This window comes from Bacillus cereus group sp. RP37, assembly GCF_040459695.1.
In the GTDB taxonomy this organism is placed as follows: Bacteria; Bacillota; Bacilli; order Bacillales; family Bacillaceae_G; genus Bacillus_A.
Genome location: NZ_JARVHP010000001.1, coordinates 4,757,844 through 4,815,514, shown reverse-complemented (window position 1 = coordinate 4,815,514; position 57,671 = coordinate 4,757,844). Strand labels below are relative to the sequence as shown.

Genomic DNA, 57,671 nt, shown 5'->3' with positions numbered 1-57,671 from the left:
TAAAGAAAGTTGATTTTATGAAAGATGGTGTACGTGGGAATCCGAATGAAGGATTTGTAGGAAATATTTATACGTTTTCTGAATCTGGATATGGTGTATATCATGGACCACTCTTTCAATTAGCGAAAAAGTATTTACCTAACAAATCTGTGGACTTAACAGGAAAGAGTATAGAAGAACTTTATAAGAGTGTAAAATCAGGACAGCCGGTAGTCATGATTACAAATGCAACATTTGAGCCATTAGATGAAGATGAATTTACTACATGGGAAACAAATAGTGGAGATGTTTCTATTACGTATAATGAACATTGTGTAGTGCTTATTGGATATGATAAGGAATTTGTATATATTCGAGATCCTCTCGAGGATAGCCTAGATGTAAAAGTGCCAAGAGAAAACTTTGAAGAGGCATGGGTACAAATGGGGAGTCAGGCAATTAGTTATGTGAAAAGCTCTAAATGAATTAGTAAAGAAATAGATGTAAAGAATTGTAAGGGAAGTTTTTGTTAAGAAATAAGAGAACTTCAGCTTATTATATAAGCTGAAGTTCTCTTATTTTTTATGATTAAATCTTTAGAAGTAGTGAATATGAAAAAACGCATAATTGACAAAAAAAATACATGTTATCATTATATATTGTTTTATATATGTTAATTGTATAAAATTACACAAGTATTCACATTACATAAAGGAGGCTTATTATGCAAAAAATATTTAACTGGGTTAAATGTATGAGTATCAAGAAAAAATTAATCATTTCATTTTTTCTTATTTTAACTATACCAGGACTTATTATCGGTGGTGTTTCATATCAAACTGCCAAAACAAATTTTGAACAACAAATTACAGGTAAAGCAAAGGAAAACATTTCGATTTTAAATACTGTTATTTCTCAAAATATAGAAGAGAAATTTGTTGATGCAGCATACTTTGCAGACGTCTTAACAGAGGATACATATCCAAACGGACAAGAAGAAATAGTAAGAACGAAGTTAGCTCAATATATAAAACTCCATCCAGAAGTAGAAGGTATTTATATTGGAACACAGACGGGAAAGTTTATAAGAGAACCATTTATCCAAATGGCTGATGGGTATAATCCAACAGATAGATCTTGGTATAAAGAAGCACATGAAAATAAAGGGAAAGTAATTGTTACTGCACCATATCAATCAGCATCTACTAAAAATATGGTAGTGACAATTGCTAAAGAAGTAAAAGATGGTAAAGGTGTTATAGGAATTAACTTAAATTTAGATAACATCTTAAAAATTTCCAAAATGATTAACATTGGTGAAAAAGGTTATGCAGTTATTCTAGATCAAAATAAGCAAATTGTTAGTCATCCATCTAGAAAACCAGGTGCAAAAGTTACTGATCCGTGGATTAAACCAATTTATGAAGAAAAACAAGGAAATGTGTCTTATACAGAACAAGGTGATAAAAAGAATTTAATCTTTGCAACAAATGAGAAAACAGGATGGAAAGTAGTTGGAGTTATGTTCGACGAAGAAATTACTCAAGCTGCGAATCCAGTGTTTTATAAGACTTTGATTGTCATTGCTATCGCTATTGTATGTGGTAGTGTATTAATTTATTTCATTACAAAGTCTATTACAAGACCATTAAGAAAAATAGCTGACTCGGCACATAAAATTAGTAAGGGAGATTTGACAGAGAAAATTACAATCCATTCCAAGGATGACATAGGGAAATTAGGGAATTCATTTAATGAAATGTCTGCTTCTTTACAAGATGTGATTACTCAAATTAGTTTTTCAGCAGAACATGTCGCTGCATCGGCTGAAGAGTTAACAGCGAGCGTACAGCAAGCAAATGATGCGACAGATCAAATTACAATTGCAATGGAACAAGTATCAGGTGGGGCTGAATCACAAAGTCAAGGTGTTGAAGAAGGTGCGGCTACATTACAACAAGTAAATACAGCAATTCAAGATGTAACTGGAAGCGCGGAATCCATTTCTATCTCCTCATTACATGCGAGAGAAAGAGCTGAAGAAGGGGAAGAATTGGTTGAACAAACAGCAAAACAAATGCAGTCTATTTCTAGATCGGTATCCGAGTCAGATGCTATTATTAAACTTCTTGATGAGAAATCAAAGCAGGTAGGAGCTATTTCTGAAGCGATTCAAAACATCGCTACTCAAACGAACTTATTAGCTTTAAATGCGGCTATTGAAGCGGCAAGAGCAGGTGAACAGGGCCGAGGGTTTGCTATTGTAGCTGATGAGGTTAGAAAATTAGCGGAGCAATCAGGAGAATCATCTGGAGAGATTGCAAATTTAATTGCAGAAATTAAGGCGGATATTGAACATACTGTTAAGGCGATGGATAATGTGAATGGAGAAGTTCAACAAGGCCTTGATGTTGTAACAAAAACGAAAGCAAGTTTTACGGAAATTTTAAGTTCTACTACACATATTGTTTCTCAAGTTAATCAAATGGTAGAAACAACGAAGAGAATTGCTGGAGATGCAAATGAAGTGACAAATGCTATTGATGAAATTGCAGCGGCTGCAGAAGAAAATACAGCTAGTATGCAAAGTGTTGCTGCTTCAACAGAAGAACAAGTGAATTCAATGGAAGAAATTAGTTCAGCTTCGCAAAACTTAGCTGGGATGGCCGAAGAACTACAAGCCATGACTAGTAAATTTAAAGTATAATAACAGCAGATAAGTAAGGTGATATTATTTTCACCTTACTTATTTTTCTATTCAGCAATTAGGGGAGTCATTAACGGGATGAAAAAAAGAAAAAGACTATGGAATTTATGGAAAACGATTACATTGTTAGTTTGTACAGTTGTAATTTTTTCTTTACTTGTGACAGATATATTAATTAGTCATAATGTAGAACGGACGACGGAGGATAGCCAAGCAGAGAAAGCAAAAACAATTGCACACATTGTGGCGAATGATTCAATTGTAATCGATGGTTTGATTGGGAAAGCAGATACTTCTGCAATCCAAACGTATACAAATAGAATATTAAAAAACACAGGTGTTCAATTTATTGTAGTTATGGACATGAATGGAATAAGAAAATCACATCCAAATCCTCAAAAAATAGGCCATCATTTTATTGGGGGAGATGAAGGGCCTGCATTGAAAGGAAAGGAACATGTATCGCTGGCAGAAGGAACTTTAGGTATTTCAATGCGAGTGTTTGTACCTGTATTTTCTGAAACAGGTGAACAACTTGGAGCGGTGGCCGTTGGTATTTCAGCAGATAATGTAAAAGAGAGAGTTAAGGAAAGTAGATATATCATTTACATTGGTGTCGGAGTTGGAGTACTAGTCGGAATTATAGGAGCAATATTATTAGCTAGACATATAAAGAAAAGTTTATTTGGTCTTGAACCTCACAGGATAGCGAAAATTCTTGAAGAAAGAAATACGATGCTACAATCTGTAAAGGAAGGTATTATTGCTGTAGATAAAGAAGCTAATGTAACTTTAATAAATAATGAGGCAAAACGATTGTTTAAGAAAAGTGGACTTGAAGAAGATTTTATCGGTAAAGATGTTGAGTTGTATATGCCTAATTCACGTATAAAAGAAGTATTACAAACGGGAGAGGTACAATTAAACGAAGAACAAAATATTTATGGAATTACGATTGTGACGAATCGTGTTCCTTTATATGTAAAAGGAGAAATAGTTGGTGCAATTGCAACATTTCGTGATAAAACAGAGGTTAGAAAATTAGCAGAAGAATTAACTGGTATTAGACTATATGCGGAAGCATTACGGGCACAATCGCATGAATTTATGAATAAAATGCATGTCGTATTAGGACTTACACACATGAAGCAGTATGAAGAATTACAGAAATATATAAGCGGTATGGTATCAGAGCATCAATATGAAATTGGTGGGGTTATGGAGAGAATAAAAAGTCCAGTATTTGCTGGTTTTTTACTTGGGAAACTTAGCTATGCTAGAGAGAAAAATATAAAATTAATCATAAGTGAAGATTCTTACATGCCGGAAATAGATGATGAAAGTATTATTCATGAACTAATTACGATTGTCGGAAATTTAATTGATAATGCATTAGAGGCAGTGACGAATTGTGAAAAGAAGCAAGTTGAACTTGAGATACAATATGGGGATACATTAATCATTACAGTACAAGATACGGGGAAAGGTATACCAGAAGAAGAAATAGGGGCATTATTTACGAAAGGTTATTCCACAAAGGGAGATAACCGTGGTTATGGTTTGTATCTTGTAAAAGAAAGTATACAGCGAATAAATGGGGAAATTCATATGCATTCATTAGTAGGAAAGGGAACAACGATAACAATTGAAATACCTAAAGGTAGGGATGAGAGGCAAATATGATTAAAGTTTTAATTGTAGAAGATGACCCGATGGTAGCAATGTTAAATACGCATTATTTAGAGCAAGTAGGAGGGTTTGAACTTGTTCAAGCAGTTAACTCCGTTAAAGAAGCGATAGAAGTATTAGAGGAATCACGAGTAGATTTAGTATTACTTGATATTTTTATGCCTGAAGAGACTGGATTTGAGCTTTTAATGTATATTCGGAACCAAGAAAAAGAAATCGATATTATGATGATTTCAGCTGTACATGATATGGGGAGCATTAAAAAAGCATTACAATATGGTGTAGTAGATTATTTAATTAAACCATTTACATTTGAACGATTTAAAAAGGCGTTAACTATATATCGAGAAAAGCTTACTTTCATGAAAGAACAACAAAAAATTAGTCAATCGGAATTAGATTCGTTAATTTTGCAAAAAGAAAAAAGAGAGCCTACTGTCACTAAAGAGCTTCCGAAAGGATTAACGAAGCAAACGATGCAATTAATTTGGCAGAAGATTGAGTCGCTGAATGGACGAGCATTTACAACAGAGGAAATGGCGCAATTAGTTGGTGTTTCAAGGGTTTCTATTCGAAAGTATGTAATGTTTTTGACTGAAATTGGAGTATTAGAAAACGAAATGGTGTATCAACATGTAGGAAGACCAGTGAGTAAATTAAGATGTATTGACCAAAATAAAATAGAGTTTTACGTATAAGCGACTTATTATAAGTCGCTTATACTTTTTTTAATTACAAAATCAATTACAAAACTTACAAAAACTATTTTTACTATTGAAAGCGTTTTAATATTGTTATTAAGAAAACAAGGAGGTGCCATATGGGAATTCAAAAGAATGTGGAAGCGGTATCATTTTCTGGAGAAAATGAAGTACAAAGAGAATCTTTCGCTTCTAAAATTATGAATGTAAAAATCGGTGTTATACCTTTACCGTTATATGTAGTATTGGCTGCTATTATTTATGGGGCATCTGTATATAATAAATTGCCAGCAGATATGATTGGTGGATTTGCAGTTATTATGATCATGGGTATTTTCTTAGGCGACATTGGAATGAGAATTCCAATTTTAAAAAATATCGGCGGTCCGGCAATACTTTCATTATTTGTTCCATCATTACTTGTATTTTTTAACTGGATGAATCCAGCTTCAATGGAAGCTGCGACTATGTTAATGAAAAAATCGAACTTTTTATATTTATATATTTCTTGTTTAGTAGTCGGAAGTATTTTAGGAATGAATCGTAAAGTATTAGTACAAGGTTTCGTTCGTATGTTTATACCTTTAGTAGTAGGGACGTTAGCTTCTGTAGCAGTAGGATTATTGGTCGGTTCACTATTTGGATTTGAAATGAAGCAAACATTCTTCTTCATCATCGTACCAATTGTGAGTGGTGGTATTGGGGAAGGGATTTTACCATTATCGCTAGCTTATAGTGATATTTTAAATGAATCATCAGCAACGTTTGTATCACAACTTATTCCAGCGGCTATTATTGGAAATATGTTCGCAATCGTGAGTGCAGGATATATGAAGCGTTTAGGTGAGAAGAAACCGGAGCTTAGTGGTAACGGTGTATTAGTGAAAACAGACAATCAAGCAGAGTTATTAAAAGAACAAAATACAGAGAAGCCAATTGACTTCTCATTAATGGGAGCAGGTTTATTAATTGCGTGTACGTTCTTCATCTTCGGAGGATTTGCTTCTAAGTTCATCGGTATTCCTGGGGCAATCATTATGATTTTCTCAGCAGCACTTGTGAAATACTTTAAATTAATGCCAGCAAAAATGGAGCAAGGAGCATTCCATTTATATAAATTTATTTCAAAGAATTTAACTTGGCCGTTAATGGTTGGACTAGGATTGCTATATATTCCGCTAAAAGACGTAGCAGCAGTTCTTTCAGTAGGATATGTTGTTGTGTGCGCATCAGTTGTTCTTACAATGGTAGCATCAGGTTTTCTTGTAGGGAAAGTGATGAAAATGTATCCAGTTGAATCAGCAATTGTAACGGGATGCCATAGTGGTTTAGGTGGAACTGGAGATGTTGCTATTTTATCAGCTTCAAATCGTATGGAATTAATGCCGTTTGCGCAAATTTCAACACGTTTAGGCGGGGCAGCAATGGTTGTAACGGCGACAATTTTATTAAAAATGTTTTCATGATCAAACAAGCTAGCTATATTCATATAGCTAGCTTGTCAAATTAAGGGGAGATTATAAGTATGTTAGAAAATCAAATTAATGAAAGATCATTGTTATTACATAAAGAGTTAGTAGGGAAAATTGAGATTACAAGTAAGGTAGAAGTAAATTCAGCGGATGATTTAAGCCTGACATATACACCAGGTGTAGCGGAGTCCTGTAAAGCAATTGCGGCGGATGAAGAAACAGTGTATGACTATACAGCACGTGGTAATATGGTTGCAGTTGTCTCAGATGGAACAGCGGTACTCGGTTTAGGAAACATTGGACCGAAAGCGGCTATGCCTGTTATGGAAGGGAAAAGTATATTATTTAAAAAATTTGCGAATGTAGATGCTTTCCCGTTATGTTTAGGAACAACGGATGTGGATGAAATCGTTACCCTTGTGAAAAATTTAGAGCCTACGTTTGCAGGAATCAATTTAGAAGATATTGCAGCACCGCGTTGTTTTGAAATTGAAAAAAGATTAAAAGAAGAAACGAATATTCCTGTATTCCATGATGATCAACATGGAACAGCTATTGTCGTCTTAGCAGCTGTTATTAATGCATTAAAAGTTGTTAGCAAACAAATGGATAATGTGAAAATTGTTATTAACGGTGCGGGTTCGGCAGGAATTGCAATTGGAAAATTATTATTAAAGGCTGGTGCAAAGCACATTACGTTAGTTAGCTTAGAAGGTATTGTTTGTGAAGGTGAAGCATGGATGAACGAAGCACAAATTGAAGTTTCAAAAAAGACAAATCGAGAACATGTGCGTGGAACGTTAAAAGAAGCGATTCATCAGGCTGATATCTTTATCGGTGTATCTGCACCTAACGTATTAACGAAAGAACTTGTACAGACGATGAATGAGAAAGCAATTGTGTTTGCAATGGCGAATCCAGTTCCAGAAATCTTCCCTGAGGATGCATTAGAGGCTGGGGCAGCTGTAGTAGGAACCGGGCGCTCGGATTATGCGAATCAAGTAAATAATGTATTGGCGTTCCCAGGAATATTCCGCGGTGCGTTAGATGTGCGCGCGACTGATATTACAGAAGAGATGAAATTAGCGGCAGCATATGGGATCGCTAACATCATTGCGGACGAAGAACGTAATGCGAATTATGTAATCCCGAATCCATTAGATAAAAGAGTTGTTCCGAGTGTTGCAGAAGCAGTAGCAAAAGCAGCCATTGATTCAGGAGTGGCACAGATTACGAAAATGCCAAGTTATTAATAGTTAAAAGCAGTGCCTAAAAAGGCACTGCTTTTTTGAGGTAAGAAATTAAAATAATGAAGAAGTGTAGAATTATTGATGTTCCTCCACTATTCATCTCGTTATTTGCTGGCAGTAAGACTCCCGCTCAAAATTCAGTGGGTGCAAGGAAGTATATTAGTTTTATTAACTTACTCAGCAGTAATTACAAACTGATCATAATATTTTTCATTCACATATATATTTAATACCCATAATCCAGATGAAGGTAGTGACATAGTGAGAGGGAGTTCGTTTGTAGTAGAATCGATTGTATTTGAAGCAGTCCAAGTTTGTTTGGAAGTTTCTTGTTGAAAGAGTACTTGTGTTGGAGTTACAGATCCTTGTTTTAGCGCAATAATAGATAATTTTCCTGTTGGCATTTCAGGATCTAGAAAGTACCACATTATTTCATTTTGTTCATTTGCGATAATAGGGCTATCAGCCATTGCGATTTTTTCTTCGATACCTTTTAACGGTATTTTTCCTTCTACGAAGGATGGGGCTTCTTCCCAATTTACATCTTTTAAAACACTAAGATGAAAAAAGGAAGGTGCGTTAATTTGAGAGGATGACGTTTCTAGTATTTCTTTTTTAGGTACATTTGAATCGGGTTGCACTTGCGCACAGCCAGTAATGAGAAAGGAGAAAAGTAGCATAGTTCCGATTTTTTTCATGGTGCCACACTCCTAATTTTTATTGTTAGTGTAATTGTATTTGCTAGAAGGCGGGACAATTCCTTTAAAACGTTAAAAGAGGCCGTAAGTTTTGTACGACCTCTTTTGACATTTTTTATATTTGCTCAGTTGAAAAGGTGGGTTCTCTCTCTTTTTGAGGCATTGTTAAGAAAATAACCGAAAGAACGATACATACGCCGCCTAATAATTGATAGGATCCAAAGGGTTGATTTAGCCAAGTGATTGAAACGATGGCAGCTACTAGCGGTTCAATGCTAGATAAAATGCTTGTTTCTGTAGCTGCTAAATATTTCAGACTACCGATATAAAGGAGGAAAGAAAGAGTGCCACTTATGATGATAAGAATAAGCATAGAAAAGGTTTTTGGTGTAAAAGTTTGTGAAAGCTGATTCCATCCAAACGAGCGATTACAAATAAGCAGGGCGATGCCACCGATTAACATCCCCCAGCCAATTACTACAGTTGTACCGCATTCTTTAATAAGAGAAGCTGGATGAAGGGTATAAAATGCAAATCCAATTGCTGTTAATAGGCCAAAAATAATGGCTTCTTTCGATAAAACGATATTTTCAATTGAACCGTTTGTAATAATAAAGTACGTCCCCGTTAGCGCAGTTATAATTGCGAGTAGTTGCATAGAAGCAGGGAATTTTCTTTGCTCAAATGCAACATAAATAGTAATAAGAACAGGACCAAGAAATTGAAATAATGTCGCTGTGACCGCGTTACTAATATGAACCGTTTCGATAAAGGCGTATTGCGCACCGAGCATGCCCAGAATAGAGAAAATAATAAGTTGTATAGCATATCTAGGGTGTTTCCAAATTTGAAAAATATTTTGTTTCTTTATAAGTAAGAAAAATAAAATAAATATTCCAGCAAGCAACAAGCGAATTGTTAAAAAATCGATTGATGATACGTTAGTATGTTGAAATAGCCACTGAATCATCGGGCCAGATAATCCCCATAAGGTAGCTCCTGTAATAATCATAATGAGTCCAATCCGTCTACTTTTGTTCATGATCATGCATCTCCTCTCGAGTATTTGATTTTTTATGTGTGACATGATAAAAGGAATTATATATAACTTCTGGCACTGTAAAAAGTATCAGATTTTAGTTTTATTAAGGGGTCAGATATTATGTTAGAATTAACGCCTAATTTAAATACGAAAAGTAAAATAGCATTGTATGTGCAATTGTATGAGTATATAAAAAAAGAGATTAAAGATGGAACGATTGTCCCTTTTACGAAATTACCGGCTAAGCGAAAGTTAGCGATACATTTACAAGTAAGTAAAAATACAGTAGAGGCAGCGTACGAACAATTACTTGCAGAAGGTTATATTGAGTCGATATCGAGAAAAGGTTATTTTGTATGCAAGATTGAGCAAATGGTTCATGTAGAGGATAGCGGAGAGAGAATAGAAGAAGTACCGTTTCAGGAGAAGAGTTATAAATTTGACTTTACACAAACAGGAATTGATACAAATGCTTTTCCATTCAATATGTATCGGAAAATTGTAAATGAAGTATGGCAGCCGCATAATAACGAACTTCTCTTTCTAGGACACCCTCAAGGGGAAGCGAGCTTAAGAGAAGAGATTACGAATTATTTGTATGAATCTAGAGGTGTGCGTTGTTCAGCTAGTCAAATTGTATTAGGAGCGGGAACACAAATATTAGTGAAACTATTGTTTCAATTGTTAAAGGGAAGCAATTATGCAGTTGAAAACCCAGGGTATCATAGGAAGATGGTTGTTTTTGAACAGGGAGAAGCAAGAGTCCAAATGTTATCTTTAGATAGAGATGGAATTTGTATTGCAGATTTAGAAAATAGCAATGCGAATGTTGTATTTGTTACACCTTCCCATCAGTTTCCGTATGGAATGATTATGCCCATTACGAGAAGGATGCAGCTTTTACAATGGGCAAAGAAAGAAGAGAGTAGGTATATTATTGAAGATGATTATGATAGTGAATTTCGCTATTCTGGAAAGCCTATACCGGCGCTGCAAGGGTTAGATACAGAGGGGAAAGTTATTTATATGGGGACGCTATCTAAAGCATTATTGCCATCGCTACGGATGAGTTATATGGTGTTGCCGAAGAAATTAATTAAAAAGTATCAACAGCAATATTTATTTTATACACAAAGTGTTTCAAGGATGGACCAAGAAGTGATAAGAAGGTTTTTAAATGAAGGCTATTGGGAAAAACATATTCATAAAATGCGTGTCGTCTACCGGAAAAAGAGGGATCGACTTGTTTTTGAAATAGAGAAGTATTTCTCTAATCGTGTTGAAGTGATAGGGGAAGATTCGGGATTACACATTTTATTAAAAGTGCATAATGGAATGCGAGAAGAAGAACTAATTAAAGAAGCTGCAAAATATAGTATTAAAATATATCCTGTTTCTACGTACTATAAAGATGGTACTGCACCTGAAAATGTAGTTTTACTTGGGTTTGCGATTTTATCAGAAGAAGAAATTGCGAAAGCGATTCAACTATTAAATACAGCGTGGTTTAGAAGAAAGTAAAAAACATCCTCATATAAGAGAGGATGTTTTTTGTTATTTATTTTCATCTAAGAATAAGACCATATGCTCTTCGTCCCAATATTGTCCGTTATATTTTAATGAACGTTCTTGTACACCGAATGTTTTAAATCCTAATGATTCATAAAGTTTTTTTGCTCCATCGTTGCCAACAACAACATCAAGCATAACTTGTTCTACTTCTAAAGATTTAGCAAGTTCAAGACATTCTTTAATAAGTGCTTTTCCTGCTCCAAGTCCGCGTGCTTTTGGAGACACATATACAGAACCGATTTTAGCTTTATGTTCTTGTTTTACATATGGTTTCGTTTCCAGTGTTGCAACCCCGATTAATTGTCCATCTTTAAATGCACCTAGCGTATAGTTTTCATCTTGTGCTAATTTTTGTGCTTTATATTCAATCGCACACTCTTTATTAATAATATCTTCATAAGAAGAGCTGAAAGCTTCAGGATTTTGCTTTAATCCTTCTACACGAAGTTCTAAGTAAATTTCAGCTTCGTCTTTTGTTAATACATGGATATCCAATTGTATCACCCTCCAAATCTTTGACAAATGTACCTTTATTTTATATTGAAATAAGAATAATTTCAAAAGCTTAGCTTATATGAGCTGATTTTATGACAAAATAACACCAGTAGTGTTTACTACTACTGGTGTTTTCACACGCATCTTATTCAAAAGGTAGCTCAATTATAAAGTTTGTTCCTGCTCCTAATTGGCTTGTTACTAGAATGGAACCGTTATGCAATTCTACAATTTCTTTTGCAACAGCTAACCCGATACCTTTTCCGCCAGTAGCTCTTGTTCTGGATTTATCAACACGATAAAAACGATCAAAAATATGGGGGATATCTTCTTCGGGAATACCTTCTCCTTCATCATCTACACTTATTGTAAAAGAATCTGTTTTCGCGAGTACACGTATCGTAATAGATGTGTTTTCTGGCGAATGTTGATAAGCATTGTGTAATAAATTTAACATAACTTGTTCCATACGTCTTTCGTCTATGCAAACTTCTAAATCATCTTTGCAATATACATGGAGTTGCATTTGTTTGTTAGTTAATGTTGTTTTTGTTTTTTCAACCATTCGTTCTAAAAATGGTTGAAGAATAACTTTTTGTTTTTTTATAACAAACTGATGTTGTTCTAATTGCACTAGCATAAATAAATCTTGGACGAGATCAGTTACACTATCTGTTTCATCCTCAATGATTTGTAAGTATTCTTCACGCTCTTCTTTCGTTAAAGAGTCTCTCTTTGCTACCTTCGCATAACCTTTCATATAGGTCAATGGAGTTAATAGCTCATGGGCAACACTAGCGAGAAATTCATTGCGTTCTTTTTTCATATAAGTCAGTTCACTAGATAAATCTTCAATCGTTTTTGCTAAACTTCCAAGTTCATCATTCCGTTTAATACCTAATTGAATTGGTGTATTTAATTTTGACATTTTTTCTGTTGCCCTCTTCATTTTTATAAGCGGTTCTGTAATAACACGAGAAAAAACAAAGACAGAAATAGTCGTTAAAATAATTGTCAAAACACTAATGATAAGAAATTGATTCATGAGTTTAAGTAACATATTTTCTAAGAAAGATGTCTTTAATAACATATACAACTTACCTTGAAATCCTTGAAGTTCCAGCGGGCTTACTGTTGAGATGAATTTTGATTTTTTCCAGTTTTTTTCATTGATTAATCCACCTTCTGGGATAGTCTCTGTTTTACAAGTAAGTTGTTTTTGCATTTCTTTTGTTACAGGTTCTGAGGTAGAAATAATTTTGCCGTTATTGTCCGTTATAATGATAGCTATATCAGAGTTAGCAATTAATTCTGATTCAACTAAGTGTTCAGCCGCAGTGTTGATATCAAACTCGGGGTACATAGCACGTTTAGGCCGTTTACTGTGTTCAGCGCTTTCCATGAGTTTCTTTTCTTTAGAATATACATCCCACTTCGCGCGTTTTTTAATAATTTTACTATAGCGATTTCCTTTCTCTAAAAGAGCAAGTGTTTCTTCCTCAATGCGCATTGTTGAAATGCTTTTGTAAAAAGATACAAAAGCAATTGTTTCAATACATAAAGCTAATATTAAAAAGTATGTCCCAACTTTAAGTGAAAGTTTACTCATTTTCTCACCATACCTTATTTCATATAAAGGGTCAGTGGTATACTATTGTCCACTGACCGAAGTAATTATTCACTTTTCCATTTATATCCGACTTTATAGACAGTTTCTAAGTAATCTTCAACAGGAAATCCTTTTTTGCGTAATTTATCGCGGATATTACGAATATGTGAATCGATTGTTCTATATTCAATGTCTGTTTCATAACCCCAAATTTTTTCGATTAAATCATCTCGGCTATAAGCACGGTTTGTATTTTGTAAAAATAGTCCAAGTAACGAAAACTCGATAGGTGTCAGGGAGATTTTTTCATCATGAACTGTGACAGTATGTTTTGTTTTATCCCACTCAATACCATTGAAGCTGACAAATCCATCTTTCTTTGTACGACGTAATATAGCTTCGATTCTTGCGACTAATACATGCTCATCAAATGGTTTTGTAATATAGTCATCTGCGCCCATAGTGAGACCTTTCACCATATCGTAACTTTGATTGCGGGCTGTTAGCATAATAATTGGAACGTTGGAAATTTGACGAATTTGATAGCAAGCATCCCATCCATCCATATTCGGCATCATAACATCTAACAAAATAATATCGAAGTCTTTTTGTTCTATTAACTTTAGTGCTTCAAGGCCAGAGGTAGCTTTCATACAAAAATAGCCACGAGGACTTAAGAACAGATCTAATAATCGTAACATGCGTTCTTCATCGTCTACTAATAAAATTTTTACCATAATCTTGTGCACCCCAAACTGTTCATTCTACTTGTATAGTTTACATGAAAAGAATAAAAAACTCTTTTTATGTGATTGAGTGGAAGAGTTATTTTTTCGCTCAGAGTAATTGACATAAAAAATGCACTAGTTTTGCACAACTATTTTTTATAATAGAAAACGTAGCGACACAAAATACCCTATGTTGCGACATAACGTCATGTCATTTTATTTATAAAATGACAATTCCATTCTATTGTGTATGTGAGATAGAGAGGGTTTTCGTATTCACCTCGCATCGGATAAGAAAAATTTCCTATCTCACACTTTTTTTAAAAGGAGACCATACACATGAATCCAAAAGAAGAAATTTCAAAAAAAGAAAAGCAAGATCGTAATACGGTTGTCATGTGCATTGCCGTATCTATGGTTATTATTATAAGTTGTGTAAATAAAATTTTGGGGATTTTATAATATAAAAAAAGCTTATTGCTTCTTAAGGAGCAATAAGCTTTTTTCATTATTAGGGGAATCGTTCTATATAATAAACCAAGGTAAAATTGCTAACCCAGAAGTTACAATTGCTGTAGTAAATATTAAAAGCATAGCTCGTTTGTTTTGTTTCATGTCACATTCTCCTCTACATATCAATTGAATGCTATACGTTCATTTCATGATCAGTTAAGGATGGATTTCCTCACTGAGTAAAGTTTTACTTTATATTTTTAGTATAATGAATGGAAAGGTTTGGTACGATCGATAAAGGTGACATGAAGATTACATTGTTGTAATGAAAAAAGCACCTTTTTTAATAAAAAGATGCTTTTGGGAAAATCCCCCACTGAGTAAAGTTTCACTTTATATTGAAGTATTAATCATTTAAGAACAGAACCATATGTTCCTCGTCCCAGTATTGACCGTTATGTTTTAATGAACGTTCTTGTACGCCGTAAGTTTGGAAACCTAATGATTCATATAATTTTTTGGCACCAGCGTTACCAACTACAACATCAAGCATAAGTTGTTCTACATGTAATGTATCGGCATTTTCAATAATTGATTTAATTAGAGCTCGTCCTGCTCCAAGGCCACGCGCTTTTGGGGAAACAAAAACGGAACCGATTTTTGCTTTATGTTCTTGTTTAATAAAAGGTTTTGTTTCTAAAGTAGCGATACCAATTAACTCGTTATCTTTGAAGGCACCTAGAGTATACTTATCCGGATTGCTTAATCGTTTTGCCATAGCAGCTACAGGATCTTCATGTTTAAGAACATCTTCATAAGAAGAGCTAAAAGCTTCCGGGTTCTTCGTTAAACCTTCCATACAAACTTTTAAATATATTTCTGCGTCCTCTGTTGTTAATAAGCGAATTTCCATCGTTGTAACCTCCCTGGTGGATTTCAAATAAATCCATTACTTTTATAAGATTGTGTATGCGTTTTGTTAGCAGTCTCTTTTAATTTGTAAAAGAATGAAAAGATATATGCTACAATGTTTGGTTTTTTAATATGTAATGAAATTATATATTAACTTTATTAACTATTCAAGCGTTTAATATATTACATTTTTATAACTAAAATAACTCCTCGATCGAGGAGTTATTTTAGTTATCCGATTGATAACCATCAATTCGATGTGGATGTGTGTAAATATTGCAGGATTCATTTCTAATAAACCCTACGACTGTAATGCCTAAATCGTGAGCGAGTTGCAATGCTAGTTTTGTTGGAGCGGATTTAGATAGAACAATTTCACATCCGATTTTTGAGACTTTGAGTAAAATTTCGGATGAAATACGCCCGCTAAATGCGATGATTTTTCCTTTAACAGATATATCGTTGCGCAAACAATGACCGTATATTTTATCTAATGCATTATGTCTTCCAATATCCATTCTTGATAGGAGGATATTGTTTCGATCACATAGGGCGGTATTGTGAACACCGCCGGTTTGGCGAAAGGTAGTGGAAGATTGTTGTAAAGTATTCATTAAGTAAAAGCATTCTTCAGGAGTAATTTTTACATGTATATCATGTAAATCTTTTGCTTTTGCTGCGTCGTTTACGAAAATAAAACCTTGTCTACCTTTTCCACAGCAAGAAGTGATGTATCGTTTATTATATAAAGTTTGATAGAGTGGATTTACTTTTGATGATGTTACATGGACAATTCCGTTATCTTTTTGAACCCATAGTTCTTCGACATCTTTATAGGAAGAAATAATTCCTTCAGAAATTAAAAAACCAATTACCATATCCTCAATATAATTTGGTGTGCATACGACTGTTACATATTCTTCACCATTTAATTTAATAGTAATAGGAGTTTCTGTAACAATCTCATCAAGTTGTTTTGAAAATGTACCAGATTGATAGCGTACAATTGTAGAAGTTTCTTGCGTTGGCCCCATATTAAATTCCCCTTTTATATGTATTTCTCTCCCATATTTATCATAAAACAATGGGAAAATAAAAAACACCTATTAGCAAGAAGATCTCAGATTATTTTGGTTATTATTGTATATGTACGATATAATAGAACTGTAGAATAGTGATATTTTCAAGCTTTCGTAGTTATACCTTATAACATCTAGAATCGACTTCATAAGAAAAGTATTTGGGCAGAGCGTTTCAAAAATATGTACAGTAATGCGATTTTGAAAACGGATTCATAATTGTATTGTACAGTTGGTTGTAAGGAGAGGGGAAACTATGGCAGAACAGACAGTCCGTGTAACCGTAGATGGTGAAGAATTTTCAGCATCAGGTGAAAAGACAATACTACAATTATTTAATGAGAGTAATTTGGAACATCCTCAAATTTGTCATGTACCAGAAGTAGATCCAATTCAAACTTGTGATACGTGTATTGTAGAAGTAGATGGGAAGTTAATGCGTGCTTGTTCAACGAAGCTCGAGAACGGTATGCATATCGAAAGACAGTCACAGCGTGCAAAAGAGGCGCAGACTGAGGCGATGGACCGAATATTAGAAAACCACTTATTGTATTGTACCGTATGTGATAACAATAACGGTAACTGTAAAGTCCATAATACAGTACATATGATGGGAATTGAAGAGCAGAAATATCCGTATGAGCCGAAAGTAAGTGCTTGTGAAGTGGATATGTCACATCCGTTTTATCGATATGATCCAAATCAATGTATTGCTTGTGGACAGTGTGTAGAAGTATGTCAAAACTTACAGGTTAATGAAACTATATCGATAGACTGGAGCTTAGATCGTCCGCGTGTTATATGGGACAATGGTGTAAGTATAAATGACTCATCTTGTGTGAGTTGTGGGCAGTGTGTAACAGTATGTCCGTGTAATGCGTTAATGGAAAAAACAATGCTAGGTGAAGCTGGATTCATGACAGGATTAAAACCAGATGTGTTAGATCCAATGATTGATTTTGTAAAGGATGTAGAGCCTGGATATAGTAGTATTTTAGCGGTTTCAGAAGTAGAGGCTGCAATGCGTAAGACGAAAGTTAATAAAACAAAAACTGTTTGTACATTTTGTGGTGTCGGTTGTTCATTCGAAGTATGGACGAAAGATCGCCATATATTAAAAGTGCAACCTGTTTCAGATGCACCAGTTAATGGCATTTCCACATGTGTAAAAGGTAAATTTGGATGGGACTTTGTAAATAGTGAAGATCGTATTACAAAGCCATTAATTCGTCAAGGAGATATGTTTGTTGAAGCCACTTGGGAAGAGGCTCTTGAAGTTGTTGCATCTAATATGCAGCATATTAAATCTGAATACGGCAGCGATGCATTTGGATTTATTTCTTCTTCGAAAGTAACGAATGAAGAAAACTATCTTATGCAAAAACTAGCTCGACAAATATATGGCACGAATAATGTGGACAATTGTTCTCGTTACTGTCAATCTCCAGCGACAGACGGTTTATTTAAAACTGTCGGTATGGGTGGGGATGCTGGAACAGTGAAAGATATAGCTGAAGCAGGTCTTGTTATTATCGTTGGTGCGAATCCAACAGAAGGACATCCTGTACTTGCTACGAGAGTAAAACGTGCTCATAAATTACACGAGCAAAAACTGATTGTAGCAGACCTTCGTAAACATGAAATGGCAGAGCGTGCGGATTTATTTATTCATCCGAGCCAAGGAACGGATTACGTATGGCTTGCTGGTATTACAAAATATATTATTGATCAAGATTGGCATGATAAAAAGTTCATAGCTGAAAACGTAAAGAATTTTGATGAATATAGCAAAATGGTAGAAAAATATACGCTGGACTATACAGAGAAAATTACAGGGATTTCGAAAGAAAATCTGAAAGAAATGGCTCGTATGGTATATGAAGCAGATGGTACTTGTATACTTTGGGGAATGGGTGTAACTCAAAATACAGGAGGGAGTACGACATCAGCAGCAATTTCAAATTTACTACTTGTTACGGGTAACTATCGTCGTCCTGGTGCAGGTGCATACCCATTACGAGGACATAATAACGTACAAGGTGCTTGTGATATGGCAACATTACCAAACTGGCTTCCAGGTTATCAAGCAGTATCAGATGATACGCTTCGTGCTAAGTTTGAAAAAGCATATGGTACAACTATTCCGAAAGCACCAGGATTAAATAATATCGCAATGTTACTTGCGGCAGAAGAAGGAAAACTACGTGGTATGTATGTCATGGGTGAAGAAATGGCTTTAGTCGATTCAAATGCGAACCATGTGCAACATATTTTAGCGAATTTAGACTTCCTCGTTGTTCAAGATATGTTCTTATCAAAAACAGCTCGTTTTGCTGATGTTATTTTACCAGCGGCACCAAGCTTAGAAAAAGAAGGAACGTTTACGAATACAGAACGCCGTATTCAAAGATTATATGAAGTGTTGAAACCGCTTGGTGATTCCAAGCCAGACTGGTGGATTTTACAAAAAGTTGCTCGTGCGCTGGGCGGGGATTGGAATTATGAAAGTCCAAGTGAGATCATGGACGAAATCGCATCACTTGCACCGTTATACTCTCAAGCAACGTACGACCGTCTAGAAGGATGGAATAGTTTATGTTGGGGTAGTCATGATGGTAGCGATACACCGCTATTATATGTAGACGGATTTAACTTCCCAGATAAACTTGCTCGTTTATCATTAGATGAATGGGTACCGCCAGTTGTAGCACCAGATGAGTATGATTTACTTTTAAATAATGGACGCATGTTAGAACATTTCCATGAAGGGAATATGACGAATAAGTCGGCTGGTATTTTATCTAAAGTATCTGAAGTATTCGTTGAAATTTCACCAGAACTTGCTATAGAGCGCAATGTGAAAGATGGTGGTCTTGTGGAATTAGCATCACCATTTGGAAAAATTAAAGTACAAGCGCTTATTACTGATCGTGTAACGGGGAAAGAGTTATATTTACCAATGCATGCAACAGTAAATGAAGAGGCAATCAACATTTTAACTGGGACGGCAACAGACCTTTATACGTGTACACCAGCATATAAACAAACGATGGTGAAAATGCGTGTATTACGTGAAAAAGGAAATCGTCCGTTACCATCTTCAAACCCGCGAGATAAAAAGCGTAATCCGCAAAATGGTGTTGAAATCGAGCAAAAGTGGCAAAGAAAACAATACGTATCACTTGTGGACTAGGGGGCGGAGATAGTGGCGAAAGAAATTACGTTAATTAAAAAGAAAGTTGTAACAGAGGAAGAACAGAAACAGCAAGTAGCAGATGAACTTCTAAATGAGCTATCTAATAATCGTGAAGCAGTAGAAGAAACGATGCAGCTTCTAGCACAGTTGCAGAAGGCTGGTATTTTAGATGCGGCGATTAGTTTACTTGCTGCGAAGGAAGATGTTTCAAAAATCGCTGTGGAGCAATTAAATCGTGAACCAGTTAAAAATGCACTCAACAATATGATGGGTGCGGGGGAAGCATTATCCTCAGTTAATCCAGAAGTAACAAAGCAAATTACATCAAGTTTAGTTACTGGATTACAATTTGCAACAGATGAATTAAATAGTGGTAAAAAAACGAAGGTAATGGATTTCTTTAAAGTATTAAAAGATCCAGACATTAACAGAGCTATTACGTTTGGTTTTAGTTTCTTGAAAGCATTTGGGCAAGGACTAGAGAAAAAATAGAGCAGATGAAAGAAGTGATGGGAAGTAGCCATCACTTTTTTCATTGTATGTATAAGAGTGTTCATGTTAAGCGGAATATATTATTATTATTATTAAAAAGATGGATTAGAACTGGAAATGTGGAATCCATCTCAAATACCGTTTTAGAATGTGGAGGAATATATGCAACACCGTAAAAGACTATCTATACCAGGAGTAATGAGACATTCCTTTCAAACAGTTAAATTTGCTTTTTGGAATGTATTAACCTTTCAACTTGCTTATAAATTATTAGCAGCGATTGTATTTGTCCCGCTATTTGGGATCATTTTTAATAAGTTATTGTATTTTGGTGGTTATGCAAATGCGACGAATGATGAATTATTAGCGTTTTTAAAAACGCCATACGGCATTTTAGCAATTGTAATTTTGTCCTTGTTAGCACTGTTTCTTATCTTTACGGAATTTGCGGTGCTTATTATTATTTCATATTTCGCTCATAAAAGACAAAAGGTGAAATTACGTCCGATTTTATATAAAACCGTAACGTATTTACCTACTCTGTTCACATATTGCTTACCAGGATTTATTTTATATGCTGTCGTATTGTTACCTCTTTTAAATATGGGATATGAAACAGCATTAATACCGCAAATTCAAATTCCTAATTTTATTACAGGAGAACTGTTTAAGACAACGATGGGACAAGTTGGTTATTATACGTTCTTTGCTGTAATTGCGTATTTGAATCTTCGCTGGATCTTTGTTTTACCTATTGTCGTTTTAGAGCAAAAGCCGTTTCGCACAGCAGCGCGTAAAAGTGCAAAGTTAGTGAAAGAAAGCTTTTTTAAAGTACTGTTCTTTTTAGTAGGATTTTTTATTTCAATAGGAATTGTGTATGTTGTATTTTTAGGTATTTATTTATTGTGTTTATGGGGTGTTTATGAATTTACAAATCCGAAAGGAACATTTGCATTATTAGCTGAATCAACAATGTCTGTATTTTTAACGAGTACATTGTATTTATTTAGTTTTATCGTGACACCGTTTTATATTATGGCGATCACACGATTGTATTTACAAAAGGTTCCGATTGAAGATGTTTTATTAGAAGAAGGATTAGACTATTCAAAAACGAAAGCAGATAAATGTTTCTTCCAAAAACACCGTTGGAAATTTATTGGCGTATACATTGTAGGGATTATTACTGCAGGAATGGTCGTCGCCTTCATTGTAACGTTTATTTCAAATTCATATAAAGAACCAATTATTATGGCACACCGTGGGTATATTTCAAAAGGGGTAGAAAATACGAAAGAAGCTGTGCAAGGTGCTATTGATGCAAAAGCAGATTACGCTGAAATAGATGTATTACAAACAAAAGACGGTGAATTAGCGGTTATACATGATTTGAAGTTAAAACGCCTTGCAAATGCTAATGTGCATGTGTCAGATTTAACGATGGATGAGTTAAGGCAGCTTACTCTTAGTCAAGATGGACTTTCAGGACAAATAAGTACGCTTGATGAAATCATTAAGCTCTCAAAGGACAAAATTAAACTCAATATTGAAGTCAAACTTCATGGGGGCGAAAAAGATTTTGTAAACAAAGTATTAAAAACGATTAAAGATAATGAATTTGAGAAGCAATGTGTCATTCAAACGTTACACTACCCGCTTATAAAAGAGTTTAAGCGTGCAAATCCAAATATAAAAGTAGGATATATATTGTATGCAAGTAGAGCTCACTTAAAGAATGTGAAGGCTGATTTTTATGTAGCGGAAGAATACATGCTAAATAAGAAATTAGTAAAAGAAGCAAGGAAGTTAAACAAACCAATTTACGTATGGACGGTAAATGATATGGAAAGTTTAAAGGGATATTATAAGTTAAACGTAGATGGTATCATTACCGATTATCCGGAAGATGCACGCGAAACAATTAAGATGTTAAAAGAGCAAGAAGAGGAAGAAAGCGATCTGTTTGATAAAATTACTGAAACAACAGATGATTTATTTTCCAAATTATTTATAAGTTACCCAGCTGCTGGCTAAATGTCAGCAGCTGTTTTTTTATAAAAAGAATATATCTCTAAAGTATTGTGCGAAGTAATCACTGTATATGTATACGGCATCATTAGGGTTTCTTACATCGTTACATTATTGTCAAATAATAAATGATTACTACTTATTTTGAAGGAGTATAATAAAAATAGAGTGATAGATAATGAAATGGAACGAAGATGCTAATAGAATCAATGTTTTATATATTTACACTATTCTAAATATATAAACTTTAAAAAAATAGTATGTTAGCGTTTTCATAACTTTTAAGTTATGCTAGAATAAGGACATAAGTTATTAATTATTACAAAAAGAAAAAAGACTTTCTTTTTTCTGTTAATTATAAGGGGGCATTTCATTATGCGTATTGGGGTACCAGCAGAAATTAAAAACAACGAAAACCGTGTGGCAATGACACCAGCAGGTGTTGTACATTTAATTCGTAACAATCACGAAGTATTCATTCAAAAGGGTGCAGGTTTAGGATCTGGTTTCACAGATGCGCAGTATGTTGAAGCGGGAGCAAAAATTGTTGACACAGCTGAAGAAGCTTGGAACATGGAAATGGTTATGAAAGTTAAGGAACCGGTTGAAAGCGAATACAAACACTTCAGCGAAGGTTTAATCTTATTCACATACTTACACTTAGCTCCAGAACCAGAATTAACAAAAGCGTTAATTGAGAAGAAAGTTGTTGCGATTGCATACGAAACAGTACAATTAGAAAACCGTTCTCTACCATTACTTGCACCTATGAGTGAAGTAGCTGGTCGTATGGCTGCACAAATTGGTGCACAATTCCTTGAGAAAAACAAAGGCGGTAAAGGTATCTTACTTGCAGGTGTTCCAGGGGTTAAACGTGGTAAAGTAACAATCATCGGTGGTGGACAAGCTGGTACAAATGCTGCTAAAATTGCAGTTGGACTAGGTGCGGATGTAACAATCATCGACTTAAGTGCAGAACGTCTTCGTCAATTAGATGACATTTTCGGAAACCAAGTAAAAACTTTAATGTCTAATCCTTACAATATTGCAGAAGCTGTAAAAGAGTCTGATCTTGTAATCGGTGCAGTATTAATCCCAGGTGCAAAAGCGCCAAAACTTGTAACAGAAGAAATGATTCAATCAATGGAACCAGGTTCTGTTGTTGTAGATATCGCGATTGACCAAGGTGGTATTTTCGAAACAACTGACCGTATTACAACTCATGATAACCCAACTTACGAAAAACACGGCGTTGTTCATTATGCAGTTGCAAACATGCCAGGTGCGGTTCCACGTACATCAACTCTTGCATTAACAAACGTAACAGTACCATATGCAGTACAAATTGCTAACAAAGGCTACAAAGAAGCTTGCCTAGGCAACTCTGCATTACTAAAAGGTATTAACACATTAGATGGCTATGTAACATTCGAAGCAGTTGCAGAAGCTCACGGTGTAGAGTACAAAGGTGCTAAAGAATTATTAGAAGCAGAAACAGTATCTTGCTAATAGAAGCATTATACAAAACAAAATCGAACAATATATAAACCAACATGATAAGAGCTAAGAGTGAAGATCTCTTAGCTCTTCTTGGCAAAAGGGGGCATACATCGTGGCCAACCTATTTAAAAAGAAATCCGTTACGCAATTGTTAGGGGAAAGTAAAAGTAAAACTTTAACGAAAACGCTAGGGGCATTCGACCTAACAATGCTAGGGATTGGTGCGATAATCGGTACAGGAGTTCTAGTATTAACAGGATTAGTAGCAGCAAGAGATGCTGGTCCAGCAGTTATTTTTTCATTCATGATAGCAGCGATTGTTTGTGGATTTGCAGCATTATGTTACGCAGAGGTCGCTTCTACACTTCCTGTTTCAGGTAGTGTGTACACATACTCATATGCAACAATTGGTGAGTTTGTAGCTCATTTAATGGGATGGACATTACTATCCGTATATGTTGTAACAACTGCCGCAGTAGCTGGTGGATGGACTGGTTATTTCCATAACTTAGTGAGTGGATTGGGACTTGAAATTCCAAAAGCGTTGTTAACGATTCCAGCGCAAGGTGGTATGGTAAACTTACCGGCAGTTATCGTTACGTTAGTAATAACTTGGTTATTATCACGAGGTACGAAAGAAAGTAAGCGTGTGAATAACATAATGGTATTAATTAAAATTGGTATTGTTGTTTTATTCATTGCTGTTGGTGTATTCTACGTGAAACCAGAAAACTGGATACCATTTGCACCATATGGCTTAAGTGGAGTCTTTGCCGGAGGAGCAGCAGTATTCTTCGCTTTCTTAGGATTTGATGCATTAGCAACTTCTGCTGAAGAAGTAAAAAATCCGCAACGTGATCTACCGATTGGTATTATTGCTTCGTTAGTTATTTGTACAATCATTTATGTTGTAGTTTGTCTTGTTATGACAGGTATGGTTTCTTACAAGGAATTAGATGTACCTGAAGCTATGGCTTATGTACTTGAAGTTGTAGGACAAGATAAAGTGGCTGGTGTAATTGCTATTGGAGCTGTAATTGGTATTATGGCTGTAATTTTCGCGTACATCTATGCTACGACACGCGTATTCTTCGCTATGAGTCGTGACGGTTTATTACCAAAATCTTTCGCGAAAATTAACAAGAAGACTGAAGCGCCAACATTTTCAGTTTGGTTAACAGGAATTGGTAGTGCTTTAATTGCTGGATTTATCGATTTAAAAGAATTATCAAATTTAGCGAATATTGGAGCTTTATTAACATTCGCCATGGTTGGTGTAACTGTTATCATTCTTCGTAAAACGCATCCGAAATTACAACGTGGATTTATGGTACCACTTGTACCAATTTTGCCGATTATTTCAGTTGCATGTTGTCTATTCTTAATGGTAAACCTACCATTAAAAACATGGATATACTTCGGTGTTTGGTTAGCAATCGGAGTAGTTGTATACTTTGTTTATTCGAAAAAACATAGTCATTTAAAAGACGATGGAAGTTCGCAGGATAATTTAGAACAAGCTAATTAAAAGGGATATAAGTATAGTAAGCCTTGTGCGTCTAGGGAACGCGCAAGGCTTTTTTCTTTTGTGCAAAATGTATATCCTTTTTTCGTATGAGAATGTAATGGATGCGGAAAATATGTGTACGTCTTATTAAAATGTGAACAAAATGTTCGAAAAAATGTATGAGATTTCATTGACACATATGAATAGACGCTCATATAATAAGAGTATAAGATATATGAATGATTGTTCATATGTTCAAATGAAGAGGTGAGCTATAATGGCTGTAAATAAAGTAGAAACACCACAAGAGACATGTTCTCAAACGATAATTCATGAAGAAGTTGTTGATCAAGTAAAACAAACAATTCCAACTGATGAAAGTTTAAGTAAAGTAGCGGAATTATTTAAAGTATTAGGTGATCGTACACGTACGAGAATATTACATGCATTATTTGAAGCTGAAATGTGTGTTTGTGATTTAGCGTATTTATTAGGAATGACACAATCATCTATTTCACATCAGCTTCGTGTGTTAAAGCAAGCGAAACTTGTAAAGAATCGTAAAGAAGGAAAGGTCGTTTATTATTCGTTAGCTGACCAGCACGTAATTCATATCTTCGAGCAAGCGTTTGAACACGTAAACGAGGAAGAATAAAAAGAACGCGAGGAGGGAGAACGATGGCTGAAGCATTAGTGAAAAAGAAATTGATGTTAGAAGGTCTAGATTGTGCGAACTGCGCAATGAAAATTGAAAAAGGTGTTGGAAATATAGAAGGAGTAAATTCTTGCTCTGTAAATTTTGCGACAAAAACAATGGTTTTAGAAACAGAACAAAATAAAGCAAGCGAAGTTGTTACAGAAGCAAAACAACTCGTTACAAAATTAGAACCGCACATTAAAGTGCAAGAAGAAAAAAACACAAAAGTAGTAAAAGAAGTGTTTATATTAGAAGGTTTAGATTGCGCAAATTGTGCAATGAAGATTGAAAATAAAGTTAAGGGAATGCCGACTGTTTCAGCGGCAACTGTTGATTTCGTATCAAAGAAATTACGAGTAGAAGTTGCGAATAAAAGAGAATTAGAAGCGACTGTAGCAGATATAACAAATGTTGTTCAAAAGTTAGAGCCAGATGTGAAAGTTGTTCGTGAAGAAAAGGGTGGCCATGACCATGGACATAGTCACGACCATGGGGAAGCAAATGTGAAAAAGATGATAGGACGATTAGTGGTCGGCGGAATTTTGACAGCAATCGCTGCATTAGCTGGCTTACCACAAATGATAACAATTCCGTTATTCGTCCTTGCGTATGTATTAATAGGCGGAGATATCGTTTGGAGAGCGGTAAGAAACATAACTCGCGGCCAAGTGTTCGATGAGAACTTCTTAATGGCAATTGCAACTGTAGGGGCTTTCGCAATTCAACAATATTCAGAAGCTGTTGCGGTAATGTTATTTTATCAAGTAGGGGAACTATTCCAAAGTATTGCGGTAAATCGCTCCCGAAAATCAATTACTTCATTAATGGATATTCGTCCTGATTACGCGAATGTAAAGGTTGGAAATGAAACGAAACAAGTAGCACCAGAAGATGTACAAATCGGCGATTATATTATCGTGAAGCCTGGTGAGAAAGTACCGTTAGATGGAAAAGTAGTTGAAGGAACATCAATGGTAGATACTTCAGCATTGACTGGTGAATCTGTACCACGTGAAGTTGAAGTTGGAAATGATGTATTAAGTGGTTTTGTAAATCAAAATGGTGTATTAACAATTGAAGTTACAAAAGAGTTTGGTGAATCTACTGTATCAAAAATTTTAGATTTAGTTCAAAATGCAAGTAGCAAAAAAGCGCCAACAGAAAACTTTATTACGAAATTTGCGCGTTACTATACTCCTGTTGTAGTTATTACAGCGGCGATTATGGCGTTTGTTCCACCACTTATTTTAGAAGGAGCTACATTCTCAGAATGGATTTATAGAGCTTTAGTATTCTTAGTAATCTCTTGTCCATGTGCGCTAGTTGTATCCATTCCTCTCGGATTCTTTGGTGGTATCGGTGGTGCATCTAAAAGTGGTGTATTAGTAAAAGGAAGTAACTATTTAGAAGCTTTAAATGATGTGAAATATATCGTTTTTGATAAAACAGGAACACTAACAAAAGGTGTCTTCAAAGTTACAAAAATGGAATCAAGCGAAGGTATTACGAATGAAGAGCTGTTAGAGTATGCAGCATTTGCTGAAGTGTATTCTAACCATCCAATTGCACAATCTATTCGAAATGCATATGGAAAATCGATTGATGAAAAAGTAATCGATGACTATAACGAAATTTCTGGTCACGGTACAGTCGTAAAAGTACAAGGAAAAGAAATTTTTGCAGGTAATGCTAAATTAATGAGAAAAGAAAACATTACATTTAAGCAACCAGAAACAGTAGGTACATTAGTTCACGTTGCTGTAGATGGGAAATATGCAGGTTATATTGTTATCTCTGATGAGGTAAAAGAAGATTCAAAACAAGCAATTCAAAAATTAAAAGAACTAGGTATTAAGAAGACAGTGATGTTAACTGGTGATGCAAAATCAGTTGGTGAAGCTGTTGGTAAACAGTTAGGTTTAGATGAAGTTCACGCAGAACTATTACCGCAACAAAAAGTAGAAGAGATTGAAAAAATTGATGCGGCGAAGAACGGAAAAGAAAAAGTTGCCTTCGTTGGTGACGGTATTAACGATACACCAGTATTAGCGCGTGCAGACGTTGGTATTGCGATGGGTGGCTTAGGATCAGATGCAGCAATTGAAGCGGCTGATATCGTTATTATGACTGATGAGCCTTCAAAAATTGCAACAGCCTTAAACATTGCAAAACGCACACGACGCATTGTATGGCAAAATATCATCTTTGCATTAGGGGTAAAAGGATTAGTTTTATTACTTGGTGCCTTTGGTATTGCAACAATGTGGGAAGCTGTCTTCTCAGATGTTGGTGTGACACTACTTGCAGTGTTAAATGCAATGCGTGTACTACGAGTGAAAGATTTATAAAAAAGAGGACGCAATTGCGTCCTCTTTTTTAGGTTATTTTGTTGAAATTGACTCAATAAAATAATAACAAATATTATTTTGTGAATAAATAACTTAATAGTAAAATTTACAAATAAAAAACATTTGCCTTACTATTTTAATATATTTTTCACAAAGATACATATAGTATTGAAAAAACAGAGAAGGAGAAGCTTCTCTGTTTTATCTCGCTTTAATGGGCAGTAAGACCCCCTCTCCAAATTCAGCGAAAGCAAAGAAGTTAGGTGGGGGATCAACTGCCCATAAAAGTCCGATTGGTTCAACTAATAATCAGTGGGGATGAAGAAAACCCCCACTGATTAAAGTTTCACTTTATTTTTGTATATTTTTTTCAACTTGTTCTCGAACAGTTTGAATGTAATTCATTTTATGATCCCAACATTCTTGACTTAAATCGACAGGGTACTCTTCGGGATTTAAAGTTCTCATATATTCTTCCCAAAATAGTGCGAGACTTTGTTCATTATATTTTTGGATATCTAATATGCTTGGTAGCTCGTATGTTCTTTCACCGTTAACAAAAATATCTTTATGCAGTTCACGAGCTTCAAAGTTTGTTACGAATTTACTTATATAAGTGTGAACGGGATGGAACATTTTTAATCGTTCTTCTTTTCCTGGTTCTTCAGAATCTAATGCAATATAATCGCCTTCTGCATGATCGTTAACGCGATTGATAATACGATAAATTCGTTTAAGTCCTGGAGTGGTAATTTTCTCAGGGTTAGATGAAATTTTAATCGTATCATTTAACTTCCCATCAGTATCTTCAATCGCTACTAGTTTATAGACAGCACCTAAAGCTGGCTGCTCAAATGATGTAATCAATTTTGTTCCAACGCCCCATACATCAATTTTTGCGCCTTGAGATTTCAAGTGCATAATTGTGTATTCATCTAAATCGCTAGAAGCAATAATTTTTGTATTTGTAAACCCAGCTTCATCTAATAGTTTTCTGGCCTTTTTAGATAAATAAGCCATATCACCACTATCGAGGCGAATGCCATAAAAATCGATACGATCTCCAAATTCTTTTGCAACACGAATTGCATTTGGAACACCAGATTTTAATGTGTCATATGTATCAACGAGAAAGACACATTTTTTATGAGTTTCAGCGTATTTCTTAAACGCGACATATTCATCACGATATGCTTGAACGAAAGAGTGAGCATGAGTGCCAGCTACAGGAATGCCAAAGCGCTTGCCAGCACGAACGTTACTCGTAGACGAAAACCCACCAATAAAGGCAGCGCGTGTGCCCCAAAGAGCTGCATCGAACTCATGGGCACGTCTTGTACCAAACTCTAAAAGTTCATCATTATTTGCAGCGTGCTTCATACGAGCTGCTTTTGTTGCGATTAATGTTTGGTAATTCACAATGTTTAACAGGGCAGTTTCAATAATTTGTGCTTCGCCGAGCGGTGCATCAACACGTAATAAAGGTTCGTTATTAAATACAACTTCACCTTCTTGCATACTACGAATCGTCCCAGTGAATTTCATATTTTGTAAATAATGAAGGAATTCTTCTTCAAATTGTAACTCTGCTAAATAAGCGATATCGCTTTCGGTAAAGCTGAAGTTTTCTATGTACTCTACAATTTTTTCAAGACCAGCAAACACAGCGTAACCGTTCTCAAATGGAAGTTTTCGAAAGTATAAATCAAACACCGAGCGGCGATTATGAATACCATCTTTCCAATATGTATAAGCCATATTAATTTGATATAAATCTGTATGTAAGGCATAGCTATCGTCTTTATAATAAGTCATCGCGAAAACACCTCCATAATTTGGTTATAGTATACCAATTTTTCACCGCCCGTAGCAAAGAATGGATATGAAAGTGGAGTCAAGAGAGAAAAAAATGAAATATTGCATATTTTTTAGAAAATTTACATTTATCAATTTATATTTCTCTAGATTTTATGTATTATTAGAGTAATGGGGGTAATGAGAATGGAGGAGGACAATGCAACAAACATTAGAAAAAATAGGCAAACAAGTCTTTTACAAACGGCTACAGCAAAAAATGACACAAGAAGAATTATGTCAGGGCATTTGTTCTGTCTCATACTTAAGTAAAATCGAAAATGGAAAGATCGAAGCATCAGAAGAAATTCTACAATTGCTCTGCACAAGGTTAGAAATTGCCGTGACGGATTTGAGGGATGTAGAAGAAGATGTGAAGGGGAAGTTGGATGAATGGTTGAATGCACTCGTTCATTTGGACAAGCAACAAGTAGAACGCATATATGAAGAATTACAAGGTGAAATGAAGCATGTTTTGGATTTTGAAATTATAAATTATTATAAGTTACTTTATACGCGGTATTTAATTATGAAAAGGGATTTTTCTGCTGTCGAAGAAGAGTTAGAGAGTTTAAAGAAGATGTACAAAAAGTATTCACCATTTCAGAAATTATTATATACGTATAGCAAAGGGTTATATTATTTTTTACAACATAGATATAAGAGAGCATTGGAGTATTTGGCTCGAACAGAAGTAATGGCAAAGGAACAAGGGTATCATGAGAATGGAATATATTTCAATTTAGCTCTTGTTTATAATGAATTGGAAGTTGAACATATGACTTTACATTTTGCTAATGTAGCAATGGAAGGATTTAAGAATGAATATAAGTTCCGTTATGTGATAAATTGCCAGTTACTTATTGCGTTGAGTTATATACAAAAAAAACAATATAATGAAGCGCTATCTATTTATAATAATATTTTGAGGGAAGCAAATTCTTTTGCCGATAAAGAAAGCATAACAGCTATTGCTTTAAATAATCTAGGCTTCTTGTACTATAACTTAAAAGATTACGCAAAAGCTAAAGATTATTATTTGCAATGCTTAAAGTACAAGAAGGAAGAGGATTTAAATTATATTGATGCAGTGTATGAGATCGCTTTACAGTGTATTGAATTAAAAGAATTTGAAGAAGCGAAAGATTGGATTGGTAAAGGGATAGATATCGCGAAGAGGGATGAAAAGTATAAAAGTATGCTATATATACTTTTAATGCTTAAGCATAAATATTTTGAAACTAAAGATGTTTATAAAAAGTTTTTAGAAGTTGAGGCAATCCCATTTTTTAGAGGCGAAGAGAATAAAAAGGAATTAAAAATGGTGTATTTAGAACTAGCAGGATATCACGAAGAATTATTAGAGTTTAGGGAAAGTAATAATTATTATAAATTGGCAATTAATTTATTAGAAGAAAAGGGAGGAAAATAGTATGAAGAAGAAAATAATTATTGGTGCTTTGGCTTTGGTAGCTGTATTAGTGGTATTGGAACCGCAATATGCTTGGACATCGGATATCTATGGTCAAGGAGAAAAAGTAGTTGAAGTGGTAAATTCGTAATAAAAACCCCTTTCCAATCGGAAAGGGGTTTTTCAATATTTGTTCTTCAAAATTCTACAAAACTTGAGAAAATAATTATTTGAATTTTTAGTATATTAATAGTGAAAACATAATGCTAATATGAAACTACTCTTTTTCAAAAAAATAATTTATTAGGGGGAAGGTTCATGAAAAAGAAAAGTTTAGCGTTAGTGTTAGCAACAGGAATGGCAGTTACAACGTTTGGAGGGACAGGCTCTGCGTTTGCGGATTCTAAAAATGTGCTCTCTACGAAGAAGTACAATGAGACGGTGCAGTCACCTGAGTTTATTTCTGGTGATTTAACTGGAGCGACTGGTAAGAAAGCAGAATCTGTTGTGTTTGATTACTTAAACGCAGCAAAAGGTGATTATAAGTTAGGGGAAAAGAGTGCGCAAGATTCTTTCAAAGTGAAACAAGTGAAGAAAGATGCTGTAACTGATGCAACAGTAGTACGTATGCAACAAGTATACGAAGGGGTACCTGTATGGGGTTCTACTCAGGTAGCTCACGTAAGTAAAGATGGTTCTTTAAAAGTGTTGTCTGGAACAGTTGCACCTGATTTAGACAAAAAAGAAAAGTTGAAAAATAAAAATAAGATTGAAGGCGCAAAAGCAATTGAAATCGCGCAGCAAGATTTAGGTGTTACACCTAAATATGAGGTAGAACCAAAAGCGGACTTATATGTATATCAAAACGGTGAAGAAACAACATATGCATACGTTGTAAATCTGAACTTCTTAGAGCCAAGTCCAGGAAACTACTACTATTTCATTGAAGCAGACAGCGGTAAAGTATTAAATAAATATAATAAACTTGATCATGTAGCAAATGAGGATAAGTCGCCAGTTAAGCAAGATGCTCCTAAACAGGAAGCAAAGGCGGTTGTAAAACCTGTAACAGGAACAAATAAAGTAGGAACTGGTAAAGGTGTATTAGGAGATACAAAGTCGCTTAATACAACGTTATCTGGCTCATCTTACTACTTGCAAGATAATACGCGCGGAGCAACGATTTTCACATATGATGCGAAAAACCGCTCAACATTACCAGGAACATTATGGGCAGATGCAGATAATGTTTTCAATGCAGCGTATGATGCAGCGGCAGTAGATGCTCATTACTATGCAGGTAGAACATATGATTATTATAAAGCTACATTTAATAGAAACTCTATTAATGATGCAGGAGCTCCGTTAAAATCGACAGTTCATTACGGAAGTAAGTATAATAATGCGTTCTGGAATGGCTCACAAATGGTATACGGAGATGGTGATGGTGTAACATTTACATCATTATCTGGTGGAATCGATGTAATTGGTCACGAATTAACGCATGCTGTTACGGAAAATAGCTCGGATCTAATTTATCAAAATGAATCAGGAGCGCTAAATGAAGCAATTTCTGATATCTTTGGTACTTTAGTAGAATTCTATGATAACCGTAACCCAGATTGGGAGATTGGTGAAGATATTTACACACCTGGTAAAGCAGGAGATGCGCTTCGTTCTATGAGTGATCCAGCGAAGTATGGTGACCCAGACCATTATTCTAAGCGTTACACTGGTTCAAGTGATAATGGTGGAGTTCATACAAACAGTGGTATTATTAACAAACAAGCTTATTTATTAGCAAATGGCGGTACGCATTCTGGTGTAACTGTAACTGGTATCGGTAAAGATAAGCTAGGTGCAATTTATTACCGTGCAAACACACAATATTTCACGCAATCTACTACATTTAGCCAAGCTCGTGCTGGTGCAGTACAAGCTGCAGCTGATTTATATGGTGCGAATTCTGCTGAAGTAGCAGCAGTTAAGCAATCATTTAGTGCTGTTGGTATAAATTAAGGATTTAAGAGATAGCTATTAATAAAATACCTCAAAAATAAAGAAGGAGCATAGGCTCCTTCTTTATTTTTTTCTCCATTTTTTCCACAAATAATACAATCCGATACAACCTGCGATTGTTACAATCCACTTTGCTTCATTTGTACCGTTTATAACATGGTATGCAGAATATACTTCAATCAATAAGGACGGTATTTTACCTATTGTACTGGCAATACTGAAGGATAGTAATGACATTTTGCCTAGAGCCGCAAATAAAGTCACAATACTGGACGGAATGAATGGAATAAAGCGAAAAGATAGGACGAGTAGAAAGGCCTCTCTACCTTCTACGTAAAGAAGACGTTCTACCTTAGGATGCTTATTTACTTGATCGTGAGTGAACTTTTGAAGGCCTATACGATAAATATAAAACGAGATAATAGCCCCTAAGGCCTCACCTACAATCGAAATGATTGTGCCGTTTACTACGCCAAAGAGCTGTATGTTAATGGCGGTCAAAAAAATACTAGGGATAAAACCTAAAAGACTGATGATGATGTTGATTAAGATACTAAGTGGAATTGCGATTGAATAATAGTCTGTTAAGAAGTTTTGAATTGTTTCAGCCATTGTTTAAAATCCTTTATCTTTTTTTGCATTACACCATATTTCCATTGTGTAGGCAAGTGCAAATTTACATAATGTAGGAAAACGTTGACGGGACACCATCTACATACCTTATAAGGGTATTAGGTATGTAAAAGTAGGGGTATATTTTACATGTTTTAAAAACACTAAATAAACCTTGTATTTAAAGGTTTTGTTTGTTGTTTTTACGGGGTATTCAACTCGGGAAATAATCACAAAAACATAGGGGTATATTTATGGGGAGGTCGAAAATAGTGGTTTGATGAAACTAGGGTGGTAATATGGCAAAATAGATGAGGAATTTAAAAAATGTGTATGTTTTTTCTGTGTGAAATTGACTTTTAGTGAAGTTACGATAATAATCATGAAAGAGGTGATATGATGAAACGAATAAGCAGTCTTTTCTTGGCTAGTTTATTGGCATTAATGCTGATCTTAAGTGGATGTGCAGGAAAAGAACAAAAAACAGAGAAACAAACAGGGAATCAATCGACATCGGTAGAAAAAATTAGTGATAATATTTTAGATGAAATGGAAGGACCACCTAAAAATGGTCACACGATTGAAAGACATGTGGGCAAATCAGAAGAGGATTTAAAGAATCGTTTGAAGACAGATAAAGTATCAGCGGCAAGTACATACTATGATAAGGAAACAGCGACGAAAGCTGTAAAAGATAGTTTGAAGCAGCATGATAAGGAAATTCAAGATTGGTTAAAAAATTCTAAAGAAGCTCGTCTCGTATTAAATACAACTCATTCATTCCCGGTTGGAAAAACGGTAATAAAGAAAAATATGAATGTAAAAGACAAGCTAGTAAAAACTGTTACTGTTTTAGCGAGAGATAAGTCAGGAGATTTAGGATATAAGATCATTACTTCTTATCCATCTGATAAATAAGAAGGGGGAGTAAATATGTATACGACATTACAATATTTTCTCAAATCGTATTGTACGTTAAGTATCCATGAAGATGAAATAGTAGGCGTGATGGAAGAATTTATAGAGCAAGAAGACGAAGAGATTGTTTTAAAATTACGCGATGAATTATTATATATGAAGAAAAAGGATGCTTGGGAAGAGGCGTGCGTATTAGCTGCGAAGCAAGGAAATCGTATGTGGTCTTTAGAAGAAACGAAAGACCATCTTGCAACCTTTTTATTATTAGTGCAAAAGAAAAAGGCGTGAGTAGATCACGCCTTTTTTTGTTGGTTTGATAGTACCTCATTGCGTTGGAGCGCTTTTATATACGCTTTTTGAAATTTGTCCATTAGATACTACTTCACCGTTTTGTGTTACTTTTTTATACGTAACTGCTGTTATTTTATCATTAGTCCTACTAATTACTTGAGAAGAAACTTCAACGTTTTTACCAGTATTTGTACCGAAAATGCGTGTAGTAATACTACCTCCATTTGAAAATGCTTGAATATAAATATGATTGCCTGTATTGTTTTTAAATTTTAAATCTGGACCATAATCTGCTACTGCTGCATCTTGACCAAGTGGTAAATAATTTACAGGCATAGAATGATTACTTCGAGAAACAATTCCTAGATCTGCCCTTAAAGCGGCGCTATATAAAGTACTACTAACTTGGCAAACGCCTCCGCCAGCACTTTGTATAACTTTACCTTGTGAATATACGGCTGCGGATTTATAGCCATGTGCAGCATCCGTTACGCCAACGCGGCCATTAAAACTAAATGTTTCATCAGGTGCGACAATAACTCCACTTAAAGTATTAGCTGACTTATTTACGTTAAAGGATTGATTCCCGTTACGACCAGCCATTGGGGTCGAGTATTCAGCGATTACTTCTTTAATCCCCATTTTTTGTATATCTTCTGTAGATCGTTCAGGTTTTAATAGTGTAACTGGTAATGTAACGTCTGATGTGCCAGAAGTAATGGCCTGCTTCGTTAAATCAGTTAACTTTCCTTTATCAATTTTTTCTCCATTTTGACTTTGGCTAATATTTACTGTAGAGCCTTCAACACTTAATTCTGCATTAACGGGATTTTTTAATGTTTCATTATATTTATCTTTCATAAAGCTTTCATAAGCAGTTGTATTTAATTGAGGTGTTAATTTATAGTCACGTTTTAATTCACCGTTTTCAGCTTGCTTCCGCATTTTGTAACGATTTATTGCGTTTCCTTCTTGTTCTTTAAAGATTTTGTCGACAATATCTTTCTCTTTATAATTCATTCCTAAATCTTTCCATGTGTAAGTTTGTTTATCATTTTGGAATATGTAGGTAAGAGATTTTTGATCTAATTCAGTTATTTTTTGATTAATTATGGCTTGAATATCTGTTTTATTTTTTCCATCGAGAGAAATACCTTCAAATGTAGTATGTGGTAATGCAGTAGTATCTAATTGATTATTTAATGTGGATACATATTGATATCCACCAACACCGCCTACACAAAGTAATATGCCTCCAGCAATTGCAGAACCGATCAGTATTTTACTTAGCTTCATTTATTTCCCCCCAGGAATTTTTGTATAAATATATGTATTACATTTTTTGTATAAAAATGATGAAAATAACATTATGTACGTACTAGTATACTATTATTTTCACTATGTGTGTAATGTTTTCATAAAAAACGTTACACTGCTGTAATAATTGTCTCTTTTTGTCACAATATGTACGAGAAATATGTTGAAAATTATAATAAAAAGGCTGTCTAGAAAGATCTAGCAGCCTTTTTATTATAATTTTTTATGTTCATTTTTATTCGTAACACCGAGATGTTCTTGTAGTGTTGTCGAAATATTATTGACGCTTTTTTCGTTTGGAACGTAATAATAAATACCACCTATATATTTATCAGTACCTTCTACTTGCATTTTCTCCATTTTTAAATCTGAATCCATTGAATTTTTAGCAATGGTCATCATATCATCAAAAGTTAAGTTTGTTTTTAAGTCTTTATCGACAGCGTCTAATAGGCCACCGATTTTATTAATGGAATTAAGAGATAGTGCTTTTTCAGCAATAGCTTCTAAAACAAGCTGTTGTCGTTGACCGCGCATATAATCACTATCGATATGACGAGTTCTAGCTAGTGCTAATGCCTCTTCTCCATTTAAATGTTGACGTCCTTTTTTCAGATGAATTGCACCTGCTTCGTCTTTACTATTTTGTTCTGTGAACTCAACCGGAACGTCGACAGTAATACCACCAAGGGAATCAACTATTTTGATAAATGATTTAAAGTTGAATTTTACATAGTAATCAACTGGAACATCTAAAAAGTTCTCTACGGTATCAATCGTGCTGTCCACACCACCGAATACGTGCGCGTGTGTAATTTTATCGTATTTATCACGTGATTTAATATAGACACGTGAGTCACGTGGAATACTGACAAGCTTAACAGATTTATCGTTTTTATTAATTGTTGCAAGTAATAGCGCATCCGTACGAGTTGCTTTTCCGTAATTCTTGTCCCTAATATCACTTTCATCAACACCCATAATAAGTACGGAAATGTTGTCAGTCATAGGTTTAACGGCTTTTTCACGTTTGCTGGATTTATCTCCGCGTCCTAGTTCAGAATAGGCGTTACTTAAAACAGATTTTGCTTTACTGTATATATGGAAGGAGTAGCCTCCTGCTCCAAGTGCTATAATCAGTAATGGAATAAGAAGGAACCAAAGTAGGCGTTTTTTCTTTGGGCGCCCTTTTTTGGCTCGGGTATCTTTGTTCATATCGGATTTCATCATTTTTTCTCCTTTAAAACTATCAAAGTGTATACATCTAGAAGCGTATTCAAACACATAGAAAACATTGTACGCTAAATAAAAGCGATTGTACATGTATAAAAAATAGATGTCTTGATTATTTATCCCGTATTAACGGGCAGTAAAACTCCCACCTCAAGGTCCAGCGAATGCAAGGAAGTTAGGTGGGAGATAACTGCCCGTAAAGACCCGATTGGTTCAACTAATAATCAGAGGGGGAAATCCCCCCTCTGATTAAAGTTTCACTTTATAAGACATCTATTCGTTATTGTATACAAAAGATAGGGATAAGAAAATGATAAAATTTTACCTAATTACAACATAATGCTTACGATAATTGCAGATAAAATGCTAACGAGAGTAGCTCCATATAGTAATTTAAGACCAAACCTTGCAACAACGTTTCCTTGTTCTTCGTTTAACCCTTTTACCGCACCTGAAATAATGCCGATAGAAGAAAAATTGGCAAAAGAAACGAGGAAAACAGAAATAATACCAACTGTACGGGGAGAAAGGCTATTAGAAATTTTACTAAGGTCCATCATTGCTACAAATTCATTCGTTACAAGCTTCGTTGCCATAATGCTACCAGCTGTGACAATTTCAGAACTTGGTACACCGATAAGGAATGCAACAGGCGCGAATACGTAGCCGATTAATTGCTGGAAAGTAATGCCGAATATAATAAGGAATAGGTCATTAATGCAGCTCATTAATGCGACGAATCCGATGAGCATAGCGCCAACAACAATGGCTACACGAAAACCATCAAGAATGTATTCGCCGAGCATTTCAAAAAAGCTTTGCTTTTCGCCTTTAATTTCTAAAATATCTTCTTCATCTTTCACGTCGTAAGGGTTAATGATGAGTACGATAATAAAACCACTAAATAAATTGAGAACGAGTGCGGTTACTACATATTTAGGTTCAATCATTGTCATATAGGCACCTACGATAGACATAGATACGGTTGACATGGCAGATGCACAAAGTGTATAAAGACGGTGCTTTGGAATTTGAGCTAATTGTTTTTTTACCGTAATAAAAACTTCTGATTGGCCGACGATGGCAGATGCGATAGCGTTGTAAGATTCTAATTTCCCAAGACCATTTATTTTGCTAAGGAAGTAACCGATCCAATGAATAAAAAATGGAAGTATTTTGAAATGTTGTAGTATACCAATTAAGACGGAAATGAAGACAATTGGTAATAAGACAGTAAGGAAAAATGACATTTCACCTTTATTGGCAAGACCGCCAAATACGAAGTTTATACCATCAGCAGCATACTCGAGTAGCTTTGTAAACAGACTGGAAATGAACCGAATAAGTATGAGGCCGATTTCTGTATTTAATAATAAATAGGTTAAAATCAACTGTATAATAAGCATGATGAAAATTGGTTTAAATTTAATATGTTTCTTATTGTTGCTAGCAATATAAGCAAGGAAGAAAACAACGATAAGTCCGACGAAAAAAGTAATAAATTTCATAGTAAGCCCCCTAAAAAAGATATTCTGCTATATATGTTTTTCATTTCAAGGGAGAATATGCATCTTTGGTAAAGAAAGGAATAGAGAGAACATGAATATATGTAGAGTGCACCACGTTGCAATTATTTGTTCGAATTATGAAACATCAAAGGATTTTTATACTAGGATATTAGGTTTTAAAGTGATAAATGAAGTATACAGAGCAGAGCGAGATTCTTATAAATTAGATTTATGTGTAGGAGAAGAGTATCAAATTGAATTATTTTCATTTCCAAGTCCGCCTAAGCGTCCAAGTTTCCCAGAAGCTGCTGGACTTAGACATTTAGCATTTGCTGTTACAAATATAGAAGAAGCTGTGAAACATTTAAATCAATGTGGTGTTGAGACTGAATCGATACGTATGGATGAAATAACCGGAAAAAAATTCGTCTTTTTCCAAGACCCTGACGGCCTACCTTTAGAATTGTATGAGGTTTGAAATTGGTGAATTTTATATAGGGTTGCTTTTGCGTAAATGAAGAAACTAAAGTGAAACTTCTTTTTTAAAGGAGGTGTAACTTTAGCTAAGAAAGCTAAAGGGCATATGTGGATATTTTAAAATTACTGATGGTAGCCATCCTTATTGCATTAACAGGTTTTTTTGTAGCTGTTGAATTTGCAATTATTAAGGTGCGTAGCAGTCGTATTGATCAACTCGTTAGTGAAAAACGACGAGGAGCATTGGCAGCTAAAAAAGTAACTTCGAATTTAGATGAGTATTTATCAGCATGTCAGTTAGGTATTACAATTACTGCTTTAGGGCTTGGGTGGCTAGGAGAGCCGACCATTAAGCATTTACTTGAACCGTTGTTTTTAAAATTACATTTATCTCCTGCAATTTCCAGTACAGTTTCGTTTATTATTGCCTTTGCAGTGATTACATTTTTACATGTTGTCATTGGTGAACTTGCTCCGAAGACGTTTGCTATACAAAGAGCAGAGCAAGTTAGTTTATTGTTATCGAAGCCACTTATTTACTTTTACCGAGTAATGTATCCGTTTATTTGGGCTTTAAATGGTTCTGCAAGGCTTGTAACAGGGTTATTCGGATTACATCCCGCTTCTGAACATGAAGTAGCTCATTCGGAGGAAGAATTACGATTAATCTTATCTGAGAGTTATGAGAGCGGGGAGATTAATCAAAGGGAATTTAAATATGTAAATAATATTTTTGAATTTGATAATAGAGTCGCAAAGGAAATTATGGTACCTCGTACGGAAGTTGTAGGTTTATATGAGGACGAACCATTTGAAACACATATTAAAATAATCGCACAAGAAAAATATACGAGGTATCCTGTATTTGGTGAGGATAAAGATGAAATCATTGGGATGGTTAATGTAAAGGATTTATTTATTCGTTATATGGATGGTAATCGAGATGAGGAGTGCTCGATTACGCCATATACAAGGCCAGTTATTGAAGTGTTAGAAAATATCCCCATTCATGATTTGTTATTACAAATGCAAAGAAAACGAATCCCATTAGCAGTATTATATGATGAATATGGTGGTACAGCGGGGATTGTTACACTAGAAGATATTTTAGAAGAAATTGTTGGAGAAATCCGAGATGAATACGATGAAGATGAACACCCGCCTATAGAGCATATAAGTGAGGGGTGTAAAATCGTAGAGGGAAAAGTGCTTATTAGTGAAGTGAATGATTTATTTGGCATACACTTAATCGCTGATGATGTAGATACAATTGGTGGCTGGATTATGGTACAAAAGCAAATCGTTGCTGAAGGAGATATTATTGAAAAACACGGCTTTTCTTTTAAAGTTCTTGAAAAGGATATGCATCAAATTAAACGAGTGGAAATAAAGAAGGTAGAAGGATGATTTTCTATAAATATTTATAAAAGGTATATATAGAAAAATAAATGTTTGCGCTTTCAAAAAAGGTGCTATATAGTGAAGGTGGATACTGAAAAATTCTTCTGAATGATACTCGTATTTTTAGAGGGCGAATTTTTTAGATAAGGATTTAGAATGAAAAGTATAGGTGATGAAAATGATAGCAACGAAGGATATACGTATAGAAAAAGATTTTTTAGGTGAGAAGGAAGTACCGAGTGTAGCGTATTATGGTGTACAAACATTACGTGCTGTAGAAAACTTCCCGATTACAGGATATCGCATTCATCCGTCACTCATTACGGCAATGGCAATTGTGAAAAAAGCGGCGGCACTTGCAAATATGGATACTGGTTACTTAGCTAAAGATATTGGACATGAAATTGCAGAGGCAGCGCAGGAAATTGTTGATGGAAAATTCCATGATCAATTTATCGTGGATCCAATCCAAGGCGGTGCTGGAACTTCTATTAATATGAATACAAATGAAGTAATCGCTAATCGAGCGTTAGAACGTATGGGATATGAAAAAGGTGAGTATGCGAAAATTAGCCCAAACACGCATGTGAACATGGCTCAATCAACGAATGATGCGTTTCCAACGGGAATTCATATCGCAACTCTTATGATGTTGGAAGAACTTCTTATTACAATGGAAGAACTTCATTCTGCTTTCCGTGAAAAAGCCAAAGAGTTCGACCACGTTATTAAAATGGGGCGTACACATTTACAAGATGCTGTTCCGATTCGTCTTGGACAAGAATTTGAAGCGTATAGCCGTGTGCTTGCGCGTGATATAAAAAGAATTAAACAGTCTCGCCAACATTTATATGAAGTGAACATGGGGGCGACGGCTGTTGGTACGGGATTAAATGCAAACCCTACGTACATTGAACAAGTGGTTAAACACTTGCGAACATTTAGCGGATTTCCACTTGTTGGTGCAGAACATTTAGTTGATGCAACGCAAAACACAGATGCATACACAGAAGTATCTGCAGCATTAAAAGTATGTATGATGAATATGTCTAAAATTGCGAATGACCTTCGTATTATGGCATCTGGTCCACGTGTTGGATTGGCGGAAATTCAATTACCAGCTCGTCAACCAGGTTCATCTATTATGCCAGGTAAAGTAAATCCTGTTATGGCAGAAGTAATCAATCAAGTTGCTTTCCAAGTAATTGGTAATGATCATACAATTTGCTTAGCATCAGAAGCAGGACAATTAGAGTTAAACGTAATGGAGCCTGTACTCGTATTTAATTTAATTCAATCTATTAGTATTATGAATAACGGATTCCGTGTATTCCGTGAATATTGTATTAAAGGAATTACGGCAAATGAAGAATTGCTGAAGCAATATGTTGAGAAAAGTGTTGGAATTATTACAGCAGTTAACCCTCATATTGGTTATGAAGCAGCATCTCGTATTGCACGTGAAGCAATTGAAACAGGAAAATCTGTTAGGGAGTTATGCTTAGAACATGGTGTACTGACAGAAGAAGAATTGGATATTATTTTAGATCCATTTGAAATGACGCATCCGGAAATTGCTGGTGCTTCTTTATTAAAGAATAAGAAGATGTAATTTGAAAAAACACCGATCCATTTGGATCGGTGTTTTATTTTTAAAAGATATTAAATACAGCATTTAATTGAAGTAAGCTAATAATAGCTAAGAAGATTAAACTGTATTTCATCGCTGTTTTAAATAGGGCAGATTCTTTACCAACTAGTCCAACTGCTGCACAAGCAACTGCTACAGATTGTGGTGAAACCATTTTTGCCATTGTACCACCTACTACGTTTAATGCAACAAGAGTAGAAGGAACGATGTTTAATTGATCTGCAGTTACTGCTTGAAGCGGTGCAAATAATGAACCACTTGATACTACTGATCCTGTAATGAATACGCCAATCCATCCTAAGATTGGAGAAAGAACTGGGAATGCATTACCAGTAGAAGAGAATGCAAGTCCAAGTGTAGATGACATACCAGAGTAGTTCTCTACGTAAGCTAAAGCGATAACGCTACAGATTGTATATACTGGAGCTTTTAGTTCTTTCATTGTTTCAACTATTAATTCTTTAACCATTTTACCTTTTACGCGGTATACGATAAGTGAAACGATAATTGCTAATACGATTGCAGTAGTTGTAGATGAAAATACATCGAATTTGAAAACAGCTGCGAAAGGTGTATCTGCTTTTGTAATTGGTGTAGTTTTCATAACAGCATTATGAAGACCAGGGAACTGAATGTTAAATACTAAGTTTGCTAGTGCACCATCCGGAGCAAATAAAGCTTTAATTGGTTTTAAATTAAAGATTGTTACGAATGCAGTTAAGAATACAAATGGAGACCATGCATATAAAATTTGATTGAATGTATGAGATTCTTGTTTTTCTTGTTTTTCTTCTTTAGAAGAAGATTTTGGCTGCCAAACACGTAAGAATAATGCAAGAGAAACCATACTTACAACGGCTGCGAAAATATTAGTAAGTTCTGCACCTAAGAAGTAAGTTACAAGGAACTGAGTAATTGCGAAAGAAACACCACTTACAAGAATACCTTGCCAAGTTTCTTTAATACCTTTAATTCCATCGACCATTGAAACAAGTAAGAAAGGTAAAACAATACTAATGAATGGTAAAATAAGAACAGTTTGACGACCGATAGTTAATGCGTCTAGCTCAGTTAATTGTGCTGGTACTGTAACTGGGATACCCATAGCACCCATAGCACCACCAGCGATGTTAGCTACTAAACAAATACCTGCTGCTTTTAATGGGTTAAAGCCCATACCTACAAGTAATGCAGCTGTAATAGCAACTGGAACCCCTAGCCCAGCTGCGCCTTCTAAGAAAGCACCGAAAGAATAAGCGATTAATAATACTTGTAAACGTTGATCATTTGTAATGCTTGAAATACTATCACGAATGATGTTGAATTGCTCTGTTTTAACAGTTAATTTGTAAAGGAAAATCGCTGCGATAACGATAGTACAAATTGGATAAAACCCAGATAAAACACCGAATCCGGCAGATGCTACAGCTACTGTTGCTGGCATTTTATAAACAAATATAGCAAGAATAATAGCGACAATCACACTGTAAAGACCAGCGATATAACTTTTCATTTTCAGTCCCATTAAACAAATGATGAAGCAGAAAATTGGTAGTGCTGCGATGAGTGCAGATAACCAAATATTGTTTAATGGGTCATAAATTTGTGTCCAAGTACTCATAATAATGACAACTCCTATCTATTTTATGTGAAGAAATTCACATTATTTGTGAAATAATTCACAATCAACTTACATGCTTAGTATATTCTCCTTCAACACTATTGTCAACGTAAAAAAGTATAATTATTCCATAATAGTGTTAAAAGAAATACTTTGTTCATAAAGTAGACAAAAAGCGCACTCAAGTGTATTTGAGTGCATTGTATAAATTATTTACATATTCTTTTTATTAGCTGATGCCTTGGTATCGAGTATATAGGGTGTTGGAATACTTAAGATTTGATAGGTGTGACATGCTTATCCCATTTGATCTAGTTGGAAAGGGGAATCATGTATATTTAATAAGAGGTCTCGAATAACAGTCCAAGTGATTACAATACTAATTAAAAAAACAATAAGTCAATTTTTAATATTACATTGAATCTTTTTACTGAAAATTCCTTTTAGTGTAACAAAGAGGTTAAATATGCTCCAACTACTTTACGAAAGGTTATCAATTATAGATGGTATTTTACGATATCATTACCGCACGTTTCAATGAGGTGAAAATATAACAAAAAGCTTGATAAAACAACGTTTGCAAGCAAAGTATTTGCAGTCCGTTGTTTTGCTTTTTCGTTATATCATATAGTATAATATTCAAAATCAGCAGGGATTTTTTCCTGAGTTCTTTGCTGGTTAAGATGGAAAAAAATTTCGGCTTTATAAGTTGATAAAGTTATGTCGTAACAGGAAATATAAGAACAGATATATAAATAAATAAAAAGAAAATAAAAACGAAAATGAGGGGAACTTTATGAGCCAAAATCAATTCGAATGTCGTATTTCAGAAGAAGATGTACAAATGTTAAGAGCGTTAGCGCACCCGTTGCGTCTACGTCTAGTAATGGAACTAATGAAACGTGGAACTTGTAACGTAACACAATTACAGGAAGTATTAGAAATTCCACAATCAACGGTTTCGCAACATTTAACGAAATTAAAACAAAATAAAGTAGTGCGCTTTGAAAGACGAGGATTAGAAGTGTATTATCAAATTCATAATGATAAAGTAAGCGAAGTTGTAAAAACATTATTTTCTTAAAATTTGAATATTATGGAAAAGGACGTGTGGAATATACGTCTTTTTTTATTTGTCAGAAAGATAACAAGAGAGTAAAGATTAGCACGTAAGGAAGAAAAGGCTATCAATAAACATGCTGCTGTATGGAATATATTCTAAAGGGAAAAGAAAAGATAGAAAGGAGTGTAGTAAGTAAAAGGAGGAATAGTAGTATGGATGTAAAACGTGTGAAACAAATCTTATCTTCTTCAAGTAGAATTGACGTTACATATGAGGGCGTACCTGTATGGATTGAGAGCTGTGACGAGCAGAGTGGGGTTGCTCAAGTGTATGATGTATCTAATCCTGGAGAAAGCGTTCACGTGAGCGTGAATGCTTTAGAGGAGAAGTAATAGAAAAGACGCTTCTACTTGTAGAAGCGTCTTTTTTGTTATTCCATCATATGTGCAATTTTCTTAGAGAACATAAGAAGTACTAATCCTAGTACAATTACGATAACACCGATGCTTGCGAATACTTCTAAATATCCTAAAGATTGAGTGAAAGCAGCTAATTGTCCTGCTAAGAAGTTTGCACATCCAGTACCAGCTAACCATACACCCATTAATAAAGAAGCTAATTTAACAGGAGCGATTGCACTAACCATAGATAATCCGATTGGTGATAAGAATAATTCACCGATTGTGTGGAACATGTAAGTGAATACAATGAATAGTAAGTTTGCCTTCATTGTAATGTTACCTTCATCACTACCAGTTTTTAAAACAGCTAAAGTTAGAACTAAGTATCCAATACCTAGTAAAATCATACCTAGTGCCATTTTTGTTGGGATTTTTAAATCACCATTTTTTGTTTTTGAAAGCTTAATCCATAAAGCTGAAACAGGTAATGCTAGCAAGATAATGAATAGTGGGTTTACAGATTGGAACCAAGGTGTTGGAATTGTAAATCCACCAATTGTACGATCTACGAACTTATCTGTGTAAAGTGTTAAAGAACTACCAGCTTGTTCAAAGCCTGCCCAGAAGAATACAACGAAACAAGTTAAAATTAAAATTGCAGCTGTACGTTTTTTCTCTTGTGTTGTTAAAGGTTTTTTTTCAATTACTTTTGCAGTTTTTTCTTTAGACTTTTTACCTACAACAGTTGTACCAATTGTTCCTAAGTAACGAGGTGCTAAGAAATTAAAAGCAACCTGTCCAATGATCATACCGATACAAGCTGTTAAGAATCCATATTTGTAATCTGTGAAGTAACCGCAAATGAATGGAGCGATAAGAGCTCCTAAGTTAATTCCCATGTAGAAGATAGTGAAAGCACTATCACGACGAGAATCGTTGTCGCTATATAATTGACCTAGTAAAGTCGAAATATTTGGTTTGAAGAATCCGTTACCGATAACTAATAATCCTAATCCTAAAAATAGTCCAGTTTTCGTATTCATTGAAAATAGTACAAAGTTACCAATTGCCATGATGATACCACCAATAGTAATGGCGTGTCGCTTCGTAATGAAATGGTCAGTTAACCAGCCACCAATAATAGGTGTGAAATATACAAGCATTGTGAAAATACCGTAAATTTGTACTGCAACTGCTTTATCAAATCCTAAACCGCCGCTTACTAAGCTCGTTGTTAAATAAAGAACTAATAAGCCACGCATTCCGTAATAACTAAATCTTTCCCATGCCTCTGTAAAGAACAACAAGTATAACCCTGGTGGATGTTTTTTTGGTGATTGTTGCTCTCCAGCTTTGTCTAATTTTAAAGCTGCATCCATTTTTGTTTCCCCCTAATCCTGTATAACGGATATTTATGTAATCATTTTAATTTACAAAATATTTAGAAGTCAATAGAATTATATGGAAATAGAAAGAAAATTTCTAAAAAAGTTCTATTTTACTTCGACCGTTACTGTATTTTGCCCTGAAAACGAGATGATAAGCGTTTTCAAATGTAATAATTGAATTCTAAAAGAAAATAAAATAGTGATTAATCAGAAAATTTAGATTAAAATATTTATTCTGATATAGAGAAAATATATTCTATTTACTTTTATAATATAACATATTGGGAATAAAAATACAAAATGAAATAATGTGACATTTAAGTGAATTGAAAAATAACCAGCTCCATAGAAGGGGAGCTGGTTAGGGAAATATTATTTAACAAAGCGTTTTTCGATATCATCTAATAGTAGGTTAGCAGCCATTACACCACCAGCTGTATTCCAAATAACGTCGTCAACTTTGTATGCTTTACCATTTTTCACTGCATTTAAGTTTTTAAATAGCGGATCATTGATATATTCTTTTTCTAATTCAGAGCCTTTTTTCTCGTTTCCTTTATCGAATGTGAAGTAGAATAATACGTCACCATCCATGGCAGAAATACGTTCTTTAGATACGTTACGCTCTGCAAAGTCATCTTTATTTTGATCACCAGGACGTTTAAATCCAAGTTCTTTTAAAATAACACCAGAGAATGTATCACCGTGATAAATACGAACATCACCAGGCATAAAGCGCACCATAGAAATTTCTTGGTTTACTTTATCTCCAAGTTTGCCTTTTAAATCTTTCATACGTGATTCGTAATCAGCTAAAACCTTTTGACCTTCTTTTTCTTTATTCAATGCTTTTGCATAAAATTTGAAGTTATCTTTCCATTCACCACGTAGCGTTTCAGAGAACACAGTAGGTGCAATTGCTTTTAGTTGCTCGTACACTTTTTCGTGACGCATTTTGTTACCGATAATTAAGTCTGGTTTTAAAGAAGCGATTGTTTCCACGTTCACTTGTCCTTCATCACCAACAACTTTTACATCTTTCATTTTATCTTTAATATGTGGATACCATGGATCACCAGTCCAAGATTTTACAGCCCCAACTGGTTTCACACCTAGTTCAAGTAAAGCTTCAGTTCCTTCGTTTGTTAAAATAACTACACGTTTTGGATTAGCAGGAACTTCTGTTTTACCCATTGCATGTTCAACCGTAATCATTTCTTTTTTTGTATCTTCTTTTGATTCTTCTTTCGTATTTGATTTTCCACAAGCACTTAAAAGTAGTGAAAAGGCTAGTAAAAATACAAATACTGTAAACGATTTCTTTTGCATAAATTTCATTATGTACCCCCTACATACTGAGAAGTTTTTTCAATAGCAAGCATGATATTAATACTTCATAGTCCAATTGTCAATGAAAATAATTCTCATTTCCGTTGACAATGAGAATTAAGTTGAAATACACTTACAACGTATCATTATACATTGAAGGGGAAACGCTGCATGTTATTAAAAACAAATCGAGCAAAATGGATTGGATTAATTGTTGGGATCATTGCAGTCATTACTTGTATTTGGGGAAGTATTATTTTTGGATATACAAATACGAGTTGGAAATTAGCTTTGGATGCTTTTTTTCATTTTAATGGTTCCAATGAACATATTATTATTCAAAATGTGCGTCTACCAAGGGCATTAATTGCAGCAAGTGTTGGTGCTAGTTTAGCCATTGCAGGTTGTCTTATGCAAACTTTAACGAAGAATCCACTTGCTTCTCCAGATTTTATTGGATTAAATTCAGGTGCTGCTTTCTTCATAGTTGTAGCAATTGTGGTTTTTTCTGTTACATCATTGTCAGCTTTTACCTGGATTGCTTTCTTAGGGGCAGCAGTTGCTGCAATCCTTGTATTCGCTTCTAGTTCTTTAGGAAAAGAAGGGACAACGCCTCTTAAGTTAACATTAGCAGGTGTAGCAATTAGTGCTTTGTTTTCATCATTAACACAAGGGTTACTTGTTTTAAATGAAAAGGCGCTTGAAGAAGTATTATTTTGGCTTGCCGGATCTGTGCAAGGGAGAAAGTTAGAAATTTTACAATCTGTATTCCCGTATTTATTAATAGGCTGGATTGCATCTCTTATGATGGCGGGGAAAGTAAATACGTTAATGATGGGGGAAGATGTTGCGAAAGGACTTGGACAACGAACAATTTTAATGAAATCATTCGTGTTACTTATTATTGTACTGCTGTCTGGTGGTTCAGTTGCGGTTGCTGGTCCCATTGGGTTTATAGGAATTGTTACTCCGCACTTTGCTAGATTTCTTGTTGGAGTCGACCACAGATGGAGAGTGCCGTATAGCGGATTATTAGGGGCAATATTATTAATCTTGGCTGATATAGCAGCAAGATATGTCATTATGCCACAAGAAGTACCAGTAGGGGTTATGACAGCATTTATCGGGGCTCCATTCTTTATTTATATTGCACGTAAGAGAGGGCTTAGCAAATGAAGAAGTATATTCCGTTTCGTATAGGAAAAGGCGTGCTCTCGTTTTTAATGTATAAACGAGCTTGTCTCGTCTTATTCAGTTTATTAGTTGTTTTAATAGGATTATTTTTTGCGAGTGCAGGTATGGGAGACATGAAAATTGCTCCTTATGATGTATGGCAAGCGATCACTGGAAATGGCGATGCGATGTCAAATATGGTTGTAAATAAGTTTCGTATGCCGCGTATTTTAATTGCCATCCTTGTAGGAATTGCACTTGCTGTAGCAGGATGTATTTTACAAGGTCTCGTTCGAAATCCACTTGCTTCTCCTGATATTATCGGGATTACAGGTGGTGCAAGTGTTGCAGTTGTCTTATTTTTAGCTATATTTAGCGATAAAAATAATGCGCTAACCGTAAGCATTCATTATATGCCGCTCGCAGCCTTTGTTGGGGCAACGATTGTAGCGCTTTTTGTATATTTATTTGCATGGAGAAATGATGGATTATCACCAATTAGTCTTGTTTTAATTGGCGTTGGGTTTTGGGCGTTAACGAAAGCGGCAACGACTTTGTTTATGTTGTTAGCACCAATTTATCAAGCAAGTCAAGCGAATGTATGGATTACAGGTACTGTGTACGGTTCTTCATGGCAAAATGTTATGGTACTTGCGCCGTGGGTTATCATTTTAACGGTAATATCATTTATAGCTGCTAGACATTTAAATGCGCAAGAGCTAGGGGATGATATTGCGGTAGGACTTGGTGTTCCTTTAACGAAGTCACGCGTATTCATGTTATTACTTAGTACAGCTTTAATTGGTGGAGCAGTTGCCTTTGCCGGAGGAATTGGATTTGTCGGTTTAATGGCACCTCATATTTCACGAAGACTAATTGGTTCTTTATACGGTGCATTACTCCCAGTGGCGGCAATCGTTGGTGCAATTTTAGTACTTGCTGCAGATTTAATTGGGCGTACAGTTTTCACCCCACTTGAAATTCCAGCAGGAGTATTTACATCAGCAATTGGTGCACCTTATTTTATTTATTTACTTTATAAAAGTCGGAATTCATAAAGGGAGATGAATATGCAAAAAGCATTGGAGACGAAACGTTTGACGTTGTCTTATGGTGAAACAATTATTATTGATGAGTTGAATTTAGAAATTCCAAAAGGCGAAATTACAATCTTTATCGGTTCTAACGGTTGTGGGAAATCAACTTTATTACGTTCACTAGCTAGATTATTAAAACCAACAACTGGTGACATTTTGTTAGATAATCAAGCCATTCAAAGTATGCAAACGAAGCAAATCGCTCGTCAAATGGCAATTTTACCGCAAGGACCACAAGCACCAGAAGGGCTTACAGTATTGCAACTTGTAAAACAAGGACGCTATCCATATCAAACATGGCTGAAGCAATGGTCAGAAAAAGATGAGGAAATGGTACAAAAAGCCCTTGCGGCAACAGGTATGACAGAATTTGCTGAGCGTGATGTGCATGCTCTTTCAGGTGGACAACGTCAACGTGCTTGGATTGCAATGACGCTTGCACAAGATACAGATATTATTTTACTGGATGAGCCTACTACATATTTAGATATGACTCACCAAATTGAAGTGCTAGATTTATTATTCGAATTGAATGAAACAGAACAAAGAACAATTGTTATGGTATTACACGATTTAAATTTAGCATGCCGTTATGCAGACAATATTGTAGCCATTCAAGATAAACAAATATATGCACAAGGTAAGCCAGAAGAAGTAGTGGATGAGAAGCTAGTACGTGATGTATTCCGAATGGAATGTCAAATTAGTACGGATCCGTTATTTGGGACGCCACTTTGTATTCCGCACGGAAAAGGAAGACGTGTACGTAAAGAGGTTGCTCAGGCAATGAGATAATAAAAAAGACGATGAATCATCATCGTCTTTTTTATTTTTCGCAAGAGAATAGTAGGAAGAGGGGAATACGTAAACGTCGTTCATATTCTTCTTCGCTCTGAAAATAAGTTTGATTTGGTGTAGCTTCTTTTATATTTGTAATCGTAAATCCAGCTTGTTGTAATAATGTAAAATATTCTTCCGTTGTACGATGATATTTAATAACTTCTTGATCAATCCAAGGTTCAACGCGTTTTCCCATTTTAAAATAATCATCGATGAGCCAACTCGTTCTTTTTCCGCTCGTTTGCAAGCTTTCAAATGAAGAGGTAATAACAGGGTGTTGAACGCTAAAAGTAAAGGTTCCATTTGTTTTTAAAGTTTCGTACACATTTTGAAAAATGATAGGAAGATGTTCAATATAATGTAAGGCGAGTCTAGATGTTACTAAATCAAAAGTAGCAGGAGGGTATGTGTAGTCTTTGAGGTTTAAAAAATGGACGATCCCATTTTTATTTTCTAGTTGTTTTTTAGCTTTTTCATACATAAGTTCGGAGCCTTCAATACCGGTGTAAGAGCGGCAGTCTTTTTCTAATAATTCCTTGCCAAATTTTGCGTCACCGCAGCCTAAATCAAGGATTTCCTTTCCTTTCACATCACCAATGAGTTGAAAGAAGGCTGGTTTTTCAAGTGATTCATTTGGGCTATTTTCTCGGTATCTTCGTTTCATATATTGTTTAAAAAATGCTTCGTTATTATATGCATCAGATTCAGTAAATGCCATGATTGAAGCCCCCTTAAATATTTTTTTTATTCTACCAAATATGAAAAGTAAATGATAGATTTCTTGTAATGAATCATATATAATCTAGAATTGTAAGCGGTTACTTTAAACTATTTTTCTATAATAAATTCTGAAAACGTGTTAAGCTAGTAGAGGGATTATTAGAACTATTAAGACAATAATTCGCTTACATGAACGATGGGAGGCTTCACAATGTCTAGTAAAACACTTGCAAAATTTTTAGAAGAAAATTTAGAGGATTTAAAATCAAAGGGGCTTTATAACGTAATTGATCCGCTTGAGAGTTCAAATGGACCGATCATTACAATTGGCGGAAAAGAATATATTAACTTATCTTCAAACAACTATCTTGGATTAGCAACAGATAGCCGTTTGCAAGAAGCAGCAATTGGTGCAATTCATAAGTACGGCGTTGGAGCAGGAGCTGTTCGTACAATTAACGGTACTTTAGATTTGCATATTAAATTAGAAGAGACAATTGCAAAGTTTAAACATACAGAAGCAGCAATTGCTTACCAATCAGGATTTAACTGTAATATGGCAGCGATTTCAGCTGTTATGGATAAAAATGATGCGATTCTTTCAGACGAATTAAACCATGCTTCTATTATTGATGGTAGTCGTCTATCAAAAGCAAAAATTATTGTTTATAAACATTCGGATATGGAAGATTTACGCCAAAAAGCAATCGCGGCGAAAGAGTCAGGTCTTTACAATAAATTAATGGTAATTACAGACGGTGTCTTCTCAATGGATGGAGATGTTGCGAAATTACCAGAAATTGTTGAGATTGCAGAAGAATTAGATTTAATGACATATGTAGACGATGCACACGGTTCAGGTGTACTTGGAAAAGGTGCAGGAACTGTAAAGCATTTCGGTCTATCTGATAAAGTTGATTTCCAAATTGGTACATTATCAAAAGCAATTGGGGTAATTGGTGGATATGTAGCAGGGAAACAAAACTTAATTGACTGGTTAAAAGTTCGTTCACGTCCATTCTTATTCTCTACAGCATTAACACCAGCTGATGCAGCTGCATGTATGCGATCAATTGAAATCTTAATGGAAAGCACAGAGTTGCATGATCGTTTATGGGAAAATGGTCGCTATTTAAAACAAGGGTTAAAAGAACTTGGCTTTAACATCGGAGAAAGTGAAACGCCAATTACACCTTGTATTATTGGTGACGAAGTATTAACACAAGAATTTAGTAAACGTCTAAATGAAGAAGGCGTATACGCAAAATCTATCGTGTTCCCAACTGTAGCAAAAGGAACAGGACGCGTTCGTAATATGCCTACAGCAGCTCATACGAAAGAAATGTTAGATGAAGCAATTCGTAAGTATGAAAAAGTAGGGAAAGAAATGGGCATCATTTAAGTAAGGGCATCTTTTGAATAGCTTGCAAATGAGGAGTGGGGAAAATGAAAAAAATTCTAGTAACCGGTTCTTTAGGGCAAATTGGTTCTGAACTAGTAATGAAACTTCGTGATGTATACGGTGCATCAAATATTATTGCAACAGATATTCGTGAAACAGATAGTGAAGTAGTAACGTCTGGTCCATTTGAAACGTTAGATGTAACAGATGGACAAAAACTACATGATATCGCAAAGCGTAATGAAGTAGATACAATTATTCATTTAGCAGCTTTACTTTCAGCGACAGCAGAAAAAAATCCGTTATTTGCTTGGAATTTAAATATGGGTGGACTTGTAAATGCATTAGAAGCAGCCCGTGAATTAAACTGTAAGTTTTTCACGCCAAGTTCTATCGGTGCATTCGGTCCATCAACACCGAAAGATAATACGCCACAAGATACAATTCAGCGTCCTACTACGATGTATGGGGTAAACAAAGTAGCAGGAGAATTACTATGTGATTATTATCATCAAAAGTTTGGCGTTGATACGCGCGGTGTACGTTTCCCAGGTTTAATTTCTTACGTAGCTCCTCCAGGAGGCGGAACAACTGACTATGCAGTTGAAATTTATTATGAGGCGATTAAAAAAGGCGCATACACCTCATACATTGCAGAAGGAACATACATGGATATGATGTATATGCCAGATGCTTTACAAGCGATCATTTCATTAATGGAAGCTGATCCAAGTAAACTTGTGCATAGAAACGCGTTCAATATTACAGCAATGAGCTTTGAGCCAGAGCAAATCGCAGCATCAATTCGTAAACACATTCCGACGTTTACAATGGATTACGCTGTAGATCCTGCTCGTCAAACAATCGCTGATAGCTGGCCAAACTCTATTGATGCAACAGCAGCAATGAAAGAGTGGGGCTTTAAAGCAGAATACGATTTAGACAAAATGACAACGGACATGTTGGCTAAGTTAAAAAAAAAGTTCACAGCTGAGTTAGTGATGAATTAATAGGAAGGGTCGATTCTTATGAATCGACCTTTTTTATTCGTATTTTAGGAATATGCAAAAAAATACAAATATGATAGAATGAGTTAATTTGTGTGTAAAGGGGAGACAGAGAATAGAGAAATGGGAGTTAGCAAAGGGAATTTACAATACGTCGCGTTTAACGGGAACATGTAAGCTTCGATCAGGACAAGTATCAAATCAATACTTTGATAAGTACTTATTTGAATCTAATCCAGTACTGTTATTAGCAATTGCTAAACAATTGAAAGAGCTCATTCCTCCTGAGACAGAAGTACTCGCAGGTTTAGAGATGGGCGGAATTCCAGTAGCAACAGCATTATCTTTACAAACAGGTCTACCAGCTGTATTTGTAAGGAAAGAAGCGAAGAAGTATGGCACATGTAAGTTGGCAGAGGGTGTTGATATTACTGGGAAGAATGTTTGTATTATTGAAGATGTTATCACGACAGGTGGTCAAATATTATTAAGTACGAAAGATTTAAGAGAACTAGGTGCGAAAGTACATCATGTTTTAGGTGTGATTGAACGAACGAAAGAGGGAAGAGAAAACCTATTAGAAGATGGCTTACAGCTACATTCCTTATTTATAATGGATGAGTTAATTGAAGGAGAAAAGCAACATGCAAAGAGTTGACGTCGTATATGCACTAATACATGATGAAGAAACAGATAAAATATTAATGGTACATAATATAGAACAAAACGTTTGGTCATTGCCAGGAGGGGCTGTTGAAAAGGGTGAAACGTTAGAGGAAGCTCTAGTAAGAGAAGTAAAAGAAGAGACAGGTTTAACTGCTGTGGCAGGTGGACTTGTTGCGATCAATGAAAAATTCTTTGAAGAATCAGGGAATCATGCGCTACTTTTTACATTCCGAGCAAATGTAGTAACAGGTGAACTTATTGCAGAAGATGAGGATGAAATTTCCGCAATAGAGTGGGTGGATCGAACAATCGCAAATGAACGATTCCCATTCTACGATGGAGGATTTGAGTCATTACTAGAAGTTGCCATTCCATACAAGTTTCAACCAGAAACAAAGTGAATGAAAGAAAAAACAGGAGCGATAAGGCTCCTGTTTTTCTATTCAATCGTCTTTAGTAATAACTTTTTCAATAGTGGTTTAATCTTCAGACGTAAATCTTCAGCGTGATTTGCAACTAAGAAGTGATGGTTATAAATGTTTTTCATTAATTGATAAGTTGCTTCTTTCGCTTCGCCTTCTTCGATGAAGATTCCGATTACTTCCATACCACTTTTACGAGCAAGTTTGACAGCTTCATGCGTATCTAAAATACCGTCTTGTTGATAGTCCAGCGCAGAAGGCTCACCGTCTGTAAAGACAAGTAAGAATTTATGCTTTTCTGGTCTTTTTGCAAGCTTTTCAGAAACGATACGAATAATATATCCGTCGCGATTATCTTCTTCTTCGCGAAGCTGCATAATTTCGGGACCAACGTTTGGTAACGTTGAGTTTTTATATGTCACAACTTCATGGATAACGTTCGGCTTATCTTCAGGTTTAGCACTAGATGCATCTTCCCAAAATCCGCTAATAGCGTGCGGGATTTTTAAAGATTTCAATGCTTCATGGAATAGGACCACACTCTTTTTCGTTTCTTCCATTTTGTTATACATAGAACCAGAGCAGTCCACTAACAATTGGAATGCAACGTCGAGCTCTTGTGATTCTTGCCCTTTTTTATAAAACATGCGTGGCTGCTTTTCCGTATAAATACGAAGGAATTTCTTACGAAGTCTTCCGTAATATTTATCACTATTTGCATTCGTTTTATTTTCAATCGTTTTTTCGATAATTTTCTTTAATTCTTTTACATCTTTATTAACGACTGATTTGATAGCTTGGTAATCCTTTTTCTCATCGGTATTTGCTTTGCGAGCTTCTTTAAATGTATGAGAAGCACCTACATTATACTTACCGTATGCACCGTCGTTTTGACTAGAAGCGTGTGAAGCTCTTGCTTCCTCTGTATCAGCGCCATCAAAGTTGGATTGTGTACTCTTTTGAGAAGTACCTTGTACAGAACCAAGTGCTTGGTCGCCATCTTCTGATTCACGAGCAGTATCGCCCATCATGTTTGTTTTTGTTCCGCTTTCTAATTCAAAGCGTAAAAAGTTCTCGTTTTCGTTATTTTTATTTTCACGATGCCATGTGGAGAAACTTTCATCCATTTTGTTTTTATTTTCATCGTCATCTATGAGTTGCGTATCATCATTTGCTAAATCTTCGACGCGACAATTCTTTTCGTCTGCAATGACAGATAAATAAAGCGGAGCATGTCCGAAATAATTATTAAGCATATCACTTTCAAGAAGTCCTTCTAAACGATAGCGAATTTTTTCAACGATATACATAATATCTTCCGTATTACGAGCTTGGAATGTTTCATGCAAAATTGCTTCAATTTGCTCGAAATATTCATTATTAAACATTTCATATTTATCGCTCGTTAATGAAAGATAGCAGAGACAAAATAGACGGTCACCGTGATAGTTACGAACGCGATTGATTTCATTTTGTGAGCCGAAGTAATTGCGATACATTTCTTTTCTTCTTTTAAAAACATGCTTTGTGCCAGGGCGTAAGTTTTTTACGATTTCCTCAACACGTAAATCTTCTAATAGAACAAATAATTGTGTTAAAAACTTTTTTAAGGGTGATTCTTGTAATTCAATCGCATAAGAACGAATTAAAGTCATGTCCGAGTAATGTTTATTACCAAGTGCTTTTAAAAACACTT

General features: G+C 35.1%; 49 protein-coding genes and 1 pseudogene (2 of these 50 cut by a window edge). 33 read left to right on the top strand and 17 right to left on the bottom strand.

All coding sequences use genetic code 11. The annotated features are described in order from the left end of the window. The 7 genes and pseudogenes from QCI44_RS25380 to QCI44_RS25355 form a co-directional block, all read left to right on the top strand. Positions 1-464, top strand: partial view of a C39 family peptidase gene (locus QCI44_RS25380; protein ID WP_016089375.1) — the 3' portion only. 286 nt of this gene lie to the left of the window's left edge; the window shows 464 of its 750 coding nt (coding positions 287-750); its start codon lies off the left edge, out of view; the stop codon is at positions 462-464. Between the two features lie 239 nt (positions 465-703). Further along, positions 704-1,747: pseudogene (locus tag QCI44_RS30660) on the top strand (HAMP domain-containing protein); the annotation flags it as partial. Then, a complete protein-coding gene (locus tag QCI44_RS30655; protein WP_437435021.1) occupies positions 1,739-2,686 on the top strand; it encodes a methyl-accepting chemotaxis protein in 948 nt (315 codons plus the stop codon). The pseudogene QCI44_RS30660 and the gene QCI44_RS30655, both read left to right, overlap by 9 nt. Positions 2,687-2,764: 78 nt before the next feature. Beyond that, on the top strand, positions 2,765-4,369 hold the full coding sequence (locus tag QCI44_RS25370; RefSeq protein WP_016089373.1) for a sensor histidine kinase: 1,605 nt from the start codon (positions 2,765-2,767) through the stop codon (positions 4,367-4,369). Then, positions 4,366-5,073 (top strand): response regulator, encoded by a 708-nt coding sequence (locus QCI44_RS25365; RefSeq protein WP_016089372.1) that lies wholly within the window; start codon positions 4,366-4,368, stop codon positions 5,071-5,073. Before QCI44_RS25370 ends, QCI44_RS25365 begins: the two co-directional genes overlap by 4 nt. A 122-nt stretch (positions 5,074-5,195) precedes the next feature. Next, positions 5,196-6,542 (top strand): 2-hydroxycarboxylate transporter family protein, encoded by a 1,347-nt coding sequence (locus QCI44_RS25360; RefSeq protein WP_016133577.1) that lies wholly within the window; start codon positions 5,196-5,198, stop codon positions 6,540-6,542. A gap of 59 nt (positions 6,543-6,601) precedes the next feature. Beyond that, positions 6,602-7,801 carry an NAD(P)-dependent malic enzyme gene (locus tag QCI44_RS25355; protein WP_016133578.1) on the top strand — a complete coding sequence of 400 codons (1,200 nt, stop codon included), beginning with the start codon at positions 6,602-6,604 and terminating at the stop codon, positions 7,799-7,801. Between the two features lie 170 nt (positions 7,802-7,971). Here the strand turns inward: QCI44_RS25355 and QCI44_RS25350 are convergent, their stop codons facing one another. Next, positions 7,972-8,496 (bottom strand): DUF4871 domain-containing protein, encoded by a 525-nt coding sequence (locus QCI44_RS25350; protein WP_016089370.1) that lies wholly within the window; start codon positions 8,494-8,496, stop codon positions 7,972-7,974. 115 nt (positions 8,497-8,611) lie between these two features. Beyond that, entirely contained in the window at positions 8,612-9,538 is a 927-nt protein-coding gene (locus QCI44_RS25345; RefSeq protein WP_088083208.1) for a DMT family transporter, read from the bottom strand. A gap of 120 nt (positions 9,539-9,658) precedes the next feature. On the opposite strand from QCI44_RS25345, the gene pdxR reads away from it, so the two are divergent. Continuing rightward, positions 9,659-11,059 (top strand): MocR-like pyridoxine biosynthesis transcription factor PdxR, encoded by a 1,401-nt coding sequence (gene pdxR / locus QCI44_RS25340; protein ID WP_016089368.1) that lies wholly within the window; start codon positions 9,659-9,661, stop codon positions 11,057-11,059. A 33-nt stretch (positions 11,060-11,092) separates the two neighbouring features. Here pdxR and QCI44_RS25335 read toward each other — a convergent pair whose 3' ends face one another. The 3 genes from QCI44_RS25335 to QCI44_RS25325 form a co-directional block, all read right to left on the bottom strand. Next, entirely contained in the window at positions 11,093-11,605 is a 513-nt protein-coding gene (locus QCI44_RS25335) for a GNAT family N-acetyltransferase (RefSeq protein WP_000351216.1), read from the bottom strand. 145 nt (positions 11,606-11,750) lie between these two features. Continuing rightward, positions 11,751-13,214 (bottom strand): sensor histidine kinase, encoded by a 1,464-nt coding sequence (locus QCI44_RS25330; RefSeq protein ID WP_016089367.1) that lies wholly within the window; start codon positions 13,212-13,214, stop codon positions 11,751-11,753. A gap of 65 nt (positions 13,215-13,279) precedes the next feature. Further along, positions 13,280-13,951, bottom strand: coding sequence for a response regulator transcription factor (locus tag QCI44_RS25325; RefSeq protein ID WP_016133579.1), 672 nt, complete (start codon positions 13,949-13,951; stop codon positions 13,280-13,282). Between the two features lie 330 nt (positions 13,952-14,281). On the opposite strand from QCI44_RS25325, the gene QCI44_RS25320 reads away from it, so the two are divergent. Then, on the top strand, positions 14,282-14,404 hold the full coding sequence (locus QCI44_RS25320) for a hypothetical protein (protein ID WP_001068388.1): 123 nt from the start codon (positions 14,282-14,284) through the stop codon (positions 14,402-14,404). 397 nt (positions 14,405-14,801) lie between these two features. Here QCI44_RS25320 and QCI44_RS25315 read toward each other — a convergent pair whose 3' ends face one another. Together QCI44_RS25315 and fdhD are read right to left on the bottom strand one after the other, a co-directional pair. Next, positions 14,802-15,308, bottom strand: coding sequence for a GNAT family N-acetyltransferase (locus QCI44_RS25315; protein ID WP_016089365.1), 507 nt, complete (start codon positions 15,306-15,308; stop codon positions 14,802-14,804). 226 nt (positions 15,309-15,534) lie between these two features. Then, on the bottom strand, positions 15,535-16,341 hold the full coding sequence (gene fdhD, locus QCI44_RS25310) for a formate dehydrogenase accessory sulfurtransferase FdhD (protein ID WP_016133580.1): 807 nt from the start codon (positions 16,339-16,341) through the stop codon (positions 15,535-15,537). A 301-nt stretch (positions 16,342-16,642) separates the two neighbouring features. Here fdhD and fdhF point away from each other — a divergent pair, with 301 nt between their 5' ends. The 7 genes from fdhF (at position 16,643) to QCI44_RS25275 (ending at position 28,154) form a co-directional block, all read left to right on the top strand. Next, a complete protein-coding gene (gene fdhF / locus QCI44_RS25305; RefSeq protein ID WP_088083209.1) occupies positions 16,643-19,579 on the top strand; it encodes a formate dehydrogenase subunit alpha in 2,937 nt (978 codons plus the stop codon). Between the two features lie 12 nt (positions 19,580-19,591). Then, positions 19,592-20,074, top strand: coding sequence for a helical membrane plugin domain-containing protein (locus QCI44_RS25300; RefSeq protein WP_353811494.1), 483 nt, complete (start codon positions 19,592-19,594; stop codon positions 20,072-20,074). Positions 20,075-20,236: 162 nt separating this feature from the next. After that, positions 20,237-22,108, top strand: a complete 1,872-nt coding sequence (locus QCI44_RS25295; RefSeq protein ID WP_016089362.1) for a glycerophosphodiester phosphodiesterase — start codon at positions 20,237-20,239, stop codon at positions 22,106-22,108. 369 nt (positions 22,109-22,477) lie between these two features. After that, on the top strand, positions 22,478-23,611 hold the full coding sequence (gene ald / locus QCI44_RS25290; protein ID WP_001219749.1) for an alanine dehydrogenase: 1,134 nt from the start codon (positions 22,478-22,480) through the stop codon (positions 23,609-23,611). Between the two features lie 103 nt (positions 23,612-23,714). Then, entirely contained in the window at positions 23,715-25,130 is a 1,416-nt protein-coding gene (locus tag QCI44_RS25285) for an amino acid permease (protein WP_001284886.1), read from the top strand. Between the two features lie 256 nt (positions 25,131-25,386). Beyond that, positions 25,387-25,764: an ArsR/SmtB family transcription factor gene (locus QCI44_RS25280; RefSeq protein WP_000290207.1), complete on the top strand. Its 378-nt coding sequence runs from the start codon at positions 25,387-25,389 to the stop codon at positions 25,762-25,764. A gap of 23 nt (positions 25,765-25,787) precedes the next feature. Continuing rightward, positions 25,788-28,154 carry a heavy metal translocating P-type ATPase gene (locus QCI44_RS25275; RefSeq protein WP_353811493.1) on the top strand — a complete coding sequence of 789 codons (2,367 nt, stop codon included), beginning with the start codon at positions 25,788-25,790 and terminating at the stop codon, positions 28,152-28,154. A gap of 351 nt (positions 28,155-28,505) precedes the next feature. Here QCI44_RS25275 and QCI44_RS25270 read toward each other — a convergent pair whose 3' ends face one another. Next, on the bottom strand, positions 28,506-29,969 hold the full coding sequence (locus tag QCI44_RS25270) for a nicotinate phosphoribosyltransferase (RefSeq protein WP_016089360.1): 1,464 nt from the start codon (positions 29,967-29,969) through the stop codon (positions 28,506-28,508). Positions 29,970-30,168: 199 nt separating this feature from the next. Between QCI44_RS25270 and QCI44_RS25265 the strand changes: the two genes are divergently transcribed. The 3 genes from QCI44_RS25265 to QCI44_RS25255 all read left to right on the top strand — a co-directional run bounded on the left by QCI44_RS25265 (position 30,169) and on the right by QCI44_RS25255 (position 33,438). Continuing rightward, a complete protein-coding gene (locus QCI44_RS25265; RefSeq protein WP_016089359.1) occupies positions 30,169-31,440 on the top strand; it encodes a tetratricopeptide repeat protein in 1,272 nt (423 codons plus the stop codon). Position 31,441: 1 nt separating this feature from the next. After that, positions 31,442-31,570, top strand: a complete 129-nt coding sequence (locus tag QCI44_RS25260; RefSeq protein WP_016089358.1) for an NprX family peptide pheromone — start codon at positions 31,442-31,444, stop codon at positions 31,568-31,570. A gap of 167 nt (positions 31,571-31,737) precedes the next feature. Then, the gene (locus QCI44_RS25255) at positions 31,738-33,438 is read left to right on the top strand and encodes a M4 family metallopeptidase (protein ID WP_016089357.1); all 1,701 of its coding nucleotides are present in this window, start codon (positions 31,738-31,740) and stop codon (positions 33,436-33,438) included. A gap of 63 nt (positions 33,439-33,501) precedes the next feature. Here the strand turns inward: QCI44_RS25255 and QCI44_RS25250 are convergent, their stop codons facing one another. After that, entirely contained in the window at positions 33,502-34,050 is a 549-nt protein-coding gene (locus tag QCI44_RS25250) for a TVP38/TMEM64 family protein (RefSeq protein ID WP_016089356.1), read from the bottom strand. Between the two features lie 399 nt (positions 34,051-34,449). Between QCI44_RS25250 and QCI44_RS25245 the strand changes: the two genes are divergently transcribed. After that, the gene (locus QCI44_RS25245; protein WP_016089355.1) at positions 34,450-34,968 is read left to right on the top strand and encodes an RNase A-like domain-containing lipoprotein; all 519 of its coding nucleotides are present in this window, start codon (positions 34,450-34,452) and stop codon (positions 34,966-34,968) included. Between the two features lie 15 nt (positions 34,969-34,983). Further along, positions 34,984-35,256, top strand: coding sequence for a hypothetical protein (locus QCI44_RS25240; RefSeq protein ID WP_016089354.1), 273 nt, complete (start codon positions 34,984-34,986; stop codon positions 35,254-35,256). Between the two features lie 36 nt (positions 35,257-35,292). Here QCI44_RS25240 and QCI44_RS25235 read toward each other — a convergent pair whose 3' ends face one another. The 3 genes from QCI44_RS25235 to QCI44_RS25225 all read right to left on the bottom strand — a co-directional run bounded on the left by QCI44_RS25235 (position 35,293) and on the right by QCI44_RS25225 (position 39,317). Then, positions 35,293-36,555: a VanW family protein gene (locus QCI44_RS25235; RefSeq protein WP_016133586.1), complete on the bottom strand. Its 1,263-nt coding sequence runs from the start codon at positions 36,553-36,555 to the stop codon at positions 35,293-35,295. Positions 36,556-36,789: 234 nt separating this feature from the next. Next, positions 36,790-37,806: an LCP family protein gene (locus QCI44_RS25230; protein ID WP_016089352.1), complete on the bottom strand. Its 1,017-nt coding sequence runs from the start codon at positions 37,804-37,806 to the stop codon at positions 36,790-36,792. A gap of 332 nt (positions 37,807-38,138) precedes the next feature. Further along, complete coding sequence (locus QCI44_RS25225) at positions 38,139-39,317, bottom strand: NupC/NupG family nucleoside CNT transporter (protein ID WP_016089351.1); 1,179 nt, start codon at positions 39,315-39,317, stop codon at positions 38,139-38,141. Between the two features lie 91 nt (positions 39,318-39,408). Between QCI44_RS25225 and gloA2 the strand changes: the two genes are divergently transcribed. The 3 genes from gloA2 to aspA all read left to right on the top strand — a co-directional run bounded on the left by gloA2 (position 39,409) and on the right by aspA (position 42,807). After that, complete coding sequence (gloA2, locus tag QCI44_RS25220) at positions 39,409-39,795, top strand: SMU1112c/YaeR family gloxylase I-like metalloprotein (protein WP_016089350.1); 387 nt, start codon at positions 39,409-39,411, stop codon at positions 39,793-39,795. A gap of 107 nt (positions 39,796-39,902) precedes the next feature. Then, positions 39,903-41,201 (top strand): hemolysin family protein, encoded by a 1,299-nt coding sequence (locus tag QCI44_RS25215; RefSeq protein WP_016089349.1) that lies wholly within the window; start codon positions 39,903-39,905, stop codon positions 41,199-41,201. Between the two features lie 172 nt (positions 41,202-41,373). Then, entirely contained in the window at positions 41,374-42,807 is a 1,434-nt protein-coding gene (aspA, locus tag QCI44_RS25210) for an aspartate ammonia-lyase (protein ID WP_016137016.1), read from the top strand. A 40-nt stretch (positions 42,808-42,847) separates the two neighbouring features. On the opposite strand, the gene QCI44_RS25205 is transcribed toward aspA, so the two are convergent. After that, a complete protein-coding gene (locus tag QCI44_RS25205) occupies positions 42,848-44,467 on the bottom strand; it encodes an L-lactate permease (RefSeq protein WP_016089347.1) in 1,620 nt (539 codons plus the stop codon). A 796-nt stretch (positions 44,468-45,263) separates the two neighbouring features. Here QCI44_RS25205 and QCI44_RS25200 point away from each other — a divergent pair. Both QCI44_RS25200 and QCI44_RS25195 read left to right on the top strand, forming a co-directional pair. Continuing rightward, a complete protein-coding gene (locus QCI44_RS25200; RefSeq protein WP_016089346.1) occupies positions 45,264-45,551 on the top strand; it encodes an ArsR/SmtB family transcription factor in 288 nt (95 codons plus the stop codon). Positions 45,552-45,742: 191 nt separating this feature from the next. Next, positions 45,743-45,922 carry an acid-soluble spore protein H gene (locus tag QCI44_RS25195; protein ID WP_016089345.1) on the top strand — a complete coding sequence of 60 codons (180 nt, stop codon included), beginning with the start codon at positions 45,743-45,745 and terminating at the stop codon, positions 45,920-45,922. A gap of 38 nt (positions 45,923-45,960) precedes the next feature. Here QCI44_RS25195 and QCI44_RS25190 read toward each other — a convergent pair whose 3' ends face one another. Both QCI44_RS25190 and QCI44_RS25185 read right to left on the bottom strand, forming a co-directional pair. Further along, on the bottom strand, positions 45,961-47,310 hold the full coding sequence (locus tag QCI44_RS25190) for a peptide MFS transporter (RefSeq protein WP_000338305.1): 1,350 nt from the start codon (positions 47,308-47,310) through the stop codon (positions 45,961-45,963). 381 nt (positions 47,311-47,691) lie between these two features. Further along, complete coding sequence (locus tag QCI44_RS25185) at positions 47,692-48,657, bottom strand: ABC transporter substrate-binding protein (protein ID WP_016133589.1); 966 nt, start codon at positions 48,655-48,657, stop codon at positions 47,692-47,694. A gap of 162 nt (positions 48,658-48,819) precedes the next feature. Here QCI44_RS25185 and QCI44_RS25180 point away from each other — a divergent pair, with 162 nt between their 5' ends. From QCI44_RS25180 to QCI44_RS25170, 3 genes are read left to right on the top strand one after another with little or no spacing between them, the layout of a single operon-like run. Continuing rightward, a complete protein-coding gene (locus tag QCI44_RS25180; RefSeq protein ID WP_016089343.1) occupies positions 48,820-49,824 on the top strand; it encodes a FecCD family ABC transporter permease in 1,005 nt (334 codons plus the stop codon). Beyond that, the gene (locus tag QCI44_RS25175; protein ID WP_098986102.1) at positions 49,821-50,879 is read left to right on the top strand and encodes a FecCD family ABC transporter permease; all 1,059 of its coding nucleotides are present in this window, start codon (positions 49,821-49,823) and stop codon (positions 50,877-50,879) included. The genes QCI44_RS25180 and QCI44_RS25175 overlap by 4 nt, the downstream gene beginning before the upstream one ends. Before the next feature lie 12 nt (positions 50,880-50,891). Beyond that, positions 50,892-51,713, top strand: coding sequence for an ABC transporter ATP-binding protein (locus QCI44_RS25170; protein WP_001167960.1), 822 nt, complete (start codon positions 50,892-50,894; stop codon positions 51,711-51,713). Positions 51,714-51,744: 31 nt separating this feature from the next. On the opposite strand, the gene QCI44_RS25165 is transcribed toward QCI44_RS25170, so the two are convergent. Beyond that, positions 51,745-52,476, bottom strand: a complete 732-nt coding sequence (locus tag QCI44_RS25165; RefSeq protein WP_098986101.1) for a class I SAM-dependent methyltransferase — start codon at positions 52,474-52,476, stop codon at positions 51,745-51,747. Positions 52,477-52,689: 213 nt separating this feature from the next. Between QCI44_RS25165 and QCI44_RS25160 the strand changes: the two genes are divergently transcribed. From QCI44_RS25160 to QCI44_RS25145, 4 genes are all read left to right on the top strand, one after another. Next, positions 52,690-53,880 carry a glycine C-acetyltransferase gene (locus QCI44_RS25160; protein ID WP_000095906.1) on the top strand — a complete coding sequence of 397 codons (1,191 nt, stop codon included), beginning with the start codon at positions 52,690-52,692 and terminating at the stop codon, positions 53,878-53,880. Positions 53,881-53,924: 44 nt separating this feature from the next. Further along, on the top strand, positions 53,925-54,890 hold the full coding sequence (locus QCI44_RS25155) for an L-threonine 3-dehydrogenase (protein WP_098986100.1): 966 nt from the start codon (positions 53,925-53,927) through the stop codon (positions 54,888-54,890). 112 nt (positions 54,891-55,002) lie between these two features. After that, entirely contained in the window at positions 55,003-55,545 is a 543-nt protein-coding gene (gene pyrE / locus QCI44_RS25150) for an orotate phosphoribosyltransferase (protein WP_048894669.1), read from the top strand. Beyond that, positions 55,532-55,954 (top strand): NUDIX hydrolase, encoded by a 423-nt coding sequence (locus QCI44_RS25145; protein ID WP_016089338.1) that lies wholly within the window; start codon positions 55,532-55,534, stop codon positions 55,952-55,954. The genes pyrE and QCI44_RS25145 overlap by 14 nt, the downstream gene beginning before the upstream one ends. A gap of 38 nt (positions 55,955-55,992) precedes the next feature. Here QCI44_RS25145 and QCI44_RS25140 read toward each other — a convergent pair whose 3' ends face one another. Next, on the bottom strand, positions 55,993-57,671 hold the 3' portion of the coding sequence (locus QCI44_RS25140; RefSeq protein ID WP_098800039.1) for a vWA domain-containing protein. Its footprint extends 205 nt past the window's final position; only the last 1,679 of its 1,884 coding nucleotides appear in the window; its start codon lies off the right edge, out of view; the stop codon is at positions 55,993-55,995.

Excerpts from the sequence above, each read along its gene's own strand:
- QCI44_RS30655 (WP_437435021.1), top strand. The coding sequence starts at position 1,739 with ATGTCTGCTTCTTTACAAGATGTGATTACTCAAATTAGTTTTTCAGCA.
- QCI44_RS25370 (WP_016089373.1), top strand. The coding sequence starts at position 2,765 with ATGAAAAAAAGAAAAAGACTATGGAATTTATGGAAAACGATTACATTG.
- QCI44_RS25365 (WP_016089372.1), top strand. The coding sequence starts at position 4,366 with ATGATTAAAGTTTTAATTGTAGAAGATGACCCGATGGTAGCAATGTTA.
- QCI44_RS25360 (WP_016133577.1), top strand. The coding sequence starts at position 5,196 with ATGGGAATTCAAAAGAATGTGGAAGCGGTATCATTTTCTGGAGAAAAT.
- QCI44_RS25355 (WP_016133578.1), top strand. The coding sequence starts at position 6,602 with ATGTTAGAAAATCAAATTAATGAAAGATCATTGTTATTACATAAAGAG.
- QCI44_RS25350 (WP_016089370.1), bottom strand. The coding sequence starts at position 8,496 with ATGAAAAAAATCGGAACTATGCTACTTTTCTCCTTTCTCATTACTGGC.
- QCI44_RS25345 (WP_088083208.1), bottom strand. The coding sequence starts at position 9,538 with ATGAACAAAAGTAGACGGATTGGACTCATTATGATTATTACAGGAGCT.
- pdxR (WP_016089368.1), top strand. The coding sequence starts at position 9,659 with ATGTTAGAATTAACGCCTAATTTAAATACGAAAAGTAAAATAGCATTG.
- QCI44_RS25330 (WP_016089367.1), bottom strand. The coding sequence starts at position 13,214 with ATGAGTAAACTTTCACTTAAAGTTGGGACATACTTTTTAATATTAGCT.
- QCI44_RS25325 (WP_016133579.1), bottom strand. The coding sequence starts at position 13,951 with ATGGTAAAAATTTTATTAGTAGACGATGAAGAACGCATGTTACGATTA.
- QCI44_RS25320 (WP_001068388.1), top strand. The coding sequence starts at position 14,282 with ATGAATCCAAAAGAAGAAATTTCAAAAAAAGAAAAGCAAGATCGTAAT.
- QCI44_RS25315 (WP_016089365.1), bottom strand. The coding sequence starts at position 15,308 with ATGGAAATTCGCTTATTAACAACAGAGGACGCAGAAATATATTTAAAA.
- fdhD (WP_016133580.1), bottom strand. The coding sequence starts at position 16,341 with ATGGGGCCAACGCAAGAAACTTCTACAATTGTACGCTATCAATCTGGT.
- fdhF (WP_088083209.1), top strand. The coding sequence starts at position 16,643 with ATGGCAGAACAGACAGTCCGTGTAACCGTAGATGGTGAAGAATTTTCA.
- QCI44_RS25295 (WP_016089362.1), top strand. The coding sequence starts at position 20,237 with ATGCAACACCGTAAAAGACTATCTATACCAGGAGTAATGAGACATTCC.
- ald (WP_001219749.1), top strand. The coding sequence starts at position 22,478 with ATGCGTATTGGGGTACCAGCAGAAATTAAAAACAACGAAAACCGTGTG.
- QCI44_RS25280 (WP_000290207.1), top strand. The coding sequence starts at position 25,387 with ATGGCTGTAAATAAAGTAGAAACACCACAAGAGACATGTTCTCAAACG.
- QCI44_RS25275 (WP_353811493.1), top strand. The coding sequence starts at position 25,788 with ATGGCTGAAGCATTAGTGAAAAAGAAATTGATGTTAGAAGGTCTAGAT.
- QCI44_RS25270 (WP_016089360.1), bottom strand. The coding sequence starts at position 29,969 with ATGACTTATTATAAAGACGATAGCTATGCCTTACATACAGATTTATAT.
- QCI44_RS25265 (WP_016089359.1), top strand. The coding sequence starts at position 30,169 with ATGCAACAAACATTAGAAAAAATAGGCAAACAAGTCTTTTACAAACGG.
- QCI44_RS25260 (WP_016089358.1), top strand. The coding sequence starts at position 31,442 with ATGAAGAAGAAAATAATTATTGGTGCTTTGGCTTTGGTAGCTGTATTA.
- QCI44_RS25255 (WP_016089357.1), top strand. The coding sequence starts at position 31,738 with ATGAAAAAGAAAAGTTTAGCGTTAGTGTTAGCAACAGGAATGGCAGTT.
- QCI44_RS25250 (WP_016089356.1), bottom strand. The coding sequence starts at position 34,050 with ATGGCTGAAACAATTCAAAACTTCTTAACAGACTATTATTCAATCGCA.
- QCI44_RS25245 (WP_016089355.1), top strand. The coding sequence starts at position 34,450 with ATGAAACGAATAAGCAGTCTTTTCTTGGCTAGTTTATTGGCATTAATG.
- QCI44_RS25240 (WP_016089354.1), top strand. The coding sequence starts at position 34,984 with ATGTATACGACATTACAATATTTTCTCAAATCGTATTGTACGTTAAGT.
- QCI44_RS25235 (WP_016133586.1), bottom strand. The coding sequence starts at position 36,555 with ATGAAGCTAAGTAAAATACTGATCGGTTCTGCAATTGCTGGAGGCATA.
- QCI44_RS25230 (WP_016089352.1), bottom strand. The coding sequence starts at position 37,806 with ATGATGAAATCCGATATGAACAAAGATACCCGAGCCAAAAAAGGGCGC.
- QCI44_RS25225 (WP_016089351.1), bottom strand. The coding sequence starts at position 39,317 with ATGAAATTTATTACTTTTTTCGTCGGACTTATCGTTGTTTTCTTCCTT.
- gloA2 (WP_016089350.1), top strand. The coding sequence starts at position 39,409 with ATGAATATATGTAGAGTGCACCACGTTGCAATTATTTGTTCGAATTAT.
- aspA (WP_016137016.1), top strand. The coding sequence starts at position 41,374 with ATGATAGCAACGAAGGATATACGTATAGAAAAAGATTTTTTAGGTGAG.
- QCI44_RS25205 (WP_016089347.1), bottom strand. The coding sequence starts at position 44,467 with ATGAGTACTTGGACACAAATTTATGACCCATTAAACAATATTTGGTTA.
- QCI44_RS25200 (WP_016089346.1), top strand. The coding sequence starts at position 45,264 with ATGAGCCAAAATCAATTCGAATGTCGTATTTCAGAAGAAGATGTACAA.
- QCI44_RS25195 (WP_016089345.1), top strand. The coding sequence starts at position 45,743 with ATGGATGTAAAACGTGTGAAACAAATCTTATCTTCTTCAAGTAGAATT.
- QCI44_RS25190 (WP_000338305.1), bottom strand. The coding sequence starts at position 47,310 with ATGGATGCAGCTTTAAAATTAGACAAAGCTGGAGAGCAACAATCACCA.
- QCI44_RS25185 (WP_016133589.1), bottom strand. The coding sequence starts at position 48,657 with ATGAAATTTATGCAAAAGAAATCGTTTACAGTATTTGTATTTTTACTA.
- QCI44_RS25180 (WP_016089343.1), top strand. The coding sequence starts at position 48,820 with ATGTTATTAAAAACAAATCGAGCAAAATGGATTGGATTAATTGTTGGG.
- QCI44_RS25175 (WP_098986102.1), top strand. The coding sequence starts at position 49,821 with ATGAAGAAGTATATTCCGTTTCGTATAGGAAAAGGCGTGCTCTCGTTT.
- QCI44_RS25170 (WP_001167960.1), top strand. The coding sequence starts at position 50,892 with ATGCAAAAAGCATTGGAGACGAAACGTTTGACGTTGTCTTATGGTGAA.
- QCI44_RS25165 (WP_098986101.1), bottom strand. The coding sequence starts at position 52,476 with ATGGCATTTACTGAATCTGATGCATATAATAACGAAGCATTTTTTAAA.
- QCI44_RS25160 (WP_000095906.1), top strand. The coding sequence starts at position 52,690 with ATGTCTAGTAAAACACTTGCAAAATTTTTAGAAGAAAATTTAGAGGAT.
- QCI44_RS25155 (WP_098986100.1), top strand. The coding sequence starts at position 53,925 with ATGAAAAAAATTCTAGTAACCGGTTCTTTAGGGCAAATTGGTTCTGAA.
- QCI44_RS25145 (WP_016089338.1), top strand. The coding sequence starts at position 55,532 with ATGCAAAGAGTTGACGTCGTATATGCACTAATACATGATGAAGAAACA.